The following is a 56235-nucleotide window of genomic DNA, read 5'->3' on the forward strand; positions in this document are numbered from 1 at the left end:
CTTCAACCTCACCGACAACCGTTTGCTCGGCTACATCTATGACCGCGAAGGCCACCTGGTGTGGCGCTCGAAGGGGACTCGGGAAGAGAACATCAATTACAAACCGCGTTATGACGGGCGCGGTAACGAGTTCGCGAGGATCAGAGAAGCCGACGGTCAGGAATTCTTCGTCTATGACGTCGAAGTCAAACTGCTCGGCGGCAAAAGCGCGGCGTTCAGCATCGTTGCGCTGCAACCGGTGCGCGAGTACGAAGTCACCCTCGAAGGTCTGCGGGAAAATCTTTACCTCGGCTTCGGCGCCGCGCTGCTGGTGCTGCTCGCCTTGCTGTGGATCGGCCTGACCTGGGGTTTGCAGGCGCTGCGTCGGCTCAGCCAGGAACTCGACGAAATCGAAAGCGGCACCCGCGAAAGCCTCAGCGAACAGCACCCGCGGGAACTGCTGCGCCTGACCGGCTCCCTCAACCGCTTGCTGCACAGCGAGCGTGAACAACGCAGCCGTTATCGCGATTCCCTCGACGACCTGGCCCACAGCCTGAAAACCCCGTTGACCGTGTTGCAGGGGGTTAGCGAGGACATGGCGCAGCGCCCGGAGGATCGTGATCAGGCCTGGGTGCTGCAAACCCAGATCGAGCGTATGAGCCAACAGATCAGCTATCAGTTGCAGCGCGCCAGCCTGCGCAAAAGCGGTCTGGTGCGTCATCAGGTGCGGCTGCGGCCGGTGCTGCAAAGCCTCTGCGATACGCTGGACAAGGTCTACCGCGACAAGCGCGTGCGGGTGGCTTTCGATCTTCCGGAACACTGTTATGTGCCGATCGAGCAGGGTGCCTTGCTGGAAATGCTGGGCAACTTGCTGGAGAACGCCTATCGCCTGTGCCTCGGCGAAGTGCGCATCAGCGTGCGCGAAACCTTGAGCGGGATCGAGTTGTGCGTCGAGGACGACGGGCCGGGTGTGCCGCCGGATCAGCGTGCGCGGATTCTGCAGCGCGGCGAGCGGCTGGACCGTCAGCATCCGGGGCAGGGGATCGGGTTGGCGGTGGTCAAGGACATCATCGAGAGCTACAACGCCAAGTTGACCCTGGGTGATTCACCCATGGGCGGCGCAGCGTTCCGGATTCATTTTCCGGTGGTTTGACCTGAATTCATTAGTGTTCTTTCGGGCCTCTTCGCGGGCAAGCCCGCGTGAGGCCCGTAAATTCACTACAAAAAATCAGCTCTCCTGGGCGCGATAAGCCCCCGGTGTCAGCCCGGTCCACTTCTTGAACGCCCGATGAAACGCCGAAGGCTCGGAAAACCCCAACTGCTCGGCGATCTGCTGCAACGACAGGTCCGCACGACCCAAGTGATAAATCGCGATGTCCCGGCGCAACTGATCCTTCAACTCCTGAAAACTCGAGCCCTCTTCACGCAAATGCCGACGCAGCGTCTGCGGGCTGATGTGCAGATGGGCGGCCACCGTTTCCAGGTCCGGCCAGCGAGCGCTGTCGCGGCTGAGCAAGCGGCGCAACTGACTGCTCAGGCTGTCTCCGTCGTCGGGGCGCGACAACAGGTCGGCGGGCGAGCGTTCGAGGAAATGCTTGAGGGTGCGCTCGTCCTGCAACAACGGCATATGCAGGTAGCGACTGTGGAATACCAGGCTGCTCTGCGCCGCCGAAAATTCCATCGGGCAGGGGAACAGCAAGTCGTATTCGGCGCCGTGCGCGGGTCGCGGGTAACTGAACGTCGCCTGCTCCAGCCGGATGCGCTGGCCGATCAGCCAGCTGCCGAGGCGATGCCAGACCATCAACTGGCTCTCGGTGAGGAAATGGTCCGGGTCGCAAAACTGCGAATCGTCGAGGCTCAGGCGGATCATTTCGTCTTCGCGGGTCAGGGCCAGACGTGGACCACCGGGGAATAGGCTGTAAAACAGTAAGCCGCGATGCAGTGCCCTGTCGAGATTGCGGCAGTGAATCAGCGCATGGCACATCATCGCGAAACTGCCGGTTTTACTCGGGACCGGCCCGAAGCCGAGGTACTCGTCGTCGAGTGCCAGCCACAATCCCTGGATCAAACGGGTGAACTGCTCAGGCGCAATGCGCGCACGCGGTTCTTCCAGCAACTCGGGGCTGATACCGAGTTGTTGCAACAGGTTTGAACAATCATGACCCAGCCGACGCGCGCCACCGAGGGCGGCACGGGCGAAATGACTGGCAATGGTGCGTTCGCGCATAGAAGGCAGGTCCGTCTATTGAACGACGGATGGTAGTCGTCGGGTCCGGCAATGGACAAGGCGGATATCCGCCAAATTGCAGGACGAGGTTGGGCGGATGGGCGGAAATCCGCCACTGTTGTTTAGCGAATCTATAACGCGTTGAACCTGTAACCCCTGATGTCAAAGGCTTGCGGTTGTTTTGGCCAAGGTGGCACGCCACTTGCGATACAACGAGCAGAAGCCTGCCGTTGCGCAGCTCGACAAAACAAATCCCTCCAGTGCAGGAGGGTTCGCAAATGAGGGCTCGTTGACAACAGATGGATGTTGTCGCGGGACACTCTTGAGGAACTTTGCAATGACGACTCGTCAGCCACTGTACAAATCCCTGTATTTCCAGGTGATCGTTGCCATCGCCATCGGCATCCTGCTTGGTCACTTCTACCCGCAGACCGGTGTGGCCCTCAAGCCGCTGGGTGACGGGTTCATCAAACTGATCAAAATGGTCATCGCGCCAATCATCTTCTGTACGGTCGTCAGCGGTATCGCCGGCATGCAGAACATGAAATCGGTCGGCAAGACCGGCGGTTATGCGCTGTTGTACTTCGAAATCGTTTCCACTATCGCCTTGCTGATCGGTCTGGTCGTGGTCAACGTCGTGCAACCGGGCGCCGGCATGCACATCGACGTAACGACTCTGGACACCAGCAAAATCGCTGGCTTCATCTCGGCCGGTAAAGACCAGAGCATCGTCGCCTTTATCCTCAATGTGATCCCGAACACCATCGTCGGCGCTTTCGCCAACGGCGATATCCTGCAAGTTCTGATGTTCTCGGTGATCTTCGGTTTCGCCCTGCATCGCCTGGGTGCGTACGGCAAGCCGGTCCTGGACTTTATCGATCGCTTCGCTCACGTGATGTTCAACATCATCAACATGATCATGAAACTCGCGCCGGTCGGTGCCTTCGGTGCCATGGCCTTCACCATTGGTGCTTACGGTGTGGGCTCGCTGGTACAGCTTGGTCAACTGATGATCTGCTTCTACATCACCTGCGTCCTGTTCGTGCTCGTCGTACTGGGCGGCATCTGCCGCGCACACGGCTTCAGCGTGATCAAATTGATTCGCTACATCCGTGAAGAACTGCTGATCGTGCTGGGTACTTCGTCTTCAGAATCGGCTTTGCCACGCATGCTGATCAAGATGGAGCGCCTGGGTGCACAGAAATCCGTTGTGGGTCTGGTGATTCCTACGGGTTATTCGTTCAACCTCGACGGTACTTCGATCTACCTGACCATGGCCGCTGTGTTCATCGCTCAGGCGACCGACACCCATATGGACATCACCCACCAGATCACCCTGTTGCTGGTGCTGTTGCTGTCCTCCAAAGGTGCTGCGGGCGTAACCGGCAGCGGCTTCATCGTGCTGGCCGCCACCCTGTCCGCCGTTGGCCACCTGCCGGTTGCCGGCCTGGCGCTGATCCTTGGTATCGATCGCTTCATGTCCGAAGCCCGTGCACTGACCAACCTGGTTGGTAACGCTGTTGCGACCCTGGTCGTGGCCAAGTGGGTGAAAGAGCTGGACGAAGACAAGCTGCAAGTAGAGCTGGCTTCCGGTGGTCGCGGTATCTCCGACACTCGTGAAGAAGACGACCTGGGCGTGGCCGAAGGCCCAACCCCAAGCAACGTCAAGTAACACGCGTTGTCATGAAGAAACCCGCTTCGGCGGGTTTTTTCATGCCTGCGATTTGAGCGTAACGGTCACAGTTGCTGACACATCAGGTGATTGCTGCAATCGCGTTGCCTGCCTAGGCTGGAAGCATCGTTCACGGAGATCGCTCATGCTCGGCCCACTGGCATCACTCAAGGTTCTGGATTTCTCGACTCTGCTGCCGGGGCCGTTTGCCTCGCTGTTACTGGCCGACATGGGCGCCGAGGTGTTGCGCATCGAATCGCCGACCCGCATGGACCTGCTGCGTGTGCTGCCACCCCATGACCAGGGCGTGTCGGCCAGTCACGCCTACCTCAATCGCAACAAACGCAGCCTCGCGCTGGACCTCAAGCAGCCCGAGGCGCTGGAGATCATCAAGCAGTTGTTGAAGGACTACGACATCGTCCTGGAACAGTTCCGCCCCGGCGTCATGGAACGCCTGGGTCTGGGCTATGAAGCGCTGAAGGCGATCAACCCGAAGCTGATCTACGTGTCGATCACCGGTTACGGGCAAACCGGCCCCTACAAGGACCGCGCCGGCCACGACATCAATTACCTGGCGCTGTCGGGGCTGGCGAGCTACACCGGCCGCGTCGAGAACGGTCCGTTACCCTTGGGCATGCAAGTGGCGGATGTCGCCGGTGGCTCGTTGCACGGCGTGATAGGCCTGCTGGCAGCGGTGATCGCCCGGCAGCAGAGCGGGTTGGGGCAACATCTGGATGTGAGCATGACCGACTGCGCGTTCAGCCTGAACGCCATGGCCGGTGCAGGTTATCTGGCCTGCGGCGAGGAGCCGGGCAGGGAAGATCAGATGCTCAATGGCGGCAGCTTTTACGATTATTACCGGTCGCGGGATGGCCGCTGGTTATCGGTGGGCAGTCTGGAGCCGGCCTTCATGAAACAGCTGTGCACGGCGTTGGGGTTTGAGGAGTTGGCGGCCCTGGGCTTGTCGCCTCAACCTGCCCAGCAAAAGAAGCTCAAGGACGCGCTGAAGACCGAATTCGAGAAACACGATTTTGCCGAGTTGTGTGCGCTGTTTTCCGAGATGGACGCGTGCGTCGAGCCGGTGTTGAGCTTGAGCGAAGCGGTCCGGCATCCGCAGTTGAGCGCTCGGGACGTGGTGACCGAGGTGCCGCGGGGGGACGGGACAAGCCAGGCGCAGATGGCGTGTCCGTTGAAATTTTCGGACGGGTTGCCCGAGCCTCGGCATATGGGTGCGGCGCTGGGGCAGCATACGGATCAGGTGTTGGGGGAGTTGGGGTTGGGTGCTGAGCGGATTGCCGAGTTGCGGGGTGCCAAGGTGATTCTTTAGTGACTGTAAGGCCGCCATCGCCAGCAGGCTGGCTCCCACAATGCGCATCAATGATTCCCTGTGGGAGCCAGCCTGCTGGCGATGAGGTCGGCCCAAACACCAAAAATCCAACTACTCGACCCGCATCTCTCCACTGAACACCAACGTGTTCCGGCATCGGCGGCACAAATACCGCCGCCCCTGTCGCACCAGGCTGTGCCGCTGCGCCGAAAACGGAAAATCACTGCCGGCGCACGGGCACCTGTAGATATAGCGAGTCACGCTGCGACGCTTGACGTCATAGGTGTGGCAACGATTGGGCGGCAATTCATACACGCCGCGCATGATCAGTTGCCATTCCTCACCGTGGGGCTGAATACGATCGCCAAACAGCTGATGAGCAATCAGGTGTGCGACCTCATGGGCCACGGTCTGTTTGAGGAAGTCTTCGGTGTTTTCCCGGTACAACTGCGGATTGAAGCGCAGCAGGTTCTCGTGCAGATGCGCGACGCCGGCTTTCTGCCCGCGCAGCTTGAGGCTCACCACGGGGCGTTTGAAGGTTCGTTTGAAAAAGGATTCGGCTTGTTGGAAACAGTCTTCGACGCGGGTATTGAGTTGCTCGGGCATGCTTGATGGATCTCCAGAGACGTCGAGTATGCCGCAACCTTCGTGGCTTGCGAATCGCTCAGGTGCCGAGTGGTCGTTCCCCCCACGCATTAGAAGGCCGCCTTGCGGCGGCCTGAGTTGGCAGATCTTGTTTTTGGGTGGTGTGTTGCTAATTCGTATAGACCGGCCCCACGCCGAGTCCCCAGACAATCACCGTGAACGCCATAATGGCCACCAGCACCACCAGCCCTACGGCGAGCACCGAACTTGAAAACAGGAATCCCTCGTCTGATGGAATGTTCATGAAAGTGGGTAGCCCCACATACAGCAGGTACACGGTGTAGCAGATGGCTGCCGTTCCGACGATCATCCCCAGCCACATGTGTGGGTAAAGCGCCGCGAGGCCGCCAATGAACAGCGGGGTCGCGGTATAGGTCGCAAACGCAACGCAACGGGCCAGGCTCGGATTGGCGTCATAGGTGCGCGCCATCCAGTGGATGAACGCACCCATCACGGCAACGCCGCCGAGCATCGCCAGGTACGACATGATCGTCATCCATAGCGCGCTTTCTGTCGTCAACATCACCGGCGCTCGATTGCCGATGACCCAGCCGACCTGTGTGGTGCCGATAAACGCCGACACGGCGGGGATCGCCGCCAGAATCAGCGTGTGGGTCAGGTACATGTGGCTGATGCTTTCCTCTTGGTCGCCACGGATTTCTTTCCATTCCTGGTCGGGGTGGGTGAAGAGCCCCACTACGTGATGGATCATGCCAGTCACTCCTCTTGTTTTTACCGTCGCCCCCCAGCGGAGCGCCTACAGGCCAAAGTGGCCAAGTAAGTAAAGGTCTGGATATGTGTGCGACCTTATGTCGCAGTATAGAAAGGAGTTACTTGCAATAGTGCAGAGGCGTTAGAGCAAATCGCGCTGTAAACACAGCTGTTAATTGCCGCTGGGACTTGTACACCCTCCTGTGGCGAGGGAGCTTGCTCCCGCTCGGCTGCGCAGCAGTCGCAAAAACAGCCGACGCGGTATACCTGACACAACGAGGGTGGATGGTTTGGAGCCGCTGCGCGACCCGGCGGGAGCAAGCTCCCTCACCACAGAGGGGTATGCTGGGTTCAGGCTATTCGCCGAAAGCGGGTTTTTGCGTAAAATGCCGGCCTTTCGTCACACCTCACGGATTTCGCGTCATGGGCACTCTCACGGTCAACCAGAACAAACTGCAAAAGCGCCTTCGCCGTCAGGCCGGTGAGGCCGTTGCCGATTTCAACATGATTGAAGACGGCGACAAGGTCATGGTCTGCCTGTCCGGTGGCAAGGACAGCTACACCATGCTCGATGTGCTGATGCATTTGCAGAAGGTCGCGCCGATCAGGTTCGAGATCGTCGCCGTGAACATGGACCAGAAGCAGCCGGGTTTCCCTGAAGACGTGCTGCCGGCTTATCTCAAGACCCTGGGCATCGAATACCACATCGTCGAGAAAGACACTTACTCGGTGGTCAAGGAGCTGATCCCGGAAGGCAAGACCACCTGTTCGCTGTGCTCACGCCTGCGTCGTGGCACGCTCTACACCTTTGCCGATGAAATCGGCGCGACCAAAATGGCCCTCGGTCATCATCGCGACGACATCGTCGAGACGTTCTTCCTCAACATGTTCTTCAACGGCTCGCTCAAGGCCATGCCGCCGAAGCTGCGTGCCGACGACGGCCGCAACGTGGTGATCCGCCCGCTGGCCTACTGCAACGAAAAAGACATTCAGGCCTACTCGGACTTCAAGCAGTTCCCGATCATCCCGTGCAACCTCTGCGGTTCTCAGGAAAACCTGCAGCGTCAGGTGGTCAAGGAAATGCTGCAGGACTGGGAGCGCAAGACGCCGGGCCGTACCGAAAGCATATTCCGCAGCCTGCAGAATGTGATCCCGTCGCAACTGGCGGACCGCAACCTGTTCGACTTCACCAGCCTCAAGATCGATGAAACGGCGGCTTCGCGCTTCGTCAACGTTTTAAACCTCTAAACACAATCATTGTGGGAGCCAGCCTGCTGGCGAGAGCTGTGGGGCAGACGTTGACTGTCCCGCCGCCATCGCCAGCAGGCTGGCTCCCAAAAGTGGTCTATTTACTTACTCGTCAGGAGAGGGCATGCGCGATTACAAGTGGCTGCACGAATACTGTCTGAACCGCTTCGGTTCAGCAGCTGAACTGGAAGCCCATCTGCCCGTTCCCAAGACCGCGGCGCAATTGCGCAAGATCAGCGACGACCGCTACCTCTCGACCATGGCGCTGCGCGTGTTCCGCGCCGGGCTCAAGCACAGCCTGGTGGACGCCAAGTGGCCGGCCTTCGAAGACGTGTTCTTCAAGTTCGACCCGGAAAAAGTCGTGCTGATGAGCGCCGAACACCTTGAACGCCTGATGCAGGACGCGCGAATCATCCGCCACCTCGGCAAACTCAAGAGCGTGCCGCGCAATGCGCAGTTCGTGCTGGACGTGGCGCATGAGCAGGGCAGCTTTGGCGCGTTGATCGCTGATTGGCCGGTGATGGATATCGTCGGGTTGTGGACGTACCTGAAAAAACGCGGGCATCAACTGGGTGGGTTGTCGGCACCGCGGTTCTTGCGGATGGTCGGCAAGGACACGTTTGTGCCGAGCTACGATGTGGTGGCGGCGTTGAACGCGCAGAAGATCGTCGACAAGGTACCGACCAGCCTGCGGGACCTGGCGACGGTGCAGGGGGTGTTCAATCAGTGGCATGAGGAAAGCGGTGGGCGGCCGATGAGCCAGATTTCAATGATGCTGGCTTACACCGTCAATCATTGAGACCGAGTTGTTGCCATCGCCAGCAGGCTGGCGCCCACAGGGGACTTGTGTACGCCACAGATCCAATGTGAGAGCCCGCCTGCTGGCGATTGCTATCTGTCAGGCGGCGGAGGTCTCGCCTTCACCCGCCAACTTGCGGTTCAACTGAAACCGCCACCGCACATACAGCAGCGCCGAACAAAACACCGCCAGGCTCGCGCCCATCTCCAGCAAGCCGAACAGCTGTCGGTTCGGGTCATACGCGGCCAGTGCGCCCTTGATGAAATACAGGTTCACCACAAAGCACATCCACGAATGCCCACGCGCGCTGCCGATGATCATCCCCGGCGCCAGCAACAGCAGCGGCACCAGTTCGATCAGCAAAATCACCCACGGTCGCGCGCCATGCAGGTCAGCGACCATCAGGTAGTAGACGCAGAGCAATCCCACCAGACCGAAGTAGCACAGCAGACTGATGACGCGCATCGCCCGAACCCGTGGTTCGAGCCATTCAATGGAAGGCAGCACCTTCGGCTTTTTGGCCATGTCAGCCCACCAACTTTTGCGCAGTCTTCGCCAGCCGCAGACCCAAGGCCCGGCACAGCGCCACTTCATGTTCATTCAAACCGAGTTTGCCATCGGCGCCGGCGTGATGACTGGCGCCGTACGGCGTGCCGCCGCCACGGGTTTCCAGCAGCGCGGATTCGCTGTAAGGCAGGCCGGTGATCAGCATGCCGTGGTGCAACAACGGCAGCATCATCGACAACAGCGTGGTTTCCTGGCCGCCATGCAGGCTCGCGGTGGAGGTGAACACACCGGCCGGTTTGCCCACCAGGGCACCGGTCAGCCACAGGTTGCTGGTGCCGTCGAGGAAATACTTGAGCGGTGCAGCCATGTTGCCGAAACGCGTCGGACTGCCAAGGGCCAGGCCGGCGCAGTTTTTCAGGTCGTCGAGGCTGGCGTACAGTGCGCCTTCGTCCGGAATGTCCGGTGACACCGCTTCGCATTCGGTGGAGATTGCCGGCACGGTGCGCAGGCGCGCTTCCATCCCGGCCTGCTCGACACCACGGGCGATCTGCCGGGCCATTTCATTGGTCGAGCCGCTGCGGCTGTAATACAGAACCAGAATGTACGGCGCGCTCACGGCAGCAACTCCAGCACGTTCTCCGGCGGACGGCCGATGATGGCTTTGTCGCCGACTTCGAGAATCGGCCGCTCCATGAGTTTCGGGTGTGCAGCGATGGCGGCGATCAATTGCGCCTCGCTCAGGCTGGCGTCGGCGAGGTTGAGGGTTTTGTACTCGTCCTCACCGGTGCGCAGCAGTTGCCGGGCGTTGAGGCCGAGCTTTTTCAGCAGGCCCTGCAATTGCGCGGCGTCCAGCGGGGTCTCGAGGTAGCGGACCACGGTCGGGGTCAGGCCACGGGCTTCGAGCAGTTCGAGCGCACCGCGGGATTTCGAGCAGCGCGGGTTGTGATAAAGCGTCAGATCGGTCATGGGCGGGTCGCATCTTGCGTAAGGTGGCGGCTATTCTAACTGTGCAGCGCGTAATCCAGAACCTTGGGAGGCGATGGGTCGCAGGCGCATTCAATTTTGAACAAGGATCACGACATGACAAGGCGACTGGCAGCGGCACTGGCGATCTTCGGAACGCTGATACTGGGGGGCTGCGGCAACGACTATGGCATCGATCAGAACGGCCATAAAGTCGCCGCCGAACGTCTGGACAAACAATGGCTGGTGCTCAATTACTGGGCCGAATGGTGTGGTCCGTGCCGGACCGAGATCCCGGAACTGAACGGGCTGGCCGATCAGTTGAAGGACAGGAAGATCGGTGTGTTCGGGGTCAACTTCGACAATGTGCAGGGCGAAGAGCTGAAAACTGCCAGTGAGAAACTGGGGATCCGGTTCACTGTGTTGGCGTCGGATCCGGCGGAGCTGTTTGAATTGCCGCGCAGCGAGGCGTTGCCGGTGACGTACATCATCGATAACAAGGGCAAGGTGCGCGAACAGCTGATGGGCGAGCAGACGGCGGCGGGGGTGATGGCGAAGCTTGAGGCGTTGCAGGCGACCAACTGATTACGCAGGGCATTTGTGGGCAGGGGGCTTTTGTGGTGAGGGGATTTATCCCCGTTGGGTCGCGAAGGGCCCCAAAAAAGGGACTGCTGCGCAGTCCAACGGGGATAAATCCCCTCGCCACAAAAGCTCCTGCCACAGTAAATCACCTGGGTTCGGCAGAGGGGATTTACCCCTCTTCAAGCCACCAACGCAACGGCTTGCCTTCAGCCGGCCAGAAGCGCATCTGGTCGATTGGCGAAACATCCCAGCGCTGTACGTTTTCCAGGGCCTGGAGGAAGCGCTTTTCCTGTTCCATGAGCGCCGGCGCGCACAGTTTGCGAGTACTGCCGACCTTGCCGAAGCTCAGCTTGTCGCCGTCGAGCGTGTACGGTGCGAACCAGTGATTGCAGCCGCCATTGCCGTAGGCGCGACCGTCTTCACCGAGGGTGACGGTCAGGTGGCTGTAATCCATCAGCGGACGTTCGCCGATCCATTCCAGAATGTAGCTGCGATTCTGCTGCAATTGCACCGGTTCAGCGGCGCAGCCCAGCAGGCTGGCGCCGACCATCGCGGTCAGGGCAAGGCGTTTCATCACGCAGGCTCCTGGCATTTCGGGCACAGGTGTTTCTCGCCGACCGACTTCCAGCCCAACTCCGCAATCCGCGCAGTAGCGGCGGGTTTTTCGGCCTTGTTGCCCAGCTTGGCATCCACCGCGAACTCGAAGCTGAGCTCTTTGGCACAACTGTCGCAGTTGACTTTCCAGGTGTGGATCGCCAGTTCGCCGAACACCGGGCCACTGGCCACCGCGACCCATTGGCCGGGCGGGTTGATCAGGTGGCGAACCGTTTCGACGGTCAGGCGCATGGACAAGTCCCTGGCACCTTTGAGGGTCACGACCAGCACGTCATTGTTGCGTATCGAGCCGCCGTTGCCGGTGACTTGATAACGCCCCGGCACCAGGGCGCGGCATTCGGTGAGGGTGTGTTGCGGGTTCATCAGGCTATAGCGGAAATCGTGTTCGACCATGGGTCCTCCAAATATGCGCGGCATGCTAGCACGGACATCGACGCCGCACCGCGCAGGGAAGTGACCTTCGATCCGGTTCAGCCAGCCTCGACCTGATTTTGCAGATTGCCTGCCGCCCAGGCTGCAATGTTCTGCAACGTTGTCGCGGCAATGGCGCCCAGGGCTTCATGGGTCAGGAAGGCCTGGTGTGCGGTGACGATCACATTCGGGAAGGTCAGCAGGCGTGCCAGCACATCATCCTGCAACGGCAAATCGGATCGGTCCTCGAAGAACAGCTGCGCTTCCTCCTCATACACGTCCAGCCCCAGATAACCGAGTTGACCATCCTTCAACGCGTCGATCAGCGCCGGCGTGTCCACCAGACCGCCACGCCCGGTGTTGATCAACATGGCACCGGGTTGCATGTGCGCCAGTGATTCGCGGTTGATCAGGTGTTTGCTCTGTGCGTTGAGCGGGCAATGCAGGCTGATGATCTGCGACTCGGCCAGCAGCTGCGGCAAGCTCAGATAACGTGCGCCGAGGGCTTCGACCTGCGGATTGGGGTAAGGGTCGTAAGCCAGTAGCTCACAGCCGAAACCGTTCATGATTTTCGCGAAGGTCGCGCCGATCTGCCCCGTGCCGACTACGCCGACCGTCTTGCCCACCAGGTCAAACCCGGTCAGCCCATGGAGGCTGAAATCCCCTTCGCGAGTTCGGTTGTAGGCGCGATGCAGGCGCCGGTTGAGCGCCAGGATCAACGCCACCGCATGCTCGGCCACGGCATGGGGCGAGTAGGCCGGAACCCGCACGACCGACAACCCCAGACGCTTCGCTACCGCAAGGTCGACATGGTTGTACCCGGCCGAACGCAGGGCGATCAGGCGTGTGCCGCCGGCCGCAAGACGTTCGAGCACCGGCGCACTGAGGTCATCATTGATGAAAGCGCAGACCACCTCGTGATGTTCCGCCAGCGCCGCCGTGTCCAGGCTCAGTCGCGCGGATTGAAAGTGCAGCTCGATGCCGGCGGGGAGGTCGGCGTCGAGAAAACTGTCGCGGTCGTAGGTCTGGCTGCTGAAAAGAATCGTACGCATATTTTTCTCCTTGTCCCGATCCTGTGGGAGCCTGGCGCAGTGGTGTCCGGCCTCCTTGCGCTGCGTCAAGCATTTATACGGGCATGAGCCGCCAGGCGATTGATGGCGCGGTCGAGGTCTTCCAGTGCGCCGGGCGCTTTCGGGTCTTGTTGCTTGAGCAGGGTTTCGCTGCGCTGGCAGGCCGCGCGCAGTTGCGGCACGCCGCAATAACGGGTCGCCCCATGCAGGCGATGCACCCGTTCGATCAGGGCATTGTGGTCGTTGATCTCGCGGGCCACGCGGATCGCTTCGCGGTCGGCTTCCAGGGACGCCAGCAACATCGCCAGCATGTCCGCTGCCAGATCCGCCTTGCCGGCAGCCAGGCGCAACCCTTCTTCGTGATCCAGCACCTGCAACTCGTGGCTGCCGCCATGGCTGTCGCTGGAACGATCCGGCCCTTGATTGCGCAGCGCCAGGCCGGTCCACTTCAACACCACCTGCGCCAGTTGCCGTTCGCTGATCGGCTTGGTCAGGTAATCGTCCATGCCGCTTTGCAGCAGCGCGCGTTTTTCGTTGGCCATGGCGTGGGCGGTGAGGGCCACGATCGGCAATGGCGTGCAATGCCGTTCGCTTTCCCACTGGCGAATGGTTTCGGTGCTCTGGCGCCCGTCCATGCCGGGCATCTGCACGTCCATCAACACCAGATCGAACGTCTCGGTCTGCACCGCTTTGACTGCGGCGTAACCGCTTTCCACTGCGAGAACCTTGGCGCCCAGGTCTTCAAGCAGGGTTTGCACCAGCAACAGATTGGCCGGGTTGTCGTCCACACACAGCACCTTCGGCGCACGGCTGGACACCGGTTCGCCGGGGTCGCTGCGTTGCTGGCGCGGATTGACCAGATCGGACAAGGCCCGGCGCAGCTTGCGGGTGCAGGCCGGTTTGGCTTGAAGCTGGCTGTGCGGGTTGGGCACCGAAAGGTGAAACAGCGTCTGCTCGGTGGTCGGGCACAACACCAGCACCTTGCAGCCGAGGTGTTCGAGGTCCCAGATGTGCTGGTTCAGGCGTTCCGGCGGCATGTCGTTGCTGGTGATGCCGAGCACGGCGAGATCGATCGCCTGATCGGTCTGGTGCGCGCCGGTCACGCCATTGGTCAGGCTTTCCAGGGTGTTGAACGGCGTCACTTCCAGGCCACAGTCTTCCAGTTGATGCTGCAACGCCTGGCGCGCCAGTTCGTGGTTCTCCAGCACGGCCACGCGACGCCCGAGCAGCGGCGGACCGGGCAGGTCTTCGGCATCGTCACGGGTTTTCGGCAGGCTCAGGCTGATCCAGAATTCGGAGCCTTCGCCCGGTGTGCTGTCGACGCCGATCTCGCCGCCCATCTGTTCGATCAAACGCTTGGAAATCACCAATCCCAAACCGGTGCCGCCGGGTTGCCGGGACAGCGAGTTGTCGGCCTGGCTGAAAGCCTGGAACAGCGCCCGCACGTCCTCGTTCGACAGGCCGATGCCGGTGTCCTGAATGCTGATGCGCAGCTGCACGCTGTCTTCGTGTTCTTCTTCGAGCATGGCGCGGGCGACGATCGTGCCCTCGCGGGTGAACTTGATTGCGTTGCTCACCAGGTTGGTGAGGATCTGCTTGAGTCGCAGCGGATCGCCGACCAGCGACAGCGGCGTGTCGCGATACACCAGGCTCACCAGCTCCAGCTGTTTGGCGTGGGCGGCCGGGGCGAGGATGGTCAGGGTGTCCTGGAGCAAATCGCGCAGGTTGAACGGAATATGGTCGAGCACCAGCTTGCCGGCCTCGATTTTCGAGAAGTCGAGGATCTCGTTGATGATCCCCAGCAGGCTGTCGGCGGATTTCTCGATGGTGCCCAGGTAATCGAGCTGGCGCGGGGTCAGCTCGCTTTTTTGCAGCAGGTGGGTGAAACCGAGAATGCCGTTGAGCGGCGTGCGGATTTCATGGCTCATGTTGGCCAGGAACTCGGATTTGATCCGGCTCGCTTCCAGGGCCTCTTTACGCGCCAGGTCCAGCTCGATGTTCTGGATTTCGATGGTTTCCAGATTCTGGCGCACGTCTTCGGTGGCCTGGTCGATGCTGTGCTGCAATTCTTCCTGGGCGTTTTGCAGGGTGCCGGCCATGCGGTTGATGCCGGACGCGAGCTCATCCAGCTCCTGACTGCCGAGGGGCGGCAGGCGGGTTTCCAGATGGCCGTCCTTGAGTTGCGCCACCGCTTGCTTGATCTGGCTCAGCGGCCGGTTGATGGTCCGGCCCATACGCAACGCCAGCAGCGCCGCACCGGCGAGGCCCGCTCCGATCAATAAAAGGCTGGCGAACAGGCTGCGATAACCGCGCAGCAGCATGCCGTTGTGGGACAGTTCGAGTTCGACCCAGCCCAGCAGGCGGTCGGCTTCCTCGGGAATCAGGTCGCCGGCCAGATTGCGATGCTTGCCGAACACTGGCAGCAGGTAACGCGTCGCATCATTGCCACTGCGGCGCAGCATCTGCGAGCCATTGCCCAATGGCGCCTGATTGAGCATGGTCGGACCGGCATGGGCGAGCAGCGTACGGTCCGGGGCGAGGAACGTCACCGCGCGCACGTCTGCGGTTTCCAGGGATTGCGTGGCGATGCGTTCCAGCAGTTCGGTGTCCTTGTGACCCATGGCCGGGGCCACGAGAGGCGCGAGCTGCTCGGCGATCATTTCGCCACGCTGCATGAGTTGGGTCTGCAGGTCGGACTGCTGCATCCAGGTGAAATAACCGCCCAGCACCAGGGCCATCAGGCTGGTCGGAAGCAAGGTCAGCAACAGCACGCGGCCTTTAATTCCCAGTTTCTTGAGCACGCCTTTCTCCTGCATCCAGCCATTTAGGACCTGCGCGTACATCCGGCACGCGCCACTTGCGCAGTGTAGCGATTTGCTTGCGGGCAATCTTCGTAAAATTGATGACGTCATTCGTCGGGCCGTTCAATGCTTTGGTGTCGCGGGAAAACCTTGGGTTGCCCCCGGCGAGGCAATCTTGAATAATCGTCAACTGAGAATTATTTGCAGATACTCATGACTCCCATTTCTGTCGTCCATCCCCGCATTCTTTCCATCGAAGACGACCTGGTGCTCGGTGCCTATGTTCACGAGCAGCTGGGCCGCAGCGGTTTTCAGGTGACCTGGTGCCAGAACGGGCAGGAGGGGCTGGCGATGGCTCGTAAACAAGCCTTCGATGTGGTGTTGATGGACATTCTGCTCCCGGGCATGAACGGACTGAACGTGCTGACCCAATTGCGCCAGAGCCATTCCACCCCGGTGGTGCTGATGTCGGCGCTGGGGGCCGAGGCGGATCGCATCAGCGGTTTCCGCCTCGGCGCCGATGACTACTTGCCCAAGCCCTTCAGCATGGCCGAATTGCGCGTGCGTATCGAAGCGATCCTGCGCCGCGTCGCACTGGATCGTCGCCCCGCGCCCGCGCCTGTTGCCCTGGCGGCAGACAGCCTGCGTTTCGACGATGAATGTTCCGAGGTGTTCTATGGCGAACACGCCGCCGGCCTGACCCGCAGCGAGTACCGCTTGCTGGACACGCTCAACCGCAACGGCGATGAAGTGTTGAGCAAGGCCTTCCTTTATCAACACGTGCTGCAACGGGGCTATGCGGCCCACGACCGCAGCCTCGACATGCACGTCAGCCAGATCCGCAGAAAGCTCAAGGCCATCGGCTACACCGAGCGGGAAGTGCGCACGGTCTGGGGCAAGGGGTATGTCTTGAGTGCCGCCGATGAAATGGTCTGACCTGCCGGGCCGGCATTCGCTGTTCTGGAAACTCGCCTGTCTGCTGGTGGCGTTCTGTCTGCTGATGATCTGGTTGAGCTGGTCCTGGGGCCGCTACATGGAAGAGCGCAACCAGTTTTTGTCGGACGAAGCCCGACGCACACTGGCGCGTTATGCCGCCGAAGCCGAGCAGGCGTGGCAACAGGGGCAGAGTGCCGGTGTCGATGCCTGGCTACAGGAAATGCGCCAGCGTGAAGCGGGTTGGGCGGGCGTTATCGGTGGTGATTTACAGTCATTGAGCAGCCAGCCGCTGACGGGCCCGGAAATCCAGCACCTGACCTTCCTGCGCGGTCTCGATTGGCCTATTCACAAAAAACGCTTGCCATGGTTGCGCGTACCGTTTCCCGGCGACTCGTCGGCCGGCAGCCTGGTGATCGAATTGCCCCAGCGTTTCATGCCTGGGCGTTACCGAGTGTTCTGGCGCGTGATCACCAACGGCGTGATTCCCGGGCTGTTCACCTTGTTGCTGTGTGTCGGGTTGTATCGATTGCTGGTGGTTCCGCTCAATCAACTGCGCGAGCAGGCCAATGCCTGGCGTGCCGATCAACTGGGCGTGCGTCTGTCACATCGCACCACCAATCGTTCAGATGAACTGGGTGAGCTGGGCCGCGCGTTCGATCACATGTCCGAACGCCTGCAAAGTACGGTGGCCCTGCAACAACAGTTGCTGCGTGACCTGTCCCATGAGTTGCGCACGCCGTTGAGCCGTTTGCGGGTGGCCAGCGAGGGTGAGCAAAGCCTGACGCAACTGCGCGAACGCATTGGCCGCGAAGTCGATGGCATGCAGCGTCTGGTCGAGGACACGCTGCAACTGGCCTGGCTCGACACCGAGCGCTCACCGCTACCCGACGAAGCGATCCAGATTCAGGCGCTGTGGGAAATGCTCACGGAAAACGCCTGCTATGAAAGTTGTTGCCCGTTGGGCCAGTTGCAGTGTGCGGTGGATTCCTCCTGCTGGGTGCGCGGCAATCTCAATACCCTGGCGCAAGCCTTGGAAAACATCCTGCGCAATGCCATTCGTCATTCTCCCAAAGGCGGCGTTGTGCGTTTGGATGGGCGGCGCGAGGGGGATCACTGGCACCTGTGGCTCGAGGACGAGGGGGGCGGGGTGGCGGAAGAGGATCTGGAGCGGATTTTCTCGCCCTTCACCCGGCTCGATGGGTCGCGGCCCGGGAATGGTGGGTTCGGGTTGGGGTTGAGCATTGCCAGGAATGCAGTGCAGCGGCAGGGCGGGCGGCTTTGGGCTGAGAACGCGGGTTCCGGGTTGCGGTTGAATATGTGGCTATTGGCCGATGATGGGTTTGTCAGTGATGACGCCATCGCGGGCAAGCCCGCTCCCGCAGTGGATGTGGGGCGGCCACACATTGTGTGAGTAGCGCTATTCCTGTGGGAGTTAGCCTGCTTGCGAAGAACCCGCCAGCCACCGCCGATATTTTAAAAGTCTCACCACTGGTGCAATGCTGTTCACTTAAGCGCGCTCTTGGATCGTGCATACCTTTGTGGCGAGCGAGCTTGCTCGCGCTGGGCTGCATAGCGGCCCCAAAAATCTGACAACTATTGCCGAGTTTTGTGAGTGCTATGCACTCAAGCGGGAGCAAGCTCCCTCGCCACAAGTTTCCTTTGATTCAAGACACTCTTAAGTGAACAACATTGCACCACTGGTGAGGCAATTGCCTTGGACTCATAACATGATTGTCCTAAGCCAGAGTGAACACCCGGAAGAACGCGAGTTCTACCTGCGCATGGCAGTACAGGAGAAATGGTCGAAGCGCGAGCTTGAGCGACAGTTCAAGGCTGCCCTGATTGAGCGAAGCGTCACCCAACCGGCAAAAGTCTCCGCCGTACTGAAACAAACCCACCCCTTGGCACTTGAGATATTCCGCGACACTACATGTCCGGTACCCATGCCGAAACCGATCTGCATCAGGACTTGCCGGCACGCCTCAAGGAATTTCTGATCGAGCTTGGCCGCGAATGTTGCGCAGGCAGCCCAGTACTGAGCCAGCCGCTTATTCCCATAAGCCATAAGCACCGCACTTTGCGTGATATGGCCTTCCAACGTTTGCCGGTATGATAGGCGCCCCCGCAGTCTGGATTGCGAATACGCCATGACCTTGCAGTACCCAACCATCGCCGATTGCGTCGGCAACACTCCGCTGGTCCGTTTGCAGCGCTTGCCCGGTGCCACCAGCAATACCCTTTTGCTCAAGCTCGAAGGGAACAACCCGGCGGGTTCGGTCAAGGACCGTCCGGCGCTGTCGATGATCACCCGCGCCGAGTTGCGCGGGCAGATCCACGTCGGCGATACGCTGATCGAAGCGACCTCGGGCAACACCGGGATCGCCCTGGCCATGGCCGCCGCGATCAAGGGTTACAAGATGATCCTGATCATGCCGGACAACTCCAGCGCCGAGCGCAAGGCCGCGATGACGGCCTATGGCGCCGAGCTGATTCTGGTGACCCAGGAAGAAGGCATGGAAGGCGCTCGCGACCTCGCTCAGCGAATGGAAGCCGAAGGCCGTGGCAAGGTGCTGGACCAGTTCGCCAACGGGGACAACCCGGAAGCGCACTACACCACCACCGGCCCGGAAATCTGGCGCCAGACCGAGGGCACCATCACTCACTTTGTCAGTTCGATGGGCACCACCGGCACCATCATGGGCGTGTCGCGCTACTTGAAAGAGCAGAGTGACAGCGTGCAGATCGTCGGTCTGCAACCGATGGAAGGCTCGGCGATTCCGGGCATCCGTCGCTGGCCGCAGGAATACCTGCCGAAGATCTACCAGGCCGATCGCGTGGACCGCATCGTCGACATGGCGCAAAGCGAAGCCGAGGACGTGACCCGTCGCCTGGCCCGCGAAGAAGGCATCTTCTGCGGCGTGTCCTCGGGCGGTGCCGTGGCAGCCATGCTGCGCCTGTCCAAAGAAGTTGAAAACGCGGTGATCGTCGCGATCATCTGCGACCGTGGCGACCGTTACTTGTCGACCGGCATTTTCGACGCGCCCAACTGATGGCCAAGCACGAGAGAGGCCTGCGCTTCCAGCCCACCGGCGGCAGCAAGGCCCCGCAAATTCCGACCGGCAAAAAGCAGCGCCTGACCATCGAGCGCCTGGCAAATGACGGTCGCGGCATCGCGTTTTTCGAAGGTCGTACCTGGTTCGTTCTCGGCGCATTGGCCGGTGAAGAAGTCGAGGCGCGCGTGTTGGGGGCCCACGGCAAAGTGGTCGAGGCACGCACCGAGCGCGTTTTCCAGGCCAGCGAAATGCGTCGCCCGGCGCCGTGTCCGCATGCCGGTCGCTGTGGTGGCTGCAGTGTTCAGCATCTGCCTCATACCGAACAACTCGCCCTGAAACAGCGCATGCTTGCCGAGCAATTGTCCAAGGTCGCTGGTGTCGAACCTGAAGAGTGGGCAGCGCCGTTGAGCGGTCCGGAGTTCGCTTACCGCCGTCGCGCCCGTGTAGCGGTGCGCTGGGACATGAAAGCGAAAAAGCTCGAAGTCGGTTTCCGCGCGGCGGGCAGCCAGGACATCGTTGCAATCAACGAATGCCCGGTGCTGGTACAGCCCTTGCAACCGATCATGACCCGCTTGCCCGAGATGTTGCGGCGCTTGAGCAAACCTCAGGCGCTGGGGCATGTGGAATTGTTCAGTGGTTCGTCCTTGGCAGTGTTGCTGCGACACATGGCGCCGTTGTCCGACGCCGATATGACGATCCTCAAGGAATTCTGCGCGTTTCATGAAGCTCAATTGTGGCTGCATGGCGAAGGTGAACCGCAACCGGTCGAGGCCGATCAGTCGTTGGGCTATCGCCTTGAACAGTGGGATTTGAACCTGGCGTACCGGCCGGGAGATTTCATTCAGGTCAACGCGGCGGTCAATGAAGCCATGGTCGCCCAGGCGCTGGACTGGCTGAAGCCGACAGCGGATGAACGCGTTCTCGATCTATTCTGTGGGTTGGGCAACTTTGCCTTGCCGCTGGCCAAAGCCGTTCGCGAAGTGGTGGCGGTCGAAGGTGTGCAGGCTATGGTCGAGCGGGCAGCTGCAAACGCCGCTAGCAACAATCTGCATAATGCGACGTTTTTTCAGGCCGATTTATCCCAGCCTGTGACCGATGCCGAATGGGCGCGGGAAGGCTTTTGTGCGGTACTCTTGGACCCACCGCGTGACGGTGCTTTCGAGGTGGTGCGCAAGCTCAAGGCCCTGGGCGCCGAACGATTGGTGTATGTGTCGTGCAACCCTGCAACTCTGGCGCGCGACACGGTCGAATTGATCAAGCAGGGCTACCGGTTAAAACGTGCCGGGATTCTCGATATGTTTCCTCAGACGGCACATGTCGAGGCCATGGCGTTATTTGAAGCGAGCTAGGACGGCTCGTCTGGTCCGACTGACCCGCCCGTGCAGCACTCGTCCTGGCCCCGCGAGTGCATCCCCGGCAACGAAGGTCAGCGATTTGACGCATTGAACTGCGTCGTAGGGAAGGTAAAGCAAGATGGTACAGGTGAGAGCACACCAGCCGATCAACACGGACGGCAGCATCAACCTCGAGGCTTGGCTCGATCATGCGGTCAGTGTCGATCTGGCACTGGATCGCGAAGCCTTGAAGGACGCGTGCGAGTTCGCTCGCACCGCCGAACAACAAGCCAATGCGGCGAAGAATCTATGGTCCGAAGGGACCTCGAGTTTCCGCACGGGCCTTGAGATCGCCGAAATTCTCGCCGACCTCAAACTCGATCAGGATTCGTTGGTCGCCGCGGTCCTGTACCGCGGCGTGCGCGAAGGCCAGATCGAACTGCCGGCCGTGAGCCAGCGCTTCGGTCCGGTGGTCGCCAAACTCATCGACGGCGTGTTGCGCATGGCGGCGATCAGCGCCAGCCTGAGCCCGCGTCAATCCCTGGTGCTGGGCACGCAAGGCCAGGTCGAAAACCTGCGCAAGATGCTCGTGGCCATGGTCGACGACGTGCGCGTCGCGCTGATCAAACTGGCCGAGCGCACCTGCGCGATCCGCGCGGTGAAAACCGCAGACGACGAGAAGCGCAACCGCGTCGCCCGTGAAGTCTTCGACATCTACGCGCCGCTCGCCCACCGTCTCGGTATCGGTCACATCAAGTGGGAACTGGAGGACTTGTCCTTCCGTTACCTCGAGCCCGATCAGTACAAACAGATCGCCAAGTTGTTGCACGAACGGCGTCTGGATCGCGAGCGCTTCATCGCCGATGTGATGAACCAGCTGAAAGTCGAATTGCAGGCCACTGGCGTCGAGGCCGACATCAGCGGCCGGGCCAAACACATCTATTCGATCTGGCGCAAAATGCAGCGCAAGGGCCTGGAGTTCAGTCAGATCTACGACGTGCGCGCCGTGCGCGTGCTGGTGCCGGAAATGCGCGACTGCTACACCGCGCTCGGCATCGTCCACACCTTGTGGCGGCACATCCCGAAGGAATTCGACGACTACATCGCCAACCCGAAAGAGAACGGCTACCGCTCGCTGCACACTGCGGTGATCGGGCCTGAGGGCAAGGTGCTGGAAGTGCAGATCCGCACCCACGCCATGCACGAAGAAGCCGAGCTGGGCGTTTGCGCGCACTGGCGCTACAAAGGCACCGACGTCAAATCCGGTTCCAACCACTACGAAGAGAAAATCTCCTGGCTGCGTCAGGTCCTCGAGTGGCATGAAGAGCTGGGCGACATTGGTGGTCTGGCGGAACAACTGCGGGTCGATATCGAACCGGACCGGGTGTACATCTTCACGCCGGACGGTCACGCCATCGACTTGCCGAAAGGCGCGACGCCGCTGGACTTCGCCTACCGCGTGCACACCGAAATCGGTCACAACTGCCGTGGCGCGAAGATCAACGGGCGCATCGTACCGCTCAACTACAGCCTGCAAACCGGTGAGCAAGTCGAGATCATCACCAGCAAGCACGGCACCCCGAGCCGCGACTGGCTGAACCCGAACCTGGGCTACATCACCACGTCCCGGGCGCGGGCGAAGATCGTTCACTGGTTCAAATTGCAGGCCCGCGACCAGAACGTCGCGGCCGGCAAGACCTTGCTCGAGCGCGAACTCAGTCGCCTTGGCTTGCCTGCGGTGGATTTCGACAAGCTGGCCGACAAGGCCAACATGAAAACCGCCGAAGACATGTATGCCGCGTTGGGCGCAGGCGATTTGCGCCTGGCGCAACTGGTGAACCTGGCGCAGCAACTGGTCGAGCCGGAACGCGGCAACGAACAGCTGGAGCTGATTCCGCGCAAGGCCACCGGCTACAAGCCGGGCAAGCGCGGCGATATTCAGATCCAGGGTGTCGGCAACCTCATGACCCAAATGGCGGGCTGCTGCCAGCCGTTGCCGGGCGATGCGATCGTCGGTTACATCACCCAGGGCCGTGGCGTGAGCATTCACCGTCAGGACTGCGCCTCGGTGCTGCAACTGGCCGGACGCGAGCCAGAGCGGATCATCCAGGTCAGCTGGGGCCCGGTGCCGGTGCTCACCTATCCGGTGGACATCATCATTCGCGCCTACGACCGTTCCGGTTTGCTGCGTGACGTCTCGCAAGTGCTGCTCAACGAACGGATCAACGTGCTGGCGGTCAACACCCGCTCGAATAAAGAGGACAACACGGCGTTGATGTCCCTGACCATCGAGATTCCGGGGCTGGATGCATTGGGACGGTTGCTGGGGCGGATATCCCAGTTGCCGAACATCATCGAAACCCGGCGTAACCGTACCCCTTGAAGATGCCCCCGTGTGGGAGCTGGCCTGCCAGCGATGCAGGCACCTCGGTCTTTCAGTAGAGTCGAGGTGATGCCATCGCTGGCAGGCCAGCTCCCACAGGTTTTGTGGTGAGAGATAAATGATGTACGGCCTTGAAGATTTGCTGCACCTGATGAACCGACTGCGCGATCCGCAGTTCGGCTGCCCGTGGGACATCAAGCAAACCTACGCGACCATCGTCCCGCACACCCTTGAGGAAGCCTACGAAGTCGCCGACGCCATCGAGCGCGGCGACTTCGATCACCTGCAGGGTGAGCTGGGCGATTTGCTGTTCCAGGTGGTTTATTACAGCCAACTGGCCCGGGAAGAAGGGCGCTTCGAATTCGCCGGTGTCATCGACAGCATCACCCGCAAGCTGATCCGTCGTCATCCCCACGTGTTCCCCACAGGCGATCTGTACGCGCCGCTGGACGTTCCGCGACTGAGTGAGGAACAGGTCAAACAGCGCTGGGAAGAGATCAAGGCCGAAGAGCGCGCCGAGAAGTCCGCGGCGCCGGAACAGTTGTCCTTGCTCGATGATGTACCCGCCGCGCTGCCGGCGTTATCCCGATCCGCCAAGTTGCAGAAGCGCGCAGGGCAGGTCGGTTTCGACTGGCCGGACGCCTTGCCGGTGCTGGACAAGGTCCGCGAAGAGCTCGATGAAGTGCTCGAAGCGATGGCCGACAATGACTCGGCAGCGATTGCCGATGAGGTCGGCGACTTGCTGTTCTCCGTGGTCAATCTGGCGCGTCATCTCAAAGTCGATCCGGAAACCGCCTTGCGCGGCGCCAACAGCAAATTTGAAAGACGCTTCCGTTTTATCGAACAGGCATTGCGCGACACCCACCGTCCCATAGAAGATTGCACCCTTGAAGAGTTGGACGCCTTGTGGGGCGAAGCCAAACGTCAGGAAAAGAATTTGCCCAGCTGCGGATGAGCAGTGGCCTAAGTGAGAAATAAGCACCATGAGCATTTCCCTTCGCGACCAGTTGCTAAAGGCAGGGCTGGTCAACCAAAAGCAGGCCAAACAGGTCGGCAAAGAGAAGCAGAAACAACAGCGCCTGGCCCATAAAGGCCAGATCGAACTCGATGATTCCCAGCAGCGTGCGGCCCAGGAAGCCATGGCCGAAAAGGTCAAGCGCGACCAGGAGCTGAACCGCCAGCAGCAGGAGAAGGCCGAGGCCAAGGCCCGTGCCGCGCAGGTCAAGCAATTGATCGAAGTCTCGCGCCTGCCGAAGCTGACCACCGAGGACTACTACAACTTCGTCGACGACAAGAAGGTCAAGCGCCTTTGCGTCAACACGTTGATGCGCAACAAGCTCAGCAACGGCTCGCTGGCGATCGTGCACCATGCTGGCGGTTACGAAGTAATCCCCCGTGAGGCGGCCCTGAAGATCCAGGAGCGCGATCCGCAACGCATCGTGCAGCTGAACGTGCAAACCGAAGAAGCGGCGGCTGAAGACGATCCATATGCGGCCTATCAGATTCCTGATGATCTGATGTGGTAAGCAGTTAACGGCTGCCACAACGACAAACCCCGCTCATGGCGGGGTTTGTCGTTTTCAATGCTGTCATTGCTTATGCGGATCGGAGCGCTCGTTGCTGCTCCAGTTTTTCCAGTTCGGCCTTGTAGCTGTGGGCATCGGTTTCGGAGTGGAACATGCCCACCAGCAAGTCTTGTTGGTGCACGTCCCAGATCCGGATACCGGCGGCTACGCCTTCGTGGGACTTATGTGAATCGTCGCGTTCAGTTACTTTTACAGTCATCTGCTAGCTCCAATCTCTGTGATATCTGCAGCAAGGCGTGTGCAGGACTCTGTTATATGTTTGGTTAGCTTGCTAAGTAAACGACAGACTTTGGTAACGGTTTTTTGCAAAAATGAAGAAAGTCCTGCAGCCCGCGTAATACGCGGCATTCGGTCGCAGGGCGCTGAGTTTCATGACAAAAGCTTCATGTTTCCATTGAGGAAAATGCCTGGCTTCACACAAAACCTGTGGGAGCGAGCCTGCTCGCGATAGCGGTCTTGTTCATACGGGAATGGCGAATGTGATGCCGTCATCGCGAGCAGGCTCGCTCCAACAGGGTTCTGTGTGTTGGCCAATTTTTGAGCAAAAAAAAACGCCCCGAACCAGTCGGGGCGTTTTTATGTGCGGCGTAGGCGGGGTGTTATTTACCCTGCCAGCGCTGCAGTACCAAGGTCGCGTTGGTGCCACCGAAACCGAAGCTGTTGCTCATCACGGTGTTGAAGGCAACGTCTTCGCGAGTCTTGGTCAGGATCGGCATGTCTGCCACTTCCGGGTCCAGTTCGTCGATGTTGGCGGAACCCGCCATGAAGTTGCCTTCCATCATCAGCATGCAGTAGATCGCTTCGTGAACGCCGGCGGCGCCCAGGGAGTGACCCGACAGGCTCTTGGTGGAGCTGATGGCCGGGGCCTTGTCGCCAAACACTTCACGCACACCTTTCATTTCCGCAACGTCGCCGACCGGAGTCGAAGTGCCGTGGGTGTTCAGGTAGTCGATCGGTGCGTCAACGGTGGACATGGCCATCTGCATGCAGCGGATGGCGCCTTCGCCGCTTGGAGCGACCATGTCGTAGCCGTCGGAGGTCGCGCCGTAGCCAACGATTTCCGCGTAGATCTTCGCGCCGCGGGCCAGAGCGTGTTCCAGCTCTTCGACCACGACCATGCCGCCGCCGCCGGCGATGACAAAACCGTCACGCTTGGCGTCGTAGGCACGGGAAGCTTTTTCCGGGGTTTCGTTGTACTGGCTGGACAGTGCGCCCATGGCGTCGAACAGGAACGACTGGCTCCAATGCTCTTCTTCACCGCCGCCGGCGAACACGATGTCCTGCTTGCCCATCTGGATCTGTTCCATGGCGGTACCGATGCAGTGAGCACTGGTGGCGCAGGCAGAAGCGATGGAGTAGTTCAGGCCCTTGATCTTGAACGGGGTGGCCAGGCACGCGGAAACAGTACTGCTCATGGTCCGTGTTACACGGTATGGGCCAACGCGTTTCACGCCTTTCTCGCGCAGGATGTCCAGCGCTTCCATCTGGTTCAGCGTGGAGGCGCCACCGGAACCGGCGATCAGGCCGGTACGCGGGTTGGAGACTTGCTCATCGGTCAGACCGGAGTCGGCGATGGCGTCTTTCATGGCCAGGTAGGCGTAAGCCGCCGCATGGCCGACGAAGCGATAGATCTTGCGATCGATCAGCTCCTCGAGGGGAAGGTCAATGGAGCCGGAAACCTGGCTACGCAGACCCATTTCGGCATATTCCGGGTTGAACCGGATGCCAGGGCGACTTGCACGCAGGTTAGCGGAGACGGTCTCTTTGTCATTGCCCAGGCACGAAACGATGCCCAGACCAGTGATAACGACGCGGCGCATGCGGATAACCCTTAGAAGTTGTCAGTGGAGGTGAAAACGCCGACCCGAAGGCCTTCGGCGGTGTAGATCTCGCGACCGTCGACAGTCACCGAACCATCGGCGATGGCCAGGTTCAGCTTGCCTTTGAGGACGCGCTTGATATGAATGTTATAGGTCACTTTCTTCGCGGTCGGCAGAACCTGGCCAAAGAACTTCACTTCGCCCGAACCCAGGGCGCGGCCGCGGCCTGGCAGGCCTTGCCAGCCGAGGAAGAAGCCGACCAGTTGCCACATGGCGTCGAGGCCGAGGCAGCCTGGCATCACCGGGTCACCTTCGAAGTGACAGGCGAAAAACCACAGATCCGGAGTGATATCCAGCTCGGCGACCAATTCACCTTTGCCGTACTTGCCGCCTTCTTCGCTGATCAGGGTGATGCGGTCCACCATCAGCATGTTCGGGGCGGGCAGTTGCGCGTTACCCGGGCCGAACAGCTCACCGCGACTGCAGCGCAGCAGGTCTTCCCGAGTAAAGGCGTTTTGTTTGGTCATGCGAGCTCCTCAATAGTCCCATGCGGCAGGTGGGGCAAATCTTCCCGGCCGATCGAAGCGTTCATGCCTCGAGTCAGCAGCCTACTCATAGACTATTGCGTTGTGGTGAAAGTCACAGCACCAAGGACATGAATGTACACTTGTGCACTGAAATTTTTATTCAAGCCCCTTTTCGGGCCTGTTCGGGTGCCTAAGACTGCCGCACTTTCGCCTTTCACGCCAGTCGCAGATGGTCGAAAGGCCTGCACTACTGCACCCATCGCTGCAGAATTTGCTGCAAATCCGTGCGTTTGAACGGCTTGGCCAGGTAATCGTTCATTCCCGCTGATAGACAGGCTTCACGGTCGCCCTGCAAGGCGTTGGCGGTCAGCGCAATGATCGGAAGGTCGGTGCAACCGGGCAGTTGGCGAATCTGTCGGGTGGCTTCGTAGCCATCGATGATCGGCAGTCGGCAATCCATGAGAATGGCTTCGAAGATCAGGCTTTCGGCGCTGCGTACCGCCTGAGCGCCGTCGGTGGCGACGCTGACAGTAAAGCCCAGGCTGCGCAACATGGCTTCGACGACGGTCTGGTTGACCGGATTGTCCTCGACCAGCAGCACATTGCGGCCTTCGCCATCGCCACTGCCGGTCTGCGCGCGTGGCGTGCGCACCGGCAGCGTCTGTTTATAGAGCGCCAGCGGGATTTCCAGGGTGAACGCCGAGCCGCGACCCTCCTCGCTCTGGGCGCGCAAGGTGCCGCCCATGCGTTCCGCCAGGGTGCGGGCAATCGGCAGTCCCAGTCCGGTGCCGCCGTAACGCCTTGAAATAGAACTGTCGGCTTGCTGAAACGCATTGAACATCAATTCCAGGCTTTCGGCCGGGATGCCAATTCCGCTGTCGCGCACAGTGCAGGTGAACCACAACAATTCGTGATCCAGCGACTGCCATTGCGGTTCGATGGTGACGCGGCCCTGTTCGGTGAACTTCAGCGCATTGCCCACCAGGTTCACCAGGATCTGCCGGATCCGCGTCGGGTCGCCCTGAACCTGCAACGCACGCATGTCTTCGGGGATCAGCAACGTCAGATCGAGCCCGCGTTGCAAGGCGCTGTGCTGGAACGACTGGGCGCAACTGCTGATCAAGTCCGCCAGATTGAACGGAATGTGTTCCAGCTCCAGTTCCGAACGCTCGATGCGCGAGAAGTCGAGAATGTCGTTGATGACTTTGAGCAGGTGTTCGGTGGACTCCGAAGCCAGCGCCGCGTACTCGACCTGCTCTTCGGTCATCTCGGTGGTTTCCAGCAATTGCAGCATACCGAGCACGCCATTCATCGGTGTGCGCAGTTCGTGGCTCATCATCGCCAGGAAATCGGATTTGGCGTTGTTGGCCTTTTCCGCTTCTTCGCGGGTCTGGATCAACTGCGCCATGGCCTGATGCTGTTCACGACTGGCCTGTTCGAGACCGCTGGCGAGGTTGTTGATGTGCTGCGAAAGCGCGCCCAGCTCGGTGTCGTCGACAATCGGCAGCGGCGTCTTGTAGTCACCGCTCTGGATCGCCTTGACCGCGTTGCCGATATCGCGGATCGGCTGCGACAGGCTGCCGGCCAGGCGTCGGGCGATCAGGAAGGTAAATAACAGAGCGAACAGCGCAAGGACGCCGGCCTTGAACAGGATTTCCTGTTGGCGCTTGTTGAAGGCGTCATTCGACAGACCGACGATCACCCGCCCCAGATAATCCTCGGCGGGGGCCGTGCTGGCGGCGTTGGCGCCCTGGAAGAAGTCATTGTGCAGCGCGATCCGTTGCAAGCGCACCGGCGCCTGGAACACTTCGACCTGTTGCGAGCGGGTGTGGGTTTCCGACGGGTGCTCGACGTACACCAGAATCCGGTTGGCGCTGTCCTGCACTTCCAGAAAGCGCACATTGGGCGTGGCCAGGGTGGCCTTGAGCAGACTTTCGAGCACCTCGTTGTTACCCGAAATCACCCCGTATTCGGCGGCCGGCGCCAGTTGGTTGGCAATCAGTTGACCGGTGTGGTTGAGCTCCTGACGCAAGTCCTGGATCCGCACGAAGGTGAAGAAGCTGATCAGCAGCAAGGTCAGCAGCAGGGCAGGGCCGAGGCTGATGATCTGGGTGCGGGTATTGATGTCCCAGCGACGATGGAAAGTCATGGGCGGCTTTCTCCTTCGGCCAACTGTGTTGCGACCAACGCTTCATTGATCTGTTCAATGCCTAATGAACGAGCCACTTGAGGGTTACTCAAGACTTTGAAGCGATTGGCGTAATGCGTGCGTGGCCAGGTGGCCGGTGGCTGGTCGAGCAGTTCGTCGAGAATCGCCAGCCAGTCACTCTGGTCGCTGTAGCTGCTGGCCAGGCTTCCGGCCTTGACGAAGCCGGCGTTCGGGCCGATCAGCGCGGTTTGCCGTGCGTAGCTGCTGAGCAGCAGGTTTTTTGCGGTTTTGGGGTTATACAGGTCGGGATCATCGAGGCCCAGCAACACGTCGCTGTTTTTCAGCAAGGCTTGCAAGGGGCGGCTGTCATTAGTGTTGTCCCAGCGTTCGGTGACAATTTCGAGGCCAAGCGGTTGAGCCGCCTGGCGAAGTTCATTCAGAAGAAACTCGCTATGGTTGTCGTACAGCACGCCGATTCGTCTGGCCTGGGGCAGCAGGATTTGGGCCAGGCGCAGTTGCCGATCAGGCGGCGGATCACTCCAGAGCAGACTTAAACGGGCTGGCAGGGCAGTGCCCAGGCGTTGACGGGCTTGCAGACGACTGATGCGCAGCACCAGCGTCGCCGGACCCTGGGGCTCTTGCAGGCGCCAGTCGAGGCTGGGCAGATCCAGCAGGATCAAACGAATGCCGGTCGGCAATTTGCTCGGTGCCGGCAGACCGGCCAATGGCTGGAAGCGCACCGTGTCGCCAGGGCGCAATTCCCCGAGGACCGTCGCGAACGCCTGCATGCCGGGGCTGTCGTCGGCACCGGTCAGCAGAATATCCTCGGCGCTGACCGACAGGCTCACCAGCCCACCGGCAAACACCAGGCACAACCCGGCCAACAGGCGGCCAAGGATTGGCGTCTTGCGCGACGGACACTGCGGCATCTAGAACACCAGCTCCGCGCTGAAGTACATCACCCGTCGCTGGTCGTAGTTGTTATCGACGAACGTGGTGGGTTGATTGTCGAGACGTTGCTGGAGCACACCGGCCAGTTCCAGGCTGGCCTTGCCCAGGCCGATGCGTTTGGCGATGCGTGTGTCGACCCGTTCGAAGCGATAGCCGTTGAGCGCGTCGTCACCATAATAGAAGAGTGCGCTGTTCCAGCCGTGGCCCCAGTTGCGCAGCCAGCCGGCGGAGCCACTGTTGCGCGCGGTCTGTTGCGCATCCAGCGGATTGCTCGCCTGGGCATCGACGCAGGCGTAGGTCAGGCGCAGTCGGTCGGCACTGCCGAGGTGCCAGTCGAGCTGGGTTTCCGCCCCGGTGAAGCGCGAGCTGTTGGCGTTGCTGGCGATGTACTGATTGTTGCGCAACGGCTCGCTGATCATGCCGGTGATCTCGTCGTGGAACACCTTCACGTCCACCGCCAGTCCCCACTCGGCGAAGAAGCCGTTGTAGCCCAGTTCTCTGGAGCGCATGTGTTCCTGCTCAAGGTTGCCGGGGCCGCGGGTCCTGACGAAGTAACGGGCGCTGTTCTGGCCATAGGCGGCGGGTTGCAGGTTGGTCACCCGGTAACTCCAGTTGACGTTGTTCTCGAACATGTCCGGTGAACGAATGGCTTCCGAATACACCGCGCGCAAACCGTGGCGCGGAGTGATCAGGTAGTTGACCGCCACCCGCGGGGTCAGCGAACTGCCGGTCAATTGCGTGTCTTCGAACATCGCACCGCCCTGCAACAACCAGTGTTCGGTCGCTCGCCACTCGAGTTGGCCGAATGCGCGCCACGTAGTGTCGTCGAGCGTGCCATTGAAATAGGTCTCGGAATCGGCCCGGTCGTAACGATAGTTCAGGCCGCTGACCAGTCGCAGACTGTCGGACAGGCTGAGGGTGTCTTGCAGCTCGAGGTCGTAGCGTGATTCACGGGTGCTTTGGTCAATGTCGCCGCACAGGGTTCGCCGGGCGCCGTTTCGCCACTGGTCCAGCACTTGATTGGCCAGGGCTTGCTCCGCCGCCGTGCCGGTCGGTGCGCCGGGGCCGAGGTAGCGCTCGATGTTGCGCGCAAGGCGTTCGGTGTAATTCGGGTTGAGCTGCCAGAGCTCGGTCAGTTCGGGGCTGAACGAGACTTCGGCGTCGCAGGCGCGCCAGGTTTGCTGACGATCCCAGTGCTGGGCCGAGCCTTGAATATAAAGACTGTGATCGGGATTGAGGTCTAGGTTCCAGCGCAAGGAGCCGGCGTAGTCTTTGGCAACGACGTCGGAATTGTTCCCGGCGGCAGTAATCCCCGAGAACACCGGGCGGTAGGTATAAGGCCGCTGATTGCTCCCGTCCTTGGCATTTAGCTGCCAGTCGATGCTTTGCTGTTCGTTGAGTGTCTGGCTGACGGCGAGGTTGAAGCGGTTCAGGCGACGGCTATCGCGATAATCGGCGCCTTTGCGGTCTGAGTCGAAGCCATCGTCCTGCTGGCCGGACAGCGAAAGGCGCATGTCGCCACCGTCCCAACCCACGCCCTGACTGGCGTAAAAATCGTCGATACCGCGCTGACCGCGGGTGACTTTCAACCGCGTGCCGTGGCTGTCGGTCGGATTGCGGGTGATGATATTGACCACCGCCATCAGCGCATTGGCGCCATAGCTGACGGTATTCGGGCCGCGGAAGACTTCGATGCGCTCGATGTCTTCCATGGCCACCGGAATGTCACTCCAGTCCACTGTGGCCAGGCCGGCGCGATACACCGAGCGGCCATCGATCAGCACCTGCATGCGCCGCGCTTCGCTGGCGTTGGTGCCGTGGTAATTCACGGCAGCCTGATTGCCGGTGATGTTGCCGACCATCATTCCTGGCACCAGGCGCAGCAACTCGCTGATGTCCCGGGCGCCGCTGGCGTTGATCAGTTCGCTGTCGATCACCGTCATGCTCCCCGGCACCGCGGCTGGCGACTGTTTCAGGCGCGTAGCCGTCAGTACCTGCGGCAGTGGCTCACTGTCGAGAAACAGGTCGTCGGCCAACAATGGCGGGCTGACGATCAGCGCCAGAAGCAGCGGCGAGTGGGGTGAAGCAGAGCCAAACGACACAACACATCCTTGATAGCGATTTCACTGGCGCGCATGTTAACCGAGCCGGTCGACTTTTCCAGTCACGATGACGGCATTTTCCTCGGATTTATTGGTCTTCTTCAGACAAGTGCCGGTAATTGACGCGGGGGCTGGCCGCCACTGGGCCGCTCCGTATAATGCCGGCATCGCCACTGGTATGGATTAACGGATTGCATATGACTGAACAGCGCCCGATTGCGGTCCTGGGAGGCGGAAGTTTTGGTACCGCCGTGGCTAACCTGCTGGCCGAGAACGGGCATCAGGTCCGGCAGTGGATGCGTGACCCTGAACAGGCAGAAGCCATTCGGGTCAATCGCGAAAACCCGCGTTACCTCAAAGGCATCAAGATTCTCCCCGGAGTGGAAGCGGTCACTGACCTGCAAGCCACGCTGGAGGCTTGCGACCTGTGCTTCGTTGCACTGCCGTCCAGCGCACTGCGCTCGGTACTGGCCCCGCACGCCGAACGCTTGAGCGGCAAGCTGCTGGTCAGCCTGACCAAGGGCATCGAAGCCCACACGTTTAAACTGATGAGCGAGATCCTCGAAGAGATCGCCCCGCAAGCGCGCATCGGCGTGCTGTCCGGGCCGAACCTGGCCCGTGAAATCGCCGAGCACGCACTGACCGCCACTGTGGTCGCCAGCGAAGACGAAGAACTCTGCCAACGGGTTCAGGAAGCGCTGCACGGCCGCACCTTTCGCGTTTACGCCAGCGCCGATCGCTTCGGCGTGGAGTTGGGCGGGGCGCTGAAAAACGTCTACGCGATCATCGCCGGCATGGCGGTGGCGCTGGGCATGGGCGAAAACACCAAGAGCATGCTGATTACCCGGGCGCTGGCGGAAATGACCCGCTTTGCCGTGAATCAGGGTGCCAACCCGATGACGTTCTTGGGGCTCGCGGGCGTGGGCGATTTGATCGTGACCTGTTCGTCGCCGAAAAGCCGCAATTACCAGGTCGGATTCGCCCTTGGTCAAGGTTTGAGTCTGGAAGACGCGGTAACGCGCCTGGGCGAAGTCGCGGAAGGCGTGAATACCTTGAAAGTGCTCAAGGCCAAGGCCCAGGAAGTGGGCGTTTACATGCCGCTGGTCGCCGGGCTGCACGCGATTCTGTTCGAAGGGCGCACGCTGAATCAGGTGATTGAATTGTTGATGCGCGGCGAACCGAAAACCGACGTCGACTTTATTTCCACCAGTGGTTTCAACTGATTCATCAGGGAGAGCGAGACATGAACGAGCCGAAAACAGAAGCCCAATACGAATCCATCCTGCTGCGGGTGTTGTGGATGATTGTCTTCCTGCTGGTCTGGCAGGTGGCGCAATTCATCCTCGGCGCCGTGGTGCTGGTGCAACTGGTCTATCGTTTGTTTTATGGCGCCCCGAGCGCCAGCCTGATGAATTTCGGCGACAGCCTGAGCCAGTTCCTGGCGCAGATCGGTCGTTTCGGCACGTTCCACAGCGACCAGAAACCCTGGCCGTTCGCCGACTGGCCGACGCCGCGTACGCCGGAGGGTGAAGCGCCACACGTCGTGGCACCTGCGCCGCATCCGGCCCGAGATGAGGAACCCAAGCTATGAAACTCTGGGTATTGCGTCATGGTGAGGCCGAGCCACATGGCAAAGGTCCTGATTCCGAGCGGGCATTGACCGACCACGGTCGTAAAGAAGTGTTGCGCACGGCCGCCGAGTTGGCCGGCAAGCCGCTGACCGCGATCTATGCCAGTCCATACCTGCGAGCGCAGGAGACTGCAGAAATCGTGCGTACAGCGTTGAATTTCGCGCCGGAGATTCGCACCGTCGATTGGCTGACTCCCGATAGCCGCCCGCAAGCAGTGGCTGAACAGTTGGTGTCTGTAGATCACGCGCTGCTGGTCAGTCACAACCCGCTGGTAGGGAATTTGCTGGGCTATCTGCAACACGGTCATGTGCAGGATCCGGAAAGGGTTGCCACCGCCGGTCTCGCCGAACTGGAAGGGGATTCGCCACAGGCCGGGGCGATGAAGCTCAACAGCATCAAGCACCCGTAGGGGCAGGCAGAAGAGGTTTCTGCGGCGAGGGAGCAAGCTCCCTCGGGGGCGCGCCGTTTGTTTGTTTCTTTGTGTGAAATAGTCAACCAAGCAACCGCTTGGTTGACTACGCTTGCTCCAGAACAAAAAACACAGGAGCGAGTCGCATGTCTGCTGCTTTTCGTTTGCCGCTGGACGTTTTTTACGAACGTGAGGCCCGTCATCCCCGTCAGCGCTTTCTGGTTCAACCGGTGGGTGGAGGCCAGGTCGAAACCCTGACCTGGGAAGACGTCGGTCACCAGGCCCGTTGCGCCGCGCACTGGCTGCGCGCGCGGGAATTGCCGCAAGGCAGCCACATCGCCCTGATCTCGAAAAACTGTGCGCACTGGATCATCGCCGACCTGGCGATCTGGATGGCCGGGCACGTCTCGGTGCCGTTGTACCCGAACCTCACCGCCGAATCCGTCGCGCAAGTCCTCGAACACTCCGAAGCGGCGCTGGCGTTTATCGGCAAACTCGATGACTGGCCCGGCATGTCCCGCGGCGTCAGCCCCGACCTGCCGACCATCAGCCTGCCACTGCATCCGCCGGGCAGCTTCGATTTCAGCTGGGCCGACCTGCAAGCCTGTTCACCGATCCAGGACAACCCGACACCTGCCGCCGACCAGTTGGCGACCATCATTTACACCTCCGGCACCACCGGCATGCCCAAAGGCGTGATGCACAGCTTTGGCAATCTGGGCTTCGCCACCACCCGCGGCACGCAGTTGTTCGGCCTCAATGAGTCGGACCGGCTGCTGTCGTACCTGCCGCTGTGCCATGTGGCCGAGCGAATGTTCGTTGAACTGGCCTCGATCTATACCGGGCAAACCGTGTTCTTCGCCGAGAGCCTCGATACGTTTCTGACCGATTTGCGGCGCGCGCGGCCCACCGCGTTGTTCGGTGTGCCACGCATCTGGACCAAGTTCCAGATGGGCGTGTACAGCAAGATCCCGGCGAAACGCCTCGAGTTCCTGCTCGGACTACCCCTCATCGGCAAGCGGGTAGGGCACAAAGTGCTCGTGGGGCTTGGGCTGGACGCCTTGCGCGTCGCGCTGTCCGGCGCGGCACCGGTGCCGCAGACCTTGTTGCTGTGGTATCGAAAGCTCGGGCTGGACGTTCTGGAGGTGTACGGCATGACCGAAAGCTGCGGTTATTCCCACATCGGCCGGCCCGGCGAAAACAAGCCTGGCTGGATTGGCAAGCCTTGCCCGGAGGTTGAAGTGCGGATCGCCGAATCGGGCGAGGTCATGGTGCGCAGCGGCGCGACCATGCTCGGGTATTTCAAGGAACCGGAAAAAACCGCCGACACGATTACGGCGGACGGCTTCCTGCGGACCGGTGACAAGGGCGAGCAAGACGCCGAAGGCAACCTGCGCCTGACTGGACGGCTGAAGGAGATTTTCAAGACCAGCAAAGGCAAATACGTGGCCCCGGCACCGATTGAAAACCGCCTGGCAGTCCATTCTCGGATCGAACAGGTGTGCGTGGTCGGCGACGGTTTGAGTGCGCCGCTGGGACTGTGCGTGCTCTCGGCGATGGGGCAGCAGGACGCGGACGGAAGCGCGCGCGCCGGTCTGCATTCAAGCCTGGAAAAACTGCTGGAGGAGGTCAACCACGCGCTCGACAAGCATGAGCGCCTGCACCGTCTTGTGATCGTCAAAGACAGCTGGGGCGTGGAAAACGGCTTCCTGACGCCAACCCTGAAGATCAAACGCAACGTGATCGAAGCGGCTTACGGTACCCGGTTCGAAGAATGGAGCGAGCGCAGCGAAGCGGTGCTGTGGCAGGATTGAACCACCAATAAAACCAACAAAGGATGTCAGCAATGAGTTTGTGGCGTACCACTCCCAACATCGAGCAGTTGAACGCAATCCAGAAAAACACCATTGGCGAAGTGCTGGATATCCGCTTCGAAGCCTTCGATGAAGAGTCGCTGACGGCGAGCATGGTCATCGACCACCGTACCCACCAGCCTTACGGCCTGCTGCACGGCGGGGCCTCGGTGGTGCTGGCTGAAACCGTCGGCTCCATGGCCAGCTATCTGTGCATCGACGCGAGCAAGTTTTACTGCGTGGGCCTGGAAATCAACGCCAACCATTTGCGTGGGCTGCGCAGCGGGCGGGTGACTGCGGTGGCCAAGCCGATTCACATCGGGCGCACCACGCATGTCTGGGATATACGGCTGACCAGCGATGAGGGCAAGGCCAGTTGTGTGTCGCGGTTGACCATGGCGGTGGTGGCGTTGGGGGACACGCCGCCAGGAAAATAACCTGCGGATCCACACGGGATGGGCTGGTCATTAACTCGACGAGCCTCTGTGTCTGATCGTCATGGGAATGTCATGGCCGTTGGGCAGATCGGGATGGTAGCTCTCACCGATCGCCGGGGTGAAGTTGTCCAGAGTGAAGTCACCGTCACCAATTTGGAACAGTTCAGCGGTGCCGCGCTGCACATGCTGACCTAGCAATGTTCGAACGGTGGTATACGCGCTCAAGGTGCTCTGCAACCCCATAGTGAGGTTGGGGTTCGTTATAGAATCAGTCAGCGGTGATGATAAGTACGTCAGCGAAGCTGTAACACTCGTTGCGGCTGTACGGGTAAAGAGTCCGTACATCAACTCCCAAAGCCTTGGCACTTGCAGTCGATTTGTTCCCCGGGTATAGGTTCCGCCCAAAAACGCATTGATTGTGATGGTGGAAGCTGCGTCGATACCTTCGACGGTAGCACTGATGAACAGTCCTACCACGGCCGACGTTTCGGCTCGAGCTGCTCCTGTGCCGAACAGTGCGGATCCATAAACCAATGCACGGAAAAACGCGCTAAGTGCGGAGGGTGGCAACGTCACTCTCGGGCCCAGTTCCGCGTTCGTTCTCTGGGCAGCCTCTCTCGTGAGGTTCCCCGATGCAGAAGTAATGAAAGCGATTGCGGTCGTGTTCAATTCGCCCGGATCACTCCAATATGCATAAAGAGGGATAGCGCCTCCAAACACTGCTCCCACCAACCCTCCCAGGCCTGCTGCCACCCGTTGAGTGGTTCGATTGTTTGTGTAACGAGACGCCATTTGGCTTCCTGCCCCCATCCCCATGGATCCCCAAGCCATCGCTCCTACACCGGTGCCCAGCACCGTCATGGCGAGGTTGACACCAGGATCGACACTTCGGCCATCCGAGCCCTCCGTTTCACTGCTCGCCAATTCAGCAATTCCCATTGCCGTTCCCCATCGAACAAAACCGCCAACAAGAGAGGCTGAAAAATCTCGTCCGAACGATGCCGCTGCTGCGCCAGTCACCTGATTTGACGTGATCAATCCTTGAAGATCGACGTGCCCCACCGGATTGCCATGGACCATGGCGAACAGGTTCAACCCATCGACGACACCACTCGGATCCGCATTCAGCCACCGCTGGCACCACGGCACGTAATAACGATACCCGTAGTAATACAGCCCTGTGGCATCCCGTTGCTGCCCCGAATAACGAATCGTTTTATAACTGGCTTCCAGCTTGTTCCTCCCGGCCCACCAGCAGGTTCCGCCGAAGGGATAGTAGCTTTCCCATGCAATCAGTCTGGCGGCTCCATCCACCTCGACGGTGCTGGAGTTCAAATGATCGGTGAAATTGTAGCGATGCTGATGCTGGGGAATATCTGATGCTGGTCGTTTCTCCCAATGAAGCACCTGCACCGTGCCGCGCCCGGCCTTGACCGTGATGACGTGGAGAATTTCGTCAGGGGACGTACGAATTTCCAGACCCGGCAGGTAGCGGGTTTCGTGCGTACGGGTCAATGTGCCGGTGTAGGCCTGGCGGATTTTGCGCAGGCGTTGGCCGCTGCCGTCGTAGAGGTAAAACTCGATGTCGTCTGGCTCATCCTCACGCACCACTTGGTCTACCTGGCGCAACCGATTGCCCAGATCCCAACGCAGACCTTGTCCCGGTTGAAGACTGGTGCGGTTGCCGTTGACGTCATAACCGGCGGCAATCTCGTTCTCGTCGGGCAGCTCGCCATTGGCTTTTTGCGGCAGATTGCGATTATTGGAACGGGCGATGGCCGTGCGTTCGGTACGGTTTCCACTGTCCGCCTGATGCTGCATGACCTCCAGGTTGCCGGCCTTGTCGTAGGAGTAGAGGCGTGTGTAGTTTTCCAGTTGCCCCGGATCCGGAACGGGCTGGAAGGCCGGTAATTGCGGCCCGCCCGGGGCGTTGCGAAGCTGCCGGCCGCTGGCTTCTATCAGTCGATAGAGACTGTCGTAGCGGTAGCGATCAGTGGGTTCGATTCGCTGGTTGCGGTGATAGTGAATCAGATTGGCAGCATCCGTCAGACAAACAATATTGCCCACCGCGTCATACTCGTAGGTCACCTGTTGCAGGGCTGACTGGCCCTCCACGTATGCTTTCAGCCGGTCAAGTCGGCCATCTTCGTGCCGAAACGTCGCGCACGAAATGACACCGTTTCCTGCGCGTTGGTGTTCGACCATGCCGAAGGCGTTGTACTGGATGTCACTGACCAGCGTATTTTCTTTGGTCTGCCCGGTCAGCGTGAGGCGGATTTCCTTCAGCTCGCCGGCGCAGTTCTGACTGGATGCCTGAACATTGCCTTTCGCATCGGTCTGCCTGACCGGCTCGCCTGCCGCATTGCAGTGAATGCGGGTGACAGCGGATTCATCCTCAAGAAAAGCATCGCACTCGTCCTCGGTTTCGGGCCAGTCCACGGACCATAGCGGATCGTCGACAAACGTACGGCTGTGTACCAGCGGCGTGCCGGCGAGGCCGAATTCAATGAAGTGCAAAGTACCTGCGGTGTCGTCCTGTCGAATCAACTGACCGCGCCGGTTATGTGATTCATCGGCGCTGTTGTCGGCATAGGCATACCTCGCGATGCAACGTTGTGGTCCACCGTGGGCGCTTTCAAATGCGGCGATTGGCCGACGTTGCCCGTCGTAACGCACCTGGCTTTGACTGAGCTTCTGATCCCAACCCTCAACGCCTTGCCCATCTTCGCCGAGCAATCCCAGACGCCATCCAGCATCACCGTTTTCGGACAGCAGCACGGCCCCCGACAAACTGACCACATTGAGTTGATTGGCTGCCGACCGGCCTTCCAGGTGCAAGAGAAACAGCCGTGGATCGCGGCTTAGTACTGCACGCCCGGCAACGCTGTGGATCTGCTGGGTGATGCAGCTTTCCGGCGCTTGCGCACCGTCGCGCCGGTGATACGCCACTTCGCGCACGCCCAGTCTCCGAGCGTCGATCACTTCGATGGCGGGTGTGTTTGCATGAGTCATGGCGGGCGTTGTCTGAGGTTTGGCGATTCCGTTTTTATCCTCGTCATGGGGCCCGATAGTCAACTGTCAGAAATAACAGGTACAGGTCAAGAACAGGGGTTATAGGCATGGCGCGACTGTCATCATTCCTGGCAGTTACAGTCATTGCGGATCCCGGCGGGCTTGCGGACAATCGACTCTGTTTTCGTTGATGGATCGGCCGGTATGTCGCAGCAGATATTTTTCGCCCACGCCAATGGCTTTCCCTCGGGAACCTACGGCAAGTTGTTCACGGCGTTGGCGCCTGAGTATCAGGTCGCGCACTTGCAGCAGCACGCCCACGACCCGCGTTTCCCGGCGGACGACAACTGGAGCAACCTGGTGGACGAGCTGATTCATCACCTGGAGCAGCAGCCGGAACCGGTGTGGGGGGTGGGCCATTCCTTTGGTGGCGTGCTGCACCTGCACGCGGCGTTGCGTTGCCCCGAACTGTATCGTGGCGTGGTGATGCTCGATTCGCCGGTGCTGACCCGTGCCGATCAATGGGTCATCCGTGCCGCCAAGCGCTTCGGTTTTATCGACCGCCTGACCCCGGCCGGTCGGACGTTGGGGCGGCGGGAAGAGTTCACCGATCTGGAAGCTGCCCGATTGTATTTCGCTGGAAAAACCCTGTTTCGCAGCTTCGACCCGGAATGTTTCGACGCTTACCTGCAACACGGTCTGCACAAGGTTGGCGACAAACTGCGCCTGCGTTTCGACCCTGCCACGGAAATCAGCATCTACCGTGGCGTGCCCCACACCAGCCCCGGCCGGGCACGGCAGCTGAAAGTGCCACTGGCGGTGGTGCGTGGCCACAAGAGTCGGGTTGTGATGCGCCATCACGCCAGTTCCGTCGGGCGCATGCCGTTGGGCGAATCCCTGACCATGCCCGGCGGGCACATGTTTCCCCTCGAACGCCCACAGGACACCGCCACGCTGCTGAAAAACCTGTTCAGCCGCTGGGAAGGTCGCCGGCAGCAGGATCACGCATGAGTCATGTCGTTGAAGAAGTCCGCCTGAGCCTGCCGCACATCGAGCTGGCAGCGCACCTGTTTGGCCCCGAAGACGGCTTGCCGGTGATTGCCTTGCACGGCTGGCTGGACAACGCCAACAGCTTTGCCCGGTTGGCGCCGAAGCTCAAAGGGCTGCGCATCATTGCGCTGGATATGGCCGGTCACGGTCATTCCGGGCATCGGCCGCCCGGCGCCGGTTATGCAATGTGGGACTACGCCCACGACGTGCTGCAAGTCGCCGAACAGCTTGGCTTGAAGCGTTTTGCGCTGATGGGGCACTCCATGGGCGCGATCGCTTCGTTGATCATCGCCGGTTCGCTACCGGAACGTGTCACCCATCTGGCCTTGATAGACGGCATCATTCCTCCTACAGACAAAGGCGAAAATGCAGCCGAGCGCATGGGCATGGCCCTGCAAGCGCAACTGGATCTGCGGGAAAAACGCAAACCGGTCTACGACACCCTCGACCGCGCCATCGAAGCGCGCATGAAAGGGCTGGTCGCCGTCAGCCGCGAAGCCGCCGAACTGCTGGCCCAGCGTGGCTTGATGCCAGTGCCGGGCGGCTACACCTGGCGGACCGACAACCGTCTGACGCTGCCGTCGCCGCTGCGTCTGACCACTGAACAGGCCATGGCCTTCGTCCAGCGGGTCAGCTGTCCTGCGCTGCTGGTCGTCGCGGGTGACGGCATGCTCGCCAAACATCCCGAGCTGCTGGAGCGTCTACCCTTTAGCCATGAACAGCTGCCTGGCGGTCATCATTTGCACCTGAATGACGAATCCGGTGCCGACCTTGTCGCAGACTGTTTCAATCGGTTCTTCGCCGTTCCTTGACTTGCGCCGGGCAACTGTCGAGGCTGGGCGGGTTGAAATGGGAGACAACCATGATAGATCTCTACACCGCTGCGACCCCGAATGGCCACAAGGTCTCTATCGTGCTCGAGGAACTCGGCCTGCCCTACACGGTGCACGCCTTGAGTTTCGACAAGAAGGAACAGAAGTCCGCGGACTTCCTCAAAATCAACCCCAATGGGCGCATCCCGGCGATTGTCGACCGCGCCAACGGCGATTTTGCCGTGTTCGAATCCGGCGCGATCCTGATCTACCTCGCTGAAATGACCGGCAAACTGCTGCCTCTGGACCCCAAGGGGCGTTCGGTGGTGCTGCAGTGGCTGATGTTCCAGATGGGGGGGATCGGCCCGATGCAGGGTCAGGCCAACGTGTTTTTCCGTTACTTTCCGGAGAAACTCCAGGGCGCCATCGACCGCTATCAGCATGAAACCCGTCGCCTGTATGAAGTGCTCGACACGCGCCTGCAAGACTCGGAATTTCTGGCTGGTGATTACAGCATTGCCGACATCGCCACTTATCCATGGGTGCGCGGCCACGAGTGGTCAGGTGTCGCCGTGGACGGCTTGACGGCCCTGCAGGGCTGGATGGCGACTATGGAAGCGCGTCCGGCGGTGCAGCGAGGTTTGCTCGTTCCCGAACGCATCGACGATGCCAGCGTCATCAAGGGTGCCCAGGCCATGCTGATCCGATGAGTTTATCCATGCGTTCAATCAGTCTGCTGGCGCTGTGTTGTTTCAGTCCTCTGGTGTTTGCCGCCGATGTGCCGGGCAGTCAGGACCTGCCGATCGTGCCGCGGGTGACCGATTCGCAGATCGTCGACTATCGCCCGGCGGTCGAACTCGAGCGGATCTATCCTCTGGGTTCAATCCGCAAGATCAGCGGCCAGCTGCGTTTCGACGGCCAGGTCAGCGCCCGTGGGCAAACCACTTCGGTGACCTACGAGTTGCCACCGGAGCATTCGTCAATCGAAGCGTTTACCGTCGCTCGCGAAGCCTTGCAGAAGCAGGACGCGCAGTTGCTGTTCTGGTGCCAGGCCCGTGATTGCGGTGAAAGCAGCCTGTGGGCCAATGAAGTCTTCGGCAATGCCAAGCTCTATGGCGCTGATGATCAGCAGGCCTATCTGCTGTTGCGGTTGGCCGCGCCAAAGGACAACACCCTCGTGGCGCTGTACAGCATCACTCGCGGCAATCGCAAAGCCTATCTGCACGTCGAACAGTTCGACGCGGCTGCACCGCTGGGCGATCTGCTGCCAACCTCCGCAACGTTGTTGCGAGAGCTCAAAAGCACTGGTGAACTCGACTTTCCGAAATTGACCGATGCGCCTGACGAGACCTGGCTGCGCTTGCTCTCGCGCGGCCTGAACCTGGACACGACCCTGCGGGTCAGCGTTTCCGGACCCAATGCCGAAGCCTGGCGTCAGGCATTGATGAGCCAGGGCGTACGGTCGGCGCGGATGGAGACGGGCAGCGTCGAAGGCTCTGGCTTGCACATCGAGCTGTTGCGATAAGTTGTATCAGGCGAACGCGCTGGCCGCGTTCGCCTATTCTTTTGCGAACTGACATTTTTCGAGATTCGGATGATCAATAACGATCGGCTGTTGGTGCAGATCCTGCTCCTGGTGCTGTTTGGCGCGAGCCTCTGGGTGATGGCCCCGTTCTGGTCGGCCATGTTCTGGGGCGCGGTGCTGGCGTTCGCCAGTTGGCCGCTGATGCGTTTGCTGACCCATTGGCTCAAAGGTCGCGAATCCCTGGCGGCGGCATTGCTGACCCTGGGCTGGATGTTGGTGGTGGCGTTGCCGCTGGTGTGGCTGGGTTTCAACCTGGCAGACCATGTGCGAGACGCCACGGCGTTCATCAAGGATGTGCAAATGGATGGCTTGCCCGAGGCTCCGACCTGGCTGGGCAGTATTCCTCTTGTAGGCGAACGGCTGGTGGCGATCTGGAACAGCATCGATCAGCAAGGCGCGGCAATGATGGTGGCGCTCAAACCTTATCTGGGGCAGGTCGGTAACTGGCTGCTGGCGCGCAGTGCACAGATTGGCGGCGGCATTCTCGAGCTGACGCTGAGCATTGTGTTCGTGTTCTTTTTCTACCGGGACGGGCCGCGACTGGCGGCGTTTGTCCACAGCCTGCTGCAGCGGTTGATCGGGGATCGCGCCGGTTACTACATCGAATTGGTGGCGGGTACGGTGCAGCGGGTGGTGAATGGTGTGATCGGGACGGCGGCTGCCCAGGCGGTGCTGGCGTTGATCGGCTTCCTGATTGCCGGAGTGCCTGGCGCGCTGGTGCTTGGCATTGTCACCTTCATGCTCAGCCTGATTCCCATGGGGCCGCCGTTGGTGTGGATACCGGCGACCGCCTGGCTGGCCTGGAAGGGCGAGTACGGGATGGCAGTATTCCTCGGGATCTGGGGCACCTTCATCATCAGCGGGGTCGACAATGTGCTCAAGCCTTACCTGATCAGTCGCGGCGGGAATTTGCCGTTGGTGATCGTGCTGTTGGGGGTGTTTGGCGGGTTGATCGCTTTTGGCTTCATCGGCCTGTTTATCGGGCCGACGTTGTTGGCCGTGGCGTATAGCCTGTTGACCGACTGGAGCAAGAGTCAGGCGCGGGTGGAAGATCGCCGTCCTTAAGCCTTAAGCCTTGAGTCGAGGCGAATGGCCCCTTCGCGGGCAAGCCCGCTTCCGCAAGGATCGAGGTGAACACATCATCTGTGAGCACTACGAAATCTGAGGGAGCGGGCCCGTGAAGCTTTTGACTTTAAGTCGCCACGTTCAGGTACTTGCCCACCGTCGCCACCTTGTCGAGCGAGTACTGCTTGCTCAGGTTGGCGATCATTTTGTTCAGCGCTTCCGTCACGTTCGCCTGATCGGTGGAGCTGTCGCCATTTTTCTCGCGACCGGCCTGCAAGGCAGCGTTCAATTCGTCGCTGCTGACGCCGCCACTGCTGTCGCTATCCAAGACCTTGAACAACGCAGCACTGGTGTCGGTGCTTGTCGATGAGGTGCTGTCGCTGGCCTGCAACGCGCTGCTCAGTTCGTCACCGCTGATGGCGCCGTCGCCATCGGCGTCCAGAGCACTGACCAGCGCATCGGCCAGTTCGGTGGCCGGTGCCTGATCACGCGGCGGTGGCGGAGGAGGCGCCATCGCGGCTATTTCTTCGTTGCTCAGGCTACCGCTGTCGTCACTGTCCAGGTCGGCGAAGTTTTTACTCAGGCTGACCAGCAAACCGTCATCGGACTTCTCCGACAGGGCGCTTTTGAGCTCGTCCTGATCCACCGAGCCATCGCTGTTGGTGTCGAGTTTGGCGAGCAGTTCTTTCTGGAATTGCTGGCTGCGGGCGCTGCTGGTGGTGGTGCTGGCGGTGCTGTTATAGCTCGTGTAGTTGCTGACGCTACCGATCATTGGGCTCACTCCCTGGAATGGAAAGCCGGCGGGTGCACCGGCTTATGCAGCCTCAAGGAGCAAGTTGTCGTGGGTATGTGGAGTTTGTACCGAGTGCTACACACAGGTCTGCGGCCAGACACAGACCCTGTGTCTGGCTCAGGTGCGAGGCAGACGGATAATCGCGGTCAAACCGCCACCTCGGGTTTCTTCCAGCGTCAATTGCCCACCCAGCCGTTCAGCCGCCTCGCGCGCAATGGTCATCCCCAGCCCGACACCACCGGAGTTGCGATTACGCGAACCTTCGAGGCGAAAGAAAGGTTCAAACACGGCTTCGCGTTTATCCGCGGCGATCCCCGGTCCATGGTCGATCACCCGAATCACCAGGTGTTCGCGATGGTCTTCAAGCGCGATCTGCGCCTGCCCGGCATAACGCAGGGCGTTGTCCAGCAAGTTGTTGATGCACGAGCGCAGGGCCATCGGCTGGACCTGCAACGGTGCGCAGTGGCCGTTGGCCTGGACATCAGAACCCTGGTCCTGGGCATTTTCGCTCAGGGATTCGACCAGCGCCTGCACGTCCATCCATTGCGGGGCCTCGCTGGTGCGCTGTTCGTGCAGGTAGGTGAGGGTGGCGTCGAGCATGCTGATCATGTCGTCCAGATCCTGGCGCATCTGACCTTGCAGTTTGTTGTCGTCGATCTGTTCCAGCCGCAGCTTGAGCCGGGACAGCGGCGTGCGCAGGTCATGGGAGACCGCGCCGAGCATCCGCGAACGCTGCTGCATCTGTTCGATGATGCGTTTTTGCATCAGGTTGAAGGTGTAGGCCGCCTGCCGGGCTTCCCGTGGGCCGGACTCGTCCAGCGGTGGGCTGTCGAGGTTTTCGCTCAGGCGCTCGGCGGCGTCGCTCAGGCGCTGGATCGGCCGACTCAGCAGTTTTGCGCCGTACCAGGCCGCTATGATCAGCGAAATCAGCTGGAATGTAAGTGGCACCAGCGGCCCGCCGAACCAGGGCCGCGGTGGTCGCTTGTCGAACCGCGGGTCCATCGGCGGGCGTTGTCCGTCAAGACCTTGGGAGAACTCCGGCGGTGGCGGCGGCGGAGGTGGGCCGTAATGATGAAACCAGGCAAACGCGAGCAGATGCGCCAGGATAATCGCCACCAGCAGCACGCCAAACAGGCGGCCGAACAGCGTATCGAAGCGCGCACGCATCAGCCGATGTCTCGGGCGTCGAACAGGTAACCCTCACCGCGAACGGTCTTGATCAACTGCGGGGCTTTCGGGTCGTCCCCGAGTTTCTGGCGCAGACGCGAGACCAGCAGGTCGATGCTGCGATCAAAGGCTTCGATCGAGCGACCACGCGCTGCATCCAGCAACTGTTCGCGACTGAGCACCCGGCGCGGCCGTTCGATGAACACCCACAGCAAGCGGAATTCGGCGTTGGACAGCGGAACCACCAGGCCATCCGCCGCGATCAACTGGCGCAGGACGCTGTTCAGGCGCCAGTTGTCGAAGCGAACATTCGCACGCTGTTCGGTGCGGTCGTCGCGCACTCGCCGCAGAATGGTCTGAATCCGCGCGACCAGTTCTCGGGGTTCGAACGGCTTGGCCATGTAGTCGTCGGCGCCGAGTTCCAGGCCGATGATCCGGTCGGTGGGTTCGCAGCGTGCGGTGAGCATCAGGATCGGGATGTCCGATTCGGCGCGCAGCCAGCGGCACAGTGACAGACCGTCTTCACCGGGCAGCATCAGGTCAAGCACCACCACGTCGAAATGCTCGGCTTGCAGCGCCAGACGCATGGCGGCGCCATCGGTGACGCCGCTGGCGTGGATGTTGAACCGGGCCAGGTAGTCGATCATCAGTTCGCGGATCGGGACGTCATCGTCGACGATCAGCGCGCGAATGCTCCAGCGCTTGTCGTCGCCGGGCGCTTTTTGATCGTCGTTCAAGGGGGCTTGGGTGCTGTGCATGCGTGCGTTCATCTGCCAGGTAGGCTGCCAACCACAAAGATAGGCTGCGAGGTTGTGGCTTCAGCATAGGCGTCCGGCCCTGAGGCGGGAAGTGCTGTAAGGACGTGTTGCGGCTGCCGAGGGTAGCGGACAAGGGTGTTGCGGGCGTGTCGTGTGTGTATCGGTCTCGACACAATCGGCGAACGGGCTAGTCTTGGCTGAGCGCCGACGACGATTTACCGATCATCGGGTCCCGCAGCCGCGCTGGTTCCGCTACAATGCGCGCCGATTTCGTCCTGCCTGAGAGCCCGCACATGTCCGTCTGCCAGACTCCTATCATCGTCGCCCTGGATTTCCCCACCCGTGACGCCGCACTGAAGCTGGCCGATCAGTTGGACCCGAAACTGTGCCGGGTCAAAGTCGGCAAGGAACTGTTCACCAGCTGCGCGTCGGAAATCGTCGGCACCTTGCGCGACAAGGGTTTCGAAGTGTTCCTCGACCTCAAGTTCCACGACATCCCGAACACCACCGCCATGGCGGTAAAGGCGGCGGCGGAAATGGGCGTGTGGATGGTCAACGTCCATTGCTCCGGCGGTCTGCGCATGATGGCTGCCTGCCGTGAAGTGCTGGACCAGCGCAGCGGCCCGAAACCGCTGCTGATCGGCGTGACCGTGCTGACCAGCATGGAGCGTGAAGACCTGGCAGGCATTGGTCTGGACATCGAACCGCAGGAGCAGGTGCTGCGCCTGGCGGCACTCGCGGAAAAAGCCGGGATGGACGGTCTGGTGTGCTCGGCACTGGAAGCCCAGGCCTTGAAATCGGCTCACCCGTCGTTGCAACTGGTGACCCCGGGGATTCGTCCGGCGGGCAGCGCCCAGGACGATCAACGCCGCATCCTGACCCCGCGTCAGGCGCTGGATGCCGGTTCCGACTACCTGGTGATCGGCCGTCCGATCAGCCAGGCGGCGGATCCGGCCAAGGCGTTGGCAGACGTAGTGGCCGAAATCGCCTGACCAAACGCTGAAGATCCCATGTGGGAGCGAGCCTGCTAGCGATGAGGGAGTATCAGTCGACATCAATGTTGTCTGATATAGCGCTATCGCCGAGCCGGTCTCGCTCCCACATTTTTTTGTGGACACTTCGGTAACTGCGTTAAACCTTCAGCACCAACTTCCCGAAGTTCTCTCCGCTGAACAATTTCATCAGCGTCTCCGGGAACGTCTCCAGCCCTTCAACAATGTCTTCCTTGCTCTTGAGCTGCCCCTTGGCCATCCAGCCGGCCATTTCCTGTCCGGCAGCGGCGAACTGCGCGGCATAGTCCATCACCACAAAGCCCTCCATCCGTGCGCGGTTCACCAACAGCGACAGGTAGTTGGCGGGCCCTTTGACCGCTTCCTTGTTGTTGTACTGGCTGATGGCGCCGCAAATCACCACCCGTGCCTTCATGTTCAGGCGACTGAGCACCGCATCGAGGATATCGCCGCCGACGTTATCGAAATAAACGTCGACGCCTTTCGGGCATTCACGCTTGAGGCCGGCGACGACATCTTCGTTCTTGTAATCGATGGCGCCGTCAAAACCCAGTTCGTCGATGAGGAACTTGCACTTGTCCGCGCCGCCCGCGATGCCGATCACACGGCAACCTTTGATCTTGGCAATCTGCCCGGCAATACTGCCCACCGCCCCGGCCGCACCGGACAGCACCACCGTGTCGCCTTCCTTTGGCGCACCGACATCGAGCAGGGCAAAGTAGGCGGTCATCCCGGTCATGCCCAGTGCGGACAGATAAACCGGGAGCGGTGCCAGTTTCGGATCGACCTTGTAGAAACCGCGCGGCTCGCCAAGGAAATAATCCTGCACCCCCAGGGCGCCATTGACATAGTCACCGACCGCAAAACCTGGATTGTTCGACGCCACGACTTTGCCTACGCCCAATGCGCGCATGACCTCGCCGATACCAACCGGCGGAATGTAGGACTTGCCTTCGTTCATCCAGCCACGCATGGCCGGGTCCAGGGACAAATATTCGTTTTTGACCAGGATCTGACCCGCGGCCGGCTCTCCGACCGGTACTTCCTGATAGGTGAACGTCTCGCGGGTAGCCGCGCCCACCGGACGTTTGGCAAGCAGGAACTGGCGATTGGTCTGGGTAGTCATGACAGGCACTCAAGATGAATGAAGTCTTGTTGATAGACCTTCATGGACCGCCCCGCAAGTTTGGCTGATGCGGCGAATGCACATCGATCCAGTGCAGTGATAGTCACTGTGGCGGTTCTATCACTGCAACTCATGGGCGCCCAACCGGCCTTCTGATAGTGCTGCCGTGGCGGTAGCGCCTGTGGCTAGACTGGGCGCAAGCGAACCCCCGCATTCTTCTCTTTGAGGACAAAACAATGAGCATGACGTTTTCCGGCCAGGTCGCCGTCGTAACGGGCGCTGCCAATGGTATCGGTCGCGCGACCGCCCAGGCGTTCGCCGCCGAAGGGTTGAAAGTGGTGGTGGCCGACATGGATACGGCTGGTGGCGAGGGCACCGTGGCGCTGATTCGCACGGCAGGCGGCGAAGCGACCTTCGTGCGTTGCAACGTCACCGTGGAAAGCGATGTGAAAAATCTGATGGACGAGGTGGTGAGGTCCTACGGTCGTCTCGACTATGCCTTCAACAATGCCGGCATCGAGATTGAAAAAGGCAAACTGGCCGAAGGCACGGTCGACGAGTTCGACGCCATCATGGGCGTTAACGTCAAGGGCGTCTGGTTGTGCATGAAGTACCAGCTGCCGCTGTTGCTGGCACAAGGCGGTGGCGCAATCGTCAACACCGCTTCGGTCGCCGGCCTGGGCGCTGCGCCGAAGATGAGCATTTACGCCGCATCGAAACACGCAGTGATCGGCCTGACCAAATCGGCGGCCATCGAATACGCCAAGAAAAAAATCCGCGTGAATGCGGTGTGCCCGGCGGTCATCGACACCGACATGTTCCGCCGCGCCTATGAAGCCGACCCGAAGAAGGGCGAGTTCGCCAGCGCCATGCATCCGGTGGGTCGTATTGGCAAGGTTGAAGAGATCGCCAGTGCAGTGCTGTATCTGTGCAGCGATGGTGCTGCGTTTACGACCGGTCATTCGCTGGCAGTGGATGGGGGCGTTACCGCGTTCTGATTCGCGGCGGTTGTTGGTGGATATATCCTTTTCCGCAGTAACCGCGGCTATTGGTTGTGCCCTTACGGCAGGTCACTTGGAAACGCGCCCAGGAACCCAGCGCTCTTGCGCCTTTCGTTCGGTGCCTCGCTCTGGTCCTGCTCCGTGGGCCTGCCGCCATCGGCCATCCATGGCCGGGGTGGCTACCGCCCGGCCTATTCCGCTGGCAAGCCAGCTCCCACAGTGATTTTTGGCAGAAATGAAATGTGTGTTCACCGCCGATGATCTTGGTGGACCTCAGGTCGGCTACCAGGCCGCCTCGCTCTGTTTTTGATCTTGATCTGCCCCGTCGGAAGGCCGAGTGCAGGTTCTGCGCAGTGGGCAACCCGGCATGGATGCCGGGTTAGCCGCCCCCGGCCATGGATGGCCGATGGCGGCGGGCCCACGGAGCAGGACCGGAGCGAGGGCATGCCGAGCCTAAGCGAGGCACCGTACGTCAGGGGCGAGAGCGCTTGGTTACTTGGCGCTTTTCCAAGTAACCCGCCGTAAGGGCGGAACCAATAGCCGCCGTTACCGCAGCAATGGATATGTACCCCCAACCCCAACCCCAACCCAACCCAACCCAACCCCCGTTTTTTGCTCCGTGAAAGTGCCAGGCAATGTGTTTCAAATGGTTAGAACCACGAGTTTTGACGGCGTTGTCGCACAGCCCATCGAGCGCGCCTGTGATTAACTGATTCCGTCAAACGAACAGGAGTTTGCTTGCTCATGGAATTGAGAATCGATCGACAGGCCTTGGTGCCGGTCGTACAGCAAGTCGTCGACGCGTTAGCGTGCTGGCTGCGTCAGAGCGACATAGAACCGGGGACGCGTTTGCCGTCTGCACGGCAAATCGCGCGGACCAATTTACTCAGCCTGTCCAGCGTCGTTGAAGCGTGCGAGAGGCTGGTGGCTCAAGGGGTGCTGGCGTCGCGTCATGGCGCCGGATTCATTGTCGCTGCCCCCACGTTGGCCGCTGCGGATTCACCCTGGTTCGAGGGCGCGGAGTTGCAGCCATTCAACGCTGCGGGCGGGCTGAATCTGGGGGGTGGAGGGCTCCCCGAAAGCTGGCGCGAAACGGATGATCTGACTTATGCAATCCGGGAGGTCAGCCGTACCGACATGGCTGGTCTGTTCAATTACAGCTCGCCGCTGGGGCTGCTTGCGTTGCGTCAACAAATCATCAAGCGCTTGAGCCCGCTGGATATCGACGCAGAAGAAAACCGGATCATGACGACAGCAGGGGCCAGTCAGGGGCTCGACCTGATCGTGCGTACCTTGCTCAAACCGGGTGATTGCGTCGTGGTCGAAAGTCCCGGTTATTCCTTGCTGTTCGAGCTGCTCAGGCTGCATGGCGTCTCGATGATCGAAGTCCCGCGCACCCCGCGCGGGCCGGACATCGAGGTGCTTGAGTCACTGCTGCTTGAGAAAAAGCCCCGTGCGTTGTTCATCAACAGCTTCTATCACAACCCTACTGGCAGCAACCTGACGCCGGTGGTGGCGCAGCGGATTCTGCATCTGGCCAAAAACCACGGCGTGCTGGTGATTGAGGACGACGTCTACGCGGATCTGCACAGTGGCCCCGGTACTCGTCTCGCCGCGCTGGATACTGATGACAACGTCATCTACGTCGGCAGCTTCTCCAAAACCCTCAGCAGTTCATTGCGGGTCGGCTTTGTAGTGGCCGGTGCCGAGGTTATTTCGCGACTGGCCGAGGTCAAGCGGATCAGCAGTCTGGGTGCTTCCGGATTTTGTGAGTCGGTACTGGCCCGCCTGCTGGCCAGCGGTGCTTACCGCAAGTTGGTGCTGCGGCTGCGGCAGCGTCTGAGACATGACCGAGAAGCCGCATTGCAGGTGCTGGAAGATGCCGAGTGGGAGGTTTTCGGCAAACCCGTCGGCGGTTTGTTCATCTGGGCGCGATCGCGCAAGTCCGACTACGCTCACGTGCGGACACAGGCACGGCGCTTCGGCGTCCTGCTGTCTTCCACGACGGCATTCAGCCCCGCCAGTGAGGCCAGTGACTGGCAGCGTATCAATGTGGCTTGCGCCTGTGATCCGCGAGCCCGGGCGTTTTTTCAGGCCACCGCTCCGGATCGACCTCAAGCGTTCTGAAAACGACGTAGGCGTAGCTTTTTGCCATTATTCCGACGCCAGAGACTTGTGTTGACACAGGCCGGTTGCGAATCTGCGTCAACAGACTATGTCAGGGGACTAAGTGCAATGATTTCGGCCGTGCAAGGACGTTTTGCCAACCTCGGTATGGCAAAAAAACTGGGTGTCGGGTTTGTGCTGGTGCTGTTGTTGACAGCCCTGGTGGCGGCCATCGGCGTATGGTCCCTGCAAACCATTAGCCATCGCTTCGACGGGCTCAAACAGATGTCGTCGCTCAACAGTGGCTTACTCAAGGTGCGCCTGCTCGAGCAGGAGTACGCCTTGCACGGCAACCCGAAAATTGTCACGGCCTTGCACGAGGGTGTCGATGGCCTGGTCGTCCTGGCGAATCAGCTGAAGGCGCAATCGCCGGCCAACGTACCCGTGATGAGCGACGTCGAACAGTCATTGGGGGCTTACCGCAAAGCGTTTGACGAATTCGTCTCGCTGAGCCAGGCCAAGGACCTTGCACTGGAAATGGCCAGTTGGTCGGTCTCCAGCGTGGCCAATAATCTTGACGTGTTGCAGGCCGGGCTCGCCGATGATGGCGCCTATGCCCTGAAGGAGTCCGAAGGCAAGGACGGTTCCCAGTTCATCGAGCAAGCCAATCAGGTCAGCCAGGTATCGCGGCTGATGCTGCAAGCCATGAACGAAGCGCGTGTGCGCCTGGACCAGAGCCGCAAGGGCGACGACAGCGCCGGGCAAGGCAAGATCGAGCAGGCCGACCAGGCGTTGACTCAGGCTGAGCAATTGAAAACCACGGTCAAGGATGAAGGCTACCTGACTGTCCTCAATGAAGTGGTTGGGCATATCGGCGGTTTCAGCGAAAAACTGGCGGAATACACCGGCCTGCTGGCTCAGGAAAAAACCGTCTACGAGCAGTTGCATCAACGCGCCGCGCAGGTCGTGGAGCGGGTGGACCAGGCCTACGTCGCCGAAGACCAGTCGATGCAGGCCGAGCTGAAAAAGAACTCATTGCTGATTATCGGTTCGTCGGCCCTGGCCTTGCTGGTCGGGCTGATCGCGGCTTGGGTGATTACCCGATTGATCGTCGGACCGCTGCGCAGTGTGATTCGCGTCGCTCAGCAGATTGCCGCGGGCGATTTGAGTGCGACGGTTGAAGTGACCCGTCGTGATGAGATCGGCCAATTGATGCAGGCCATGCAGCAGATGGGCGCGGGGCTCAGCAGTATTGTCAGCGGTCTGCAGGCGGGCATCGAGCAGTTGGCCAGTTCGGCTCAGTCGCTGTCGGCGGTGACTGAGCAGACCAATCTTGAAGTGAGCAGCCAGAAGGAAGAAACCGAGCAGGTCGCTACGGCGATGAATCAAATGACCGCTACCGTGCACGACGTTGCGCGTAACGCGGAGGAGGCTGCCCAGGCTGCGCAAACGGCGGACGGCAAGGTCGAAAGTGGCCAGGCGGTGGTGCGTCAGAGCATGGCGCGGATCGAGCAACTGGCGGACTCGGCGTCGTCGGCCAGTTCGAGCATCGAAAGTCTGAGTGCGGAAATCCAGAATATCGGCACGGTGCTCAGTGTCATCAAAAGCGTGGCCGAACAGACCAACCTGTTGGCGCTTAACGCGGCCATCGAGGCGGCGCGCGCCGGCGAGCAGGGCAGGGGGTTTGCGGTGGTTGCCGATGAGGTGCGGGCCCTGGCGAAGCGGACTCAGCAATCGACCGAGGAAATCGAGCGACTGGTCAGTGCCTTGCGCTCGGCAGCGCAGTCGTCGGTGCATCAGATTCAGAGCAGTGGCGAGTTGGTGAAGCTGGCGGTCAGTGATGCGCTACAGACCGAAAGTGCCTTGGGCAGTATTGCGGCGGCGGTGTCGTTGATTCAGCAGATGAACCAGCAGATCGCGGCGGCTGCGGAGGAGCAGAGTTCGGTGGCTGAGGAGATCAACCGCAGTGTGACCAGTATTCGAGCCAGTGCGGATCAGTCTTCCTTGGCGATGCAGGGGAATGCGGCGTCGAGTATCGAGTTGGCGCAGTTGGGGGTTGAGTTGAAGGGGATGGTCGGGCATTTCAGGCTCTGAGGCTTGAGGACTTGGCGGCCTGGTAGCCGACCAGGTTCTTGGTGGTGGTGTGCATATCCATTGCTGCGGTAACGGCGGCTGGCGGTTTCGCCCTTACGGCGACTCACTTTTGCAGACGCCCAAAAGTAAGCAAAACGCTTCGCCCCGGCGTCCGGCCCCTCGCTTAGGCTCGGCGTTCCTTCGCTCCGGTCCTGCTCCGTGGGCCCGCCGCGATCGGCCATCCATGGCCGTGCGCGGCTAACCCGGCATCCATGCCGGGTTGCCCACTGCGCAGAACCTCCGCTCAGCCTCCCGAAGGGGCGGTCAGATCAAAAGCGCAAGGCGAGCTAACGCTCGGCCTCGTGGTTTGGTGGGGGTGCGCCGATCTGCTCTTGTAGGAGCTGAGTTTGCCAGCGATGGCGGCCTGACAGCCGATCATTTTTTATCGAATGTAATTACCCATCAAACTCAACGCAAAAAAAACCACCTCTTCAGGTGGTTTCTTCAAAACAGTTCCGATCAGTCGTAAATCACTTTCTTCTTCCAGTCCGCATCCGCCTCGACGTCTTTGAGGCCTTCGGTCAGTTGGTTCACTTCGCCTTCAACCGGTGCAATGTTGTCCATGACTTGTGCGTTGGCACGGGCCAGGAGTTTTTCCAGGTATTCGAGCTGTTCGGCGTAGATCTGCGGTTCCTGCTGTTTACGCAGGTACTGCACGCCGCGTTCGAAGGCCAGGCGAGCCTGGCCAGGCTGGTTCTGCTGCAGGGAATGCTGGCCGAGGTTGTTGAAGAATTCGATGTGCAGCAGCACCAGGATGTGGCGAACTTCGCGGATCCAGCGTTTGGCTTCGTTGGTTGGCAGGAAGCCATCCTGTGCGGCGCGGGTGATCTGGCCGTGCAGCGCTTCGAGCAGGAAGCGTACGTCCTTCGCTTTGGCTTCGGTCTGGATCGGTGCCGGCGGGTTGTTGACCGGGATCGATTCGCCTTGGGCGACCAAGGTGGTCAGTTCACTGATTCGCACCTTGAGGTTGGCACTGGACTTTTCGAGGTTCAACAGGCGTTGGCAGACGTTCAGCTCAAGACGAGTCAGCAGCAGCTTGAGAGCCGGTGTCATCAGCTGGCCGGGAAAGGTCTCGGTGATTTCGCCGCAGCGACGCAGGCGGTCGTTGAGTTCAACCTTGGTGCGGGCCCTTTCCAGTTTATTGTTTTCCACCACATGGTTCATGTACCCAATGGCGATCAATAGTGCGATCCCGGCTACGACTAGCAGGGTGATCATGAGTGGTGTCACCGGTAAGACCTCTTTATGGGATTCGCGTGCGAGTGTAGTGGCTTGGCTTGGGGGCGCATAGGGCCGCTCGACGGGTTGGATCGAACATCCTTCAGTCTGTATCGACCGCAACGCTGCTTATATAAGTAATAGCGTGTGAGGTGCACATTGCCATCATCTGCTACGTGGGTGGACTATAACGTCTTGGCGGGTGTCAGAATATAGGCGTCAAACCCCGGGCGAGCAAAAAGCCGTATTCACCGCTCAAAGCAGGGCGAAGTCATTGATTTAAATAAATTTATATCTGGGGGTTGACGACCCTTCAATCCATCCATAGAATGCGCGCCACTTACAGCGTAAAGCACACAGCGAAACGCGGTAGGGAGTGAATGTTGTACGTGTGTCCCCTTCGTCTAGTGGCCTAGGACACCGCCCTTTCACGGCGGTAACAGGGGTTCGAGTCCCCTAGGGGACGCCAATATGCGGGAATAGCTCAGTTGGTAGAGCACGACCTTGCCAAGGTCGGGGTCGCGAGTTCGAGTCTCGTTTCCCGCTCCAATTTTAAACAGCGTTGCTTTCGGGCAGGGCTGAGTGAAACCAGAACCAAGTCTTCGGATACGGCTCTGGGCACCGAAACACACACCATGTGTTCCGGGCAGCGTGTCCCCTTCGTCTAGTGG

At 60.5% G+C, this 56235-nt stretch carries 49 protein-coding genes, 3 tRNA genes and 2 pseudogenes (2 of these 54 running past the window's edge); 32 read left to right on the plus strand and 22 right to left on the minus strand.

From position 1 onward, the window contains the following. On the plus strand, positions 1-1132 hold the 3' portion of the coding sequence (locus tag ACM6IQ_RS13860; protein ID WP_017340189.1) for an ATP-binding protein. The gene continues 215 nt to the left of window position 1, outside the view; only the last 1132 of its 1347 coding nucleotides appear in the window; the start codon falls outside the window, past its left edge; the stop codon is at positions 1130-1132. Between the two features lie 75 nt (positions 1133-1207). On the opposite strand, the gene ACM6IQ_RS13865 is transcribed toward ACM6IQ_RS13860, so the two are convergent. Next, on the minus strand, positions 1208-2206 hold the full coding sequence (locus ACM6IQ_RS13865; protein WP_017340188.1) for an AraC family transcriptional regulator: 999 nt from the start codon (positions 2204-2206) through the stop codon (positions 1208-1210). A gap of 337 nt (positions 2207-2543) precedes the next feature. Between ACM6IQ_RS13865 and ACM6IQ_RS13870 the strand changes: the two genes are divergently transcribed. Together ACM6IQ_RS13870 and ACM6IQ_RS13875 are read left to right on the plus strand one after the other, a co-directional pair. After that, positions 2544-3878: a dicarboxylate/amino acid:cation symporter gene (locus ACM6IQ_RS13870; protein ID WP_414879079.1), complete on the plus strand. Its 1335-nt coding sequence runs from the start codon at positions 2544-2546 to the stop codon at positions 3876-3878. A gap of 145 nt (positions 3879-4023) precedes the next feature. Beyond that, a complete protein-coding gene (locus ACM6IQ_RS13875; RefSeq protein ID WP_414879080.1) occupies positions 4024-5205 on the plus strand; it encodes a CaiB/BaiF CoA transferase family protein in 1182 nt (393 codons plus the stop codon). A gap of 111 nt (positions 5206-5316) precedes the next feature. On the opposite strand, the gene ACM6IQ_RS13880 is transcribed toward ACM6IQ_RS13875, so the two are convergent. Continuing rightward, the gene (locus tag ACM6IQ_RS13880) at positions 5317-5811 is read right to left on the minus strand and encodes a SprT family zinc-dependent metalloprotease (protein WP_017340185.1); all 495 of its coding nucleotides are present in this window, start codon (positions 5809-5811) and stop codon (positions 5317-5319) included. A 148-nt stretch (positions 5812-5959) separates the two neighbouring features. Further along, positions 5960-6562 (minus strand): Yip1 family protein, encoded by a 603-nt coding sequence (locus tag ACM6IQ_RS13885; RefSeq protein WP_017340184.1) that lies wholly within the window; start codon positions 6560-6562, stop codon positions 5960-5962. A 422-nt stretch (positions 6563-6984) separates the two neighbouring features. Here ACM6IQ_RS13885 and ttcA point away from each other — a divergent pair, with 422 nt between their 5' ends. Together ttcA and ACM6IQ_RS13895 are read left to right on the plus strand one after the other, a co-directional pair. Continuing rightward, positions 6985-7809 (plus strand): tRNA 2-thiocytidine(32) synthetase TtcA, encoded by an 825-nt coding sequence (ttcA, locus tag ACM6IQ_RS13890; protein WP_414879081.1) that lies wholly within the window; start codon positions 6985-6987, stop codon positions 7807-7809. A gap of 124 nt (positions 7810-7933) precedes the next feature. Then, a complete protein-coding gene (locus ACM6IQ_RS13895; RefSeq protein ID WP_017340182.1) occupies positions 7934-8608 on the plus strand; it encodes a DNA-3-methyladenine glycosylase I in 675 nt (224 codons plus the stop codon). Between the two features lie 99 nt (positions 8609-8707). Here the strand turns inward: ACM6IQ_RS13895 and ACM6IQ_RS13900 are convergent, their stop codons facing one another. The 3 genes from ACM6IQ_RS13900 to arsC are packed head-to-tail and all read right to left on the minus strand — an operon-like array spanning position 8708 to position 10081. Further along, a complete protein-coding gene (locus ACM6IQ_RS13900) occupies positions 8708-9133 on the minus strand; it encodes a DUF2069 domain-containing protein (RefSeq protein WP_017340181.1) in 426 nt (141 codons plus the stop codon). 1 nt (position 9134) lies between these two features. Then, on the minus strand, positions 9135-9731 hold the full coding sequence (gene wrbA, locus ACM6IQ_RS13905) for an NAD(P)H:quinone oxidoreductase (protein WP_017340180.1): 597 nt from the start codon (positions 9729-9731) through the stop codon (positions 9135-9137). Beyond that, positions 9728-10081, minus strand: a complete 354-nt coding sequence (gene arsC / locus ACM6IQ_RS13910; protein WP_414879082.1) for an arsenate reductase (glutaredoxin) — start codon at positions 10079-10081, stop codon at positions 9728-9730. Before arsC ends, wrbA begins: the two co-directional genes overlap by 4 nt. Before the next feature lie 114 nt (positions 10082-10195). On the opposite strand from arsC, the gene ACM6IQ_RS13915 reads away from it, so the two are divergent. Continuing rightward, positions 10196-10663, plus strand: a complete 468-nt coding sequence (locus ACM6IQ_RS13915) for a TlpA disulfide reductase family protein (RefSeq protein WP_017340178.1) — start codon at positions 10196-10198, stop codon at positions 10661-10663. 166 nt (positions 10664-10829) lie between these two features. Here the strand turns inward: ACM6IQ_RS13915 and ACM6IQ_RS13920 are convergent, their stop codons facing one another. The 4 genes from ACM6IQ_RS13920 to ACM6IQ_RS13935 all read right to left on the minus strand — a co-directional run bounded on the left by ACM6IQ_RS13920 (position 10830) and on the right by ACM6IQ_RS13935 (position 15557). Beyond that, complete coding sequence (locus ACM6IQ_RS13920; protein ID WP_017340177.1) at positions 10830-11234, minus strand: META domain-containing protein; 405 nt, start codon at positions 11232-11234, stop codon at positions 10830-10832. Beyond that, positions 11234-11668 (minus strand): hypothetical protein, encoded by a 435-nt coding sequence (locus tag ACM6IQ_RS13925; RefSeq protein ID WP_414879083.1) that lies wholly within the window; start codon positions 11666-11668, stop codon positions 11234-11236. Before ACM6IQ_RS13925 ends, ACM6IQ_RS13920 begins: the two co-directional genes overlap by 1 nt. 77 nt (positions 11669-11745) lie before the next feature. Next, positions 11746-12738 (minus strand): 2-hydroxyacid dehydrogenase, encoded by a 993-nt coding sequence (locus ACM6IQ_RS13930; protein WP_017340175.1) that lies wholly within the window; start codon positions 12736-12738, stop codon positions 11746-11748. 65 nt (positions 12739-12803) lie between these two features. Beyond that, positions 12804-15557, minus strand: a complete 2754-nt coding sequence (locus tag ACM6IQ_RS13935; RefSeq protein ID WP_414879084.1) for a response regulator — start codon at positions 15555-15557, stop codon at positions 12804-12806. A 213-nt stretch (positions 15558-15770) separates the two neighbouring features. Here ACM6IQ_RS13935 and ACM6IQ_RS13940 point away from each other — a divergent pair, with 213 nt between their 5' ends. The 8 genes and pseudogenes from ACM6IQ_RS13940 to ACM6IQ_RS13975 all read left to right on the plus strand — a co-directional run bounded on the left by ACM6IQ_RS13940 (position 15771) and on the right by ACM6IQ_RS13975 (position 24789). Continuing rightward, positions 15771-16493, plus strand: coding sequence for a response regulator transcription factor (locus ACM6IQ_RS13940; protein ID WP_017340173.1), 723 nt, complete (start codon positions 15771-15773; stop codon positions 16491-16493). After that, complete coding sequence (locus ACM6IQ_RS13945) at positions 16480-17904, plus strand: histidine kinase sensor domain-containing protein (protein ID WP_414879085.1); 1425 nt, start codon at positions 16480-16482, stop codon at positions 17902-17904. The genes ACM6IQ_RS13940 and ACM6IQ_RS13945 overlap by 14 nt, the downstream gene beginning before the upstream one ends. A gap of 277 nt (positions 17905-18181) precedes the next feature. Next, positions 18182-18513, plus strand: a pseudogene (locus ACM6IQ_RS13950) (DUF1016 N-terminal domain-containing protein); the annotation flags it as partial. A 127-nt stretch (positions 18514-18640) separates the two neighbouring features. Then, on the plus strand, positions 18641-19543 hold the full coding sequence (gene cysM / locus ACM6IQ_RS13955; protein WP_017340171.1) for a cysteine synthase CysM: 903 nt from the start codon (positions 18641-18643) through the stop codon (positions 19541-19543). Continuing rightward, positions 19543-20895, plus strand: coding sequence for a 23S rRNA (uracil(1939)-C(5))-methyltransferase RlmD (gene rlmD, locus ACM6IQ_RS13960; RefSeq protein ID WP_414879086.1), 1353 nt, complete (start codon positions 19543-19545; stop codon positions 20893-20895). Before cysM ends, rlmD begins: the two co-directional genes overlap by 1 nt. 124 nt (positions 20896-21019) lie before the next feature. Beyond that, on the plus strand, positions 21020-23263 hold the full coding sequence (relA, locus tag ACM6IQ_RS13965) for a GTP diphosphokinase (protein ID WP_017340169.1): 2244 nt from the start codon (positions 21020-21022) through the stop codon (positions 23261-23263). A gap of 121 nt (positions 23264-23384) precedes the next feature. Continuing rightward, positions 23385-24218: a nucleoside triphosphate pyrophosphohydrolase gene (gene mazG, locus ACM6IQ_RS13970; RefSeq protein WP_414879098.1), complete on the plus strand. Its 834-nt coding sequence runs from the start codon at positions 23385-23387 to the stop codon at positions 24216-24218. 28 nt (positions 24219-24246) lie between these two features. Continuing rightward, positions 24247-24789, plus strand: a complete 543-nt coding sequence (locus ACM6IQ_RS13975) for a DUF2058 domain-containing protein (protein WP_017340167.1) — start codon at positions 24247-24249, stop codon at positions 24787-24789. Between the two features lie 70 nt (positions 24790-24859). Here ACM6IQ_RS13975 and ACM6IQ_RS13980 read toward each other — a convergent pair whose 3' ends face one another. The 6 genes from ACM6IQ_RS13980 to ACM6IQ_RS14005 all read right to left on the minus strand — a co-directional run bounded on the left by ACM6IQ_RS13980 (position 24860) and on the right by ACM6IQ_RS14005 (position 32398). After that, on the minus strand, positions 24860-25048 hold the full coding sequence (locus tag ACM6IQ_RS13980) for a hypothetical protein (protein ID WP_017340166.1): 189 nt from the start codon (positions 25046-25048) through the stop codon (positions 24860-24862). Between the two features lie 400 nt (positions 25049-25448). Further along, positions 25449-26669 (minus strand): beta-ketoacyl-ACP synthase I, encoded by a 1221-nt coding sequence (gene fabB, locus ACM6IQ_RS13985; protein ID WP_017340165.1) that lies wholly within the window; start codon positions 26667-26669, stop codon positions 25449-25451. A gap of 11 nt (positions 26670-26680) precedes the next feature. Further along, positions 26681-27196 carry a 3-hydroxyacyl-[acyl-carrier-protein] dehydratase FabA gene (gene fabA, locus ACM6IQ_RS13990; RefSeq protein WP_003179264.1) on the minus strand — a complete coding sequence of 172 codons (516 nt, stop codon included), beginning with the start codon at positions 27194-27196 and terminating at the stop codon, positions 26681-26683. A 247-nt stretch (positions 27197-27443) separates the two neighbouring features. Further along, complete coding sequence (locus tag ACM6IQ_RS13995) at positions 27444-29345, minus strand: ATP-binding protein (RefSeq protein WP_414879087.1); 1902 nt, start codon at positions 29343-29345, stop codon at positions 27444-27446. Then, positions 29342-30274 carry an ABC transporter substrate-binding protein gene (locus ACM6IQ_RS14000; protein ID WP_414879088.1) on the minus strand — a complete coding sequence of 311 codons (933 nt, stop codon included), beginning with the start codon at positions 30272-30274 and terminating at the stop codon, positions 29342-29344. The genes ACM6IQ_RS13995 and ACM6IQ_RS14000 overlap by 4 nt, the downstream gene beginning before the upstream one ends. Further along, on the minus strand, positions 30275-32398 hold the full coding sequence (locus tag ACM6IQ_RS14005; RefSeq protein WP_414879089.1) for a TonB-dependent receptor plug domain-containing protein: 2124 nt from the start codon (positions 32396-32398) through the stop codon (positions 30275-30277). 197 nt (positions 32399-32595) lie between these two features. On the opposite strand from ACM6IQ_RS14005, the gene ACM6IQ_RS14010 reads away from it, so the two are divergent. The 5 genes from ACM6IQ_RS14010 to ACM6IQ_RS14030 all read left to right on the plus strand — a co-directional run bounded on the left by ACM6IQ_RS14010 (position 32596) and on the right by ACM6IQ_RS14030 (position 36728). Further along, positions 32596-33621: an NAD(P)H-dependent glycerol-3-phosphate dehydrogenase gene (locus tag ACM6IQ_RS14010; RefSeq protein WP_414879090.1), complete on the plus strand. Its 1026-nt coding sequence runs from the start codon at positions 32596-32598 to the stop codon at positions 33619-33621. 20 nt (positions 33622-33641) lie between these two features. Continuing rightward, complete coding sequence (locus ACM6IQ_RS14015) at positions 33642-33989, plus strand: DUF4389 domain-containing protein (protein ID WP_017340160.1); 348 nt, start codon at positions 33642-33644, stop codon at positions 33987-33989. After that, positions 33986-34438 (plus strand): phosphohistidine phosphatase SixA, encoded by a 453-nt coding sequence (gene sixA, locus ACM6IQ_RS14020; RefSeq protein WP_017340159.1) that lies wholly within the window; start codon positions 33986-33988, stop codon positions 34436-34438. Before ACM6IQ_RS14015 ends, sixA begins: the two co-directional genes overlap by 4 nt. A gap of 146 nt (positions 34439-34584) precedes the next feature. Beyond that, positions 34585-36252: an AMP-binding protein gene (locus ACM6IQ_RS14025; RefSeq protein ID WP_017340158.1), complete on the plus strand. Its 1668-nt coding sequence runs from the start codon at positions 34585-34587 to the stop codon at positions 36250-36252. A 32-nt stretch (positions 36253-36284) separates the two neighbouring features. After that, on the plus strand, positions 36285-36728 hold the full coding sequence (locus ACM6IQ_RS14030) for a hotdog fold thioesterase (protein ID WP_017340157.1): 444 nt from the start codon (positions 36285-36287) through the stop codon (positions 36726-36728). Positions 36729-36758: 30 nt separating this feature from the next. Here the strand turns inward: ACM6IQ_RS14030 and ACM6IQ_RS14035 are convergent, their stop codons facing one another. Then, positions 36759-39740, minus strand: a complete 2982-nt coding sequence (locus ACM6IQ_RS14035) for an RHS repeat-associated core domain-containing protein (RefSeq protein WP_414879091.1) — start codon at positions 39738-39740, stop codon at positions 36759-36761. Between the two features lie 204 nt (positions 39741-39944). Between ACM6IQ_RS14035 and ACM6IQ_RS14040 the strand changes: the two genes are divergently transcribed. From ACM6IQ_RS14040 to ACM6IQ_RS14060, 5 genes are all read left to right on the plus strand, one after another. Next, a complete protein-coding gene (locus ACM6IQ_RS14040) occupies positions 39945-40751 on the plus strand; it encodes an alpha/beta fold hydrolase (protein ID WP_017340155.1) in 807 nt (268 codons plus the stop codon). Continuing rightward, positions 40748-41602: an alpha/beta hydrolase gene (locus ACM6IQ_RS14045; protein ID WP_414879092.1), complete on the plus strand. Its 855-nt coding sequence runs from the start codon at positions 40748-40750 to the stop codon at positions 41600-41602. The genes ACM6IQ_RS14040 and ACM6IQ_RS14045 overlap by 4 nt, the downstream gene beginning before the upstream one ends. A gap of 50 nt (positions 41603-41652) precedes the next feature. Further along, positions 41653-42312 carry a glutathione S-transferase family protein gene (locus ACM6IQ_RS14050; RefSeq protein WP_414879093.1) on the plus strand — a complete coding sequence of 220 codons (660 nt, stop codon included), beginning with the start codon at positions 41653-41655 and terminating at the stop codon, positions 42310-42312. Between the two features lie 8 nt (positions 42313-42320). Continuing rightward, positions 42321-43127: a DUF4892 domain-containing protein gene (locus ACM6IQ_RS14055; protein WP_414879094.1), complete on the plus strand. Its 807-nt coding sequence runs from the start codon at positions 42321-42323 to the stop codon at positions 43125-43127. Positions 43128-43196: 69 nt separating this feature from the next. Further along, positions 43197-44252 (plus strand): AI-2E family transporter, encoded by a 1056-nt coding sequence (locus ACM6IQ_RS14060; protein ID WP_017340151.1) that lies wholly within the window; start codon positions 43197-43199, stop codon positions 44250-44252. Between the two features lie 127 nt (positions 44253-44379). On the opposite strand, the gene xopAW is transcribed toward ACM6IQ_RS14060, so the two are convergent. The 3 genes from xopAW to ACM6IQ_RS14075 all read right to left on the minus strand — a co-directional run bounded on the left by xopAW (position 44380) and on the right by ACM6IQ_RS14075 (position 46970). Continuing rightward, complete coding sequence (xopAW, locus tag ACM6IQ_RS14065; RefSeq protein WP_017340150.1) at positions 44380-45024, minus strand: XopAW family type III secretion system calcium-binding effector; 645 nt, start codon at positions 45022-45024, stop codon at positions 44380-44382. Positions 45025-45162: 138 nt separating this feature from the next. Beyond that, on the minus strand, positions 45163-46212 hold the full coding sequence (locus ACM6IQ_RS14070) for a sensor histidine kinase (protein ID WP_414879095.1): 1050 nt from the start codon (positions 46210-46212) through the stop codon (positions 45163-45165). Next, positions 46212-46970, minus strand: coding sequence for a response regulator (locus ACM6IQ_RS14075; RefSeq protein WP_017340148.1), 759 nt, complete (start codon positions 46968-46970; stop codon positions 46212-46214). Before ACM6IQ_RS14075 ends, ACM6IQ_RS14070 begins: the two co-directional genes overlap by 1 nt. A 293-nt stretch (positions 46971-47263) precedes the next feature. Between ACM6IQ_RS14075 and pyrF the strand changes: the two genes are divergently transcribed. Next, positions 47264-47962, plus strand: coding sequence for an orotidine-5'-phosphate decarboxylase (gene pyrF / locus ACM6IQ_RS14080; RefSeq protein ID WP_008029289.1), 699 nt, complete (start codon positions 47264-47266; stop codon positions 47960-47962). Positions 47963-48101: 139 nt separating this feature from the next. Here pyrF and ACM6IQ_RS14085 read toward each other — a convergent pair whose 3' ends face one another. Next, the gene (locus ACM6IQ_RS14085) at positions 48102-49106 is read right to left on the minus strand and encodes an NADP-dependent oxidoreductase (RefSeq protein WP_017340146.1); all 1005 of its coding nucleotides are present in this window, start codon (positions 49104-49106) and stop codon (positions 48102-48104) included. A gap of 236 nt (positions 49107-49342) precedes the next feature. Between ACM6IQ_RS14085 and ACM6IQ_RS14090 the strand changes: the two genes are divergently transcribed. From ACM6IQ_RS14090 to ACM6IQ_RS14105, 4 genes and pseudogenes are all read left to right on the plus strand, one after another. Further along, positions 49343-50104, plus strand: coding sequence for an SDR family oxidoreductase (locus tag ACM6IQ_RS14090; protein ID WP_017340145.1), 762 nt, complete (start codon positions 49343-49345; stop codon positions 50102-50104). A 747-nt stretch (positions 50105-50851) separates the two neighbouring features. Further along, on the plus strand, positions 50852-52234 hold the full coding sequence (locus ACM6IQ_RS14095; RefSeq protein ID WP_414879096.1) for a PLP-dependent aminotransferase family protein: 1383 nt from the start codon (positions 50852-50854) through the stop codon (positions 52232-52234). A gap of 987 nt (positions 52235-53221) precedes the next feature. Beyond that, positions 53222-53446 (plus strand): annotated as a pseudogene (locus ACM6IQ_RS14100) (HAMP domain-containing protein); the annotation flags it as partial. Beyond that, complete coding sequence (locus ACM6IQ_RS14105) at positions 53444-54307, plus strand: methyl-accepting chemotaxis protein (RefSeq protein ID WP_414879099.1); 864 nt, start codon at positions 53444-53446, stop codon at positions 54305-54307. The pseudogene ACM6IQ_RS14100 and the gene ACM6IQ_RS14105, both read left to right, overlap by 3 nt. Positions 54308-54805: 498 nt before the next feature. On the opposite strand, the gene ACM6IQ_RS14110 is transcribed toward ACM6IQ_RS14105, so the two are convergent. Continuing rightward, entirely contained in the window at positions 54806-55564 is a 759-nt protein-coding gene (locus ACM6IQ_RS14110) for a hypothetical protein (protein ID WP_017340142.1), read from the minus strand. A gap of 393 nt (positions 55565-55957) precedes the next feature. Here ACM6IQ_RS14110 and ACM6IQ_RS14115 point away from each other — a divergent pair. The 3 genes from ACM6IQ_RS14115 to ACM6IQ_RS14125 all read left to right on the plus strand — a co-directional run. Further along, positions 55958-56033 (plus strand) — tRNA-Glu (locus ACM6IQ_RS14115). Between the two features lie 4 nt (positions 56034-56037). Further along, a tRNA-Gly gene (locus ACM6IQ_RS14120) sits at positions 56038-56113 on the plus strand. A gap of 104 nt (positions 56114-56217) precedes the next feature. Beyond that, positions 56218-56235 (plus strand) — tRNA-Glu (locus ACM6IQ_RS14125); it runs 58 nt beyond the window's last position.

The organism is Pseudomonas sp. IT-P100 (assembly GCF_949767185.1).
GTDB classification, from domain to species: domain Bacteria; phylum Pseudomonadota; class Gammaproteobacteria; order Pseudomonadales; family Pseudomonadaceae; genus Aquipseudomonas; species Aquipseudomonas fluorescens_B.

Coding starts and splice junctions, on each gene's coding strand:
- ACM6IQ_RS14035 (WP_414879091.1), bottom strand. CDS start 39,740: ATGACTCATGCAAACACACCCGCCATCGAAGTGATCGACGCTCGGAGA.
- fabA (WP_003179264.1), bottom strand. CDS start 27,196: ATGACCAAACAAAACGCCTTTACTCGGGAAGACCTGCTGCGCTGCAGT.
- ACM6IQ_RS14025 (WP_017340158.1), top strand. CDS start 34,585: ATGTCTGCTGCTTTTCGTTTGCCGCTGGACGTTTTTTACGAACGTGAG.
- xopAW (WP_017340150.1), bottom strand. CDS start 45,024: ATGATCGGTAGCGTCAGCAACTACACGAGCTATAACAGCACCGCCAGC.
- ACM6IQ_RS13875 (WP_414879080.1), top strand. CDS start 4,024: ATGCTCGGCCCACTGGCATCACTCAAGGTTCTGGATTTCTCGACTCTG.
- ACM6IQ_RS14060 (WP_017340151.1), top strand. CDS start 43,197: ATGATCAATAACGATCGGCTGTTGGTGCAGATCCTGCTCCTGGTGCTG.
- ACM6IQ_RS14085 (WP_017340146.1), bottom strand. CDS start 49,106: ATGACTACCCAGACCAATCGCCAGTTCCTGCTTGCCAAACGTCCGGTG.
- relA (WP_017340169.1), top strand. CDS start 21,020: ATGGTACAGGTGAGAGCACACCAGCCGATCAACACGGACGGCAGCATC.
- ACM6IQ_RS13945 (WP_414879085.1), top strand. CDS start 16,480: ATGAAATGGTCTGACCTGCCGGGCCGGCATTCGCTGTTCTGGAAACTC.
- ACM6IQ_RS13995 (WP_414879087.1), bottom strand. CDS start 29,345: ATGACTTTCCATCGTCGCTGGGACATCAATACCCGCACCCAGATCATC.
- fabB (WP_017340165.1), bottom strand. CDS start 26,669: ATGCGCCGCGTCGTTATCACTGGTCTGGGCATCGTTTCGTGCCTGGGC.
- ACM6IQ_RS13895 (WP_017340182.1), top strand. CDS start 7,934: ATGCGCGATTACAAGTGGCTGCACGAATACTGTCTGAACCGCTTCGGT.
- ACM6IQ_RS13885 (WP_017340184.1), bottom strand. CDS start 6,562: ATGATCCATCACGTAGTGGGGCTCTTCACCCACCCCGACCAGGAATGG.
- ACM6IQ_RS14040 (WP_017340155.1), top strand. CDS start 39,945: ATGTCGCAGCAGATATTTTTCGCCCACGCCAATGGCTTTCCCTCGGGA.
- ACM6IQ_RS13975 (WP_017340167.1), top strand. CDS start 24,247: ATGAGCATTTCCCTTCGCGACCAGTTGCTAAAGGCAGGGCTGGTCAAC.
- ACM6IQ_RS13920 (WP_017340177.1), bottom strand. CDS start 11,234: ATGAAACGCCTTGCCCTGACCGCGATGGTCGGCGCCAGCCTGCTGGGC.
- ACM6IQ_RS14070 (WP_414879095.1), bottom strand. CDS start 46,212: ATGCGTGCGCGCTTCGATACGCTGTTCGGCCGCCTGTTTGGCGTGCTG.
- ACM6IQ_RS14110 (WP_017340142.1), bottom strand. CDS start 55,564: ATGATCACCCTGCTAGTCGTAGCCGGGATCGCACTATTGATCGCCATT.
- arsC (WP_414879082.1), bottom strand. CDS start 10,081: ATGACCGATCTGACGCTTTATCACAACCCGCGCTGCTCGAAATCCCGC.
- sixA (WP_017340159.1), top strand. CDS start 33,986: ATGAAACTCTGGGTATTGCGTCATGGTGAGGCCGAGCCACATGGCAAA.
- ACM6IQ_RS13915 (WP_017340178.1), top strand. CDS start 10,196: ATGACAAGGCGACTGGCAGCGGCACTGGCGATCTTCGGAACGCTGATA.
- ACM6IQ_RS13900 (WP_017340181.1), bottom strand. CDS start 9,133: ATGGCCAAAAAGCCGAAGGTGCTGCCTTCCATTGAATGGCTCGAACCA.
- ACM6IQ_RS14055 (WP_414879094.1), top strand. CDS start 42,321: ATGCGTTCAATCAGTCTGCTGGCGCTGTGTTGTTTCAGTCCTCTGGTG.
- ACM6IQ_RS13980 (WP_017340166.1), bottom strand. CDS start 25,048: ATGACTGTAAAAGTAACTGAACGCGACGATTCACATAAGTCCCACGAA.
- ACM6IQ_RS13930 (WP_017340175.1), bottom strand. CDS start 12,738: ATGCGTACGATTCTTTTCAGCAGCCAGACCTACGACCGCGACAGTTTT.
- ACM6IQ_RS13880 (WP_017340185.1), bottom strand. CDS start 5,811: ATGCCCGAGCAACTCAATACCCGCGTCGAAGACTGTTTCCAACAAGCC.
- ACM6IQ_RS14090 (WP_017340145.1), top strand. CDS start 49,343: ATGAGCATGACGTTTTCCGGCCAGGTCGCCGTCGTAACGGGCGCTGCC.
- ACM6IQ_RS14075 (WP_017340148.1), bottom strand. CDS start 46,970: ATGCACAGCACCCAAGCCCCCTTGAACGACGATCAAAAAGCGCCCGGC.
- ACM6IQ_RS13865 (WP_017340188.1), bottom strand. CDS start 2,206: ATGCGCGAACGCACCATTGCCAGTCATTTCGCCCGTGCCGCCCTCGGT.
- ACM6IQ_RS13940 (WP_017340173.1), top strand. CDS start 15,771: ATGACTCCCATTTCTGTCGTCCATCCCCGCATTCTTTCCATCGAAGAC.
- ACM6IQ_RS14010 (WP_414879090.1), top strand. CDS start 32,596: ATGACTGAACAGCGCCCGATTGCGGTCCTGGGAGGCGGAAGTTTTGGT.
- cysM (WP_017340171.1), top strand. CDS start 18,641: ATGACCTTGCAGTACCCAACCATCGCCGATTGCGTCGGCAACACTCCG.
- ACM6IQ_RS13925 (WP_414879083.1), bottom strand. CDS start 11,668: ATGGTCGAACACGATTTCCGCTATAGCCTGATGAACCCGCAACACACC.
- ACM6IQ_RS14050 (WP_414879093.1), top strand. CDS start 41,653: ATGATAGATCTCTACACCGCTGCGACCCCGAATGGCCACAAGGTCTCT.
- ACM6IQ_RS14105 (WP_414879099.1), top strand. CDS start 53,444: ATGGGCGCGGGGCTCAGCAGTATTGTCAGCGGTCTGCAGGCGGGCATC.
- ACM6IQ_RS14000 (WP_414879088.1), bottom strand. CDS start 30,274: ATGCCGCAGTGTCCGTCGCGCAAGACGCCAATCCTTGGCCGCCTGTTG.
- ACM6IQ_RS14030 (WP_017340157.1), top strand. CDS start 36,285: ATGAGTTTGTGGCGTACCACTCCCAACATCGAGCAGTTGAACGCAATC.
- ACM6IQ_RS14015 (WP_017340160.1), top strand. CDS start 33,642: ATGAACGAGCCGAAAACAGAAGCCCAATACGAATCCATCCTGCTGCGG.
- ACM6IQ_RS13870 (WP_414879079.1), top strand. CDS start 2,544: ATGACGACTCGTCAGCCACTGTACAAATCCCTGTATTTCCAGGTGATC.
- rlmD (WP_414879086.1), top strand. CDS start 19,543: ATGGCCAAGCACGAGAGAGGCCTGCGCTTCCAGCCCACCGGCGGCAGC.
- ACM6IQ_RS14095 (WP_414879096.1), top strand. CDS start 50,852: ATGGAATTGAGAATCGATCGACAGGCCTTGGTGCCGGTCGTACAGCAA.
- mazG (WP_414879098.1), top strand. CDS start 23,385: ATGTACGGCCTTGAAGATTTGCTGCACCTGATGAACCGACTGCGCGAT.
- ACM6IQ_RS14045 (WP_414879092.1), top strand. CDS start 40,748: ATGAGTCATGTCGTTGAAGAAGTCCGCCTGAGCCTGCCGCACATCGAG.
- pyrF (WP_008029289.1), top strand. CDS start 47,264: ATGTCCGTCTGCCAGACTCCTATCATCGTCGCCCTGGATTTCCCCACC.
- ttcA (WP_414879081.1), top strand. CDS start 6,985: ATGGGCACTCTCACGGTCAACCAGAACAAACTGCAAAAGCGCCTTCGC.